The 47,034-nt window shown below is 70.6% G+C and carries 38 protein-coding genes and 1 pseudogene; 28 read left to right on the top strand and 11 right to left on the bottom strand.

Features of this window, described 5'->3' with window-relative positions; genetic code table 11:
* Positions 1-779: 779 nt before the first annotated feature.
* Together ACPXCB_RS30145 and ACPXCB_RS30150 are read right to left on the bottom strand one after the other, a co-directional pair.
* A complete protein-coding gene (locus ACPXCB_RS30145) occupies positions 780-8,354 on the bottom strand; it encodes a DEAD/DEAH box helicase family protein (protein ID WP_425879382.1) in 7,575 nt (2,524 codons plus the stop codon).
* Complete coding sequence (locus ACPXCB_RS30150) at positions 8,354-8,599, bottom strand: hypothetical protein (RefSeq protein ID WP_425879384.1); 246 nt, start codon at positions 8,597-8,599, stop codon at positions 8,354-8,356. Before ACPXCB_RS30150 ends, ACPXCB_RS30145 begins: the two co-directional genes overlap by 1 nt.
* 450 nt (positions 8,600-9,049) lie before the next feature.
* Between ACPXCB_RS30150 and ACPXCB_RS30155 the strand changes: the two genes are divergently transcribed.
* Positions 9,050-9,301 (top strand): hypothetical protein, encoded by a 252-nt coding sequence (locus tag ACPXCB_RS30155; RefSeq protein WP_425879386.1) that lies wholly within the window; start codon positions 9,050-9,052, stop codon positions 9,299-9,301.
* A 624-nt stretch (positions 9,302-9,925) separates the two neighbouring features.
* Here the strand turns inward: ACPXCB_RS30155 and ACPXCB_RS30160 are convergent.
* Positions 9,926-10,198, bottom strand: a complete 273-nt coding sequence (locus ACPXCB_RS30160; RefSeq protein ID WP_425879388.1) for a recombinase family protein — start codon at positions 10,196-10,198, stop codon at positions 9,926-9,928.
* Positions 10,199-10,354: 156 nt separating this feature from the next.
* Between ACPXCB_RS30160 and ACPXCB_RS30165 the strand changes: the two genes are divergently transcribed.
* Together ACPXCB_RS30165 and ACPXCB_RS30170 are read left to right on the top strand one after the other, a co-directional pair.
* Entirely contained in the window at positions 10,355-10,801 is a 447-nt protein-coding gene (locus tag ACPXCB_RS30165) for a hypothetical protein (RefSeq protein WP_425879390.1), read from the top strand.
* A 79-nt stretch (positions 10,802-10,880) separates the two neighbouring features.
* A complete protein-coding gene (locus ACPXCB_RS30170; RefSeq protein ID WP_425879392.1) occupies positions 10,881-11,717 on the top strand; it encodes a hypothetical protein in 837 nt (278 codons plus the stop codon).
* 317 nt (positions 11,718-12,034) lie between these two features.
* On the opposite strand, the gene uppS is transcribed toward ACPXCB_RS30170, so the two are convergent.
* From uppS to ACPXCB_RS30185, 3 genes are all read right to left on the bottom strand, one after another.
* Entirely contained in the window at positions 12,035-12,805 is a 771-nt protein-coding gene (uppS, locus tag ACPXCB_RS30175; RefSeq protein WP_357565547.1) for a polyprenyl diphosphate synthase, read from the bottom strand.
* Between the two features lie 250 nt (positions 12,806-13,055).
* The gene (locus tag ACPXCB_RS30180) at positions 13,056-13,784 is read right to left on the bottom strand and encodes a PP2C family protein-serine/threonine phosphatase (protein ID WP_425879394.1); all 729 of its coding nucleotides are present in this window, start codon (positions 13,782-13,784) and stop codon (positions 13,056-13,058) included.
* Entirely contained in the window at positions 13,781-14,608 is an 828-nt protein-coding gene (locus ACPXCB_RS30185) for a GntR family transcriptional regulator (RefSeq protein WP_425879396.1), read from the bottom strand. The genes ACPXCB_RS30180 and ACPXCB_RS30185 overlap by 4 nt, the downstream gene beginning before the upstream one ends.
* A gap of 239 nt (positions 14,609-14,847) precedes the next feature.
* On the opposite strand from ACPXCB_RS30185, the gene ACPXCB_RS30190 reads away from it, so the two are divergent.
* The 21 genes and pseudogenes from ACPXCB_RS30190 to ACPXCB_RS30290 all read left to right on the top strand — a co-directional run bounded on the left by ACPXCB_RS30190 (position 14,848) and on the right by ACPXCB_RS30290 (position 33,345).
* Entirely contained in the window at positions 14,848-15,468 is a 621-nt protein-coding gene (locus ACPXCB_RS30190) for a sigma-70 family RNA polymerase sigma factor (protein WP_425879398.1), read from the top strand.
* The gene (locus ACPXCB_RS30195; protein WP_357565551.1) at positions 15,465-16,043 is read left to right on the top strand and encodes an Lsr2 family DNA-binding protein; all 579 of its coding nucleotides are present in this window, start codon (positions 15,465-15,467) and stop codon (positions 16,041-16,043) included. The genes ACPXCB_RS30190 and ACPXCB_RS30195 overlap by 4 nt, the downstream gene beginning before the upstream one ends.
* Positions 16,040-16,720: a GGDEF domain-containing protein gene (locus ACPXCB_RS30200; RefSeq protein ID WP_357565552.1), complete on the top strand. Its 681-nt coding sequence runs from the start codon at positions 16,040-16,042 to the stop codon at positions 16,718-16,720. The genes ACPXCB_RS30195 and ACPXCB_RS30200 overlap by 4 nt, the downstream gene beginning before the upstream one ends.
* Positions 16,717-17,205, top strand: coding sequence for a hypothetical protein (locus tag ACPXCB_RS30205; protein WP_425879401.1), 489 nt, complete (start codon positions 16,717-16,719; stop codon positions 17,203-17,205). Before ACPXCB_RS30200 ends, ACPXCB_RS30205 begins: the two co-directional genes overlap by 4 nt.
* Positions 17,205-17,693 carry a hypothetical protein gene (locus tag ACPXCB_RS30210; protein ID WP_425879403.1) on the top strand — a complete coding sequence of 163 codons (489 nt, stop codon included), beginning with the start codon at positions 17,205-17,207 and terminating at the stop codon, positions 17,691-17,693. The genes ACPXCB_RS30205 and ACPXCB_RS30210 overlap by 1 nt, the downstream gene beginning before the upstream one ends.
* Positions 17,690-18,067 carry an RRQRL motif-containing zinc-binding protein gene (locus ACPXCB_RS30215; RefSeq protein WP_425879405.1) on the top strand — a complete coding sequence of 126 codons (378 nt, stop codon included), beginning with the start codon at positions 17,690-17,692 and terminating at the stop codon, positions 18,065-18,067. The genes ACPXCB_RS30210 and ACPXCB_RS30215 overlap by 4 nt, the downstream gene beginning before the upstream one ends.
* On the top strand, positions 18,064-19,419 hold the full coding sequence (locus ACPXCB_RS30220; protein WP_425879406.1) for a hypothetical protein: 1,356 nt from the start codon (positions 18,064-18,066) through the stop codon (positions 19,417-19,419). The genes ACPXCB_RS30215 and ACPXCB_RS30220 overlap by 4 nt, the downstream gene beginning before the upstream one ends.
* Positions 19,420-19,525: 106 nt before the next feature.
* Positions 19,526-21,130 carry a hypothetical protein gene (locus ACPXCB_RS30225; RefSeq protein WP_425879408.1) on the top strand — a complete coding sequence of 535 codons (1,605 nt, stop codon included), beginning with the start codon at positions 19,526-19,528 and terminating at the stop codon, positions 21,128-21,130.
* 97 nt (positions 21,131-21,227) lie between these two features.
* Positions 21,228-23,441: a hypothetical protein gene (locus ACPXCB_RS30230; RefSeq protein ID WP_425879409.1), complete on the top strand. Its 2,214-nt coding sequence runs from the start codon at positions 21,228-21,230 to the stop codon at positions 23,439-23,441.
* Between the two features lie 120 nt (positions 23,442-23,561).
* Positions 23,562-24,218, top strand: a complete 657-nt coding sequence (locus ACPXCB_RS30235; RefSeq protein ID WP_425879411.1) for a hypothetical protein — start codon at positions 23,562-23,564, stop codon at positions 24,216-24,218.
* Complete coding sequence (locus ACPXCB_RS30240) at positions 24,218-24,556, top strand: hypothetical protein (RefSeq protein ID WP_425879413.1); 339 nt, start codon at positions 24,218-24,220, stop codon at positions 24,554-24,556. Before ACPXCB_RS30235 ends, ACPXCB_RS30240 begins: the two co-directional genes overlap by 1 nt.
* Positions 24,557-24,585: 29 nt before the next feature.
* Positions 24,586-25,260, top strand: a complete 675-nt coding sequence (locus ACPXCB_RS30245) for a hypothetical protein (protein WP_425879414.1) — start codon at positions 24,586-24,588, stop codon at positions 25,258-25,260.
* A 51-nt stretch (positions 25,261-25,311) separates the two neighbouring features.
* Positions 25,312-25,752 (top strand): hypothetical protein, encoded by a 441-nt coding sequence (locus ACPXCB_RS30250; RefSeq protein WP_357978400.1) that lies wholly within the window; start codon positions 25,312-25,314, stop codon positions 25,750-25,752.
* Positions 25,753-25,841: 89 nt separating this feature from the next.
* On the top strand, positions 25,842-26,573 hold the full coding sequence (locus ACPXCB_RS30255) for a Pycsar system effector family protein (protein ID WP_357978403.1): 732 nt from the start codon (positions 25,842-25,844) through the stop codon (positions 26,571-26,573).
* A gap of 5 nt (positions 26,574-26,578) precedes the next feature.
* The gene (locus tag ACPXCB_RS30260) at positions 26,579-26,833 is read left to right on the top strand and encodes a hypothetical protein (RefSeq protein WP_425879416.1); all 255 of its coding nucleotides are present in this window, start codon (positions 26,579-26,581) and stop codon (positions 26,831-26,833) included.
* Positions 26,834-27,341: 508 nt separating this feature from the next.
* Positions 27,342-29,366, top strand: a complete 2,025-nt coding sequence (locus ACPXCB_RS30265; RefSeq protein ID WP_425879417.1) for a hypothetical protein — start codon at positions 27,342-27,344, stop codon at positions 29,364-29,366.
* A 179-nt stretch (positions 29,367-29,545) separates the two neighbouring features.
* On the top strand, positions 29,546-30,817 hold the full coding sequence (locus tag ACPXCB_RS30270; RefSeq protein WP_425879419.1) for a hypothetical protein: 1,272 nt from the start codon (positions 29,546-29,548) through the stop codon (positions 30,815-30,817).
* Between the two features lie 140 nt (positions 30,818-30,957).
* A pseudogene (locus ACPXCB_RS30275) lies at positions 30,958-31,296 on the top strand (AAA family ATPase); the annotation flags it as partial.
* 89 nt (positions 31,297-31,385) lie between these two features.
* Positions 31,386-31,712, top strand: a complete 327-nt coding sequence (locus ACPXCB_RS30280) for a hypothetical protein (protein ID WP_425879440.1) — start codon at positions 31,386-31,388, stop codon at positions 31,710-31,712.
* 149 nt (positions 31,713-31,861) lie between these two features.
* The gene (locus ACPXCB_RS30285) at positions 31,862-32,848 is read left to right on the top strand and encodes an NUDIX domain-containing protein (protein ID WP_425879421.1); all 987 of its coding nucleotides are present in this window, start codon (positions 31,862-31,864) and stop codon (positions 32,846-32,848) included.
* A gap of 170 nt (positions 32,849-33,018) precedes the next feature.
* Positions 33,019-33,345, top strand: coding sequence for a hypothetical protein (locus ACPXCB_RS30290; protein WP_425879422.1), 327 nt, complete (start codon positions 33,019-33,021; stop codon positions 33,343-33,345).
* Between the two features lie 483 nt (positions 33,346-33,828).
* Here the strand turns inward: ACPXCB_RS30290 and ACPXCB_RS30295 are convergent, their stop codons facing one another.
* The 4 genes from ACPXCB_RS30295 to ACPXCB_RS30310 all read right to left on the bottom strand — a co-directional run bounded on the left by ACPXCB_RS30295 (position 33,829) and on the right by ACPXCB_RS30310 (position 37,920).
* Positions 33,829-34,833, bottom strand: coding sequence for a hypothetical protein (locus tag ACPXCB_RS30295; RefSeq protein ID WP_425879424.1), 1,005 nt, complete (start codon positions 34,831-34,833; stop codon positions 33,829-33,831).
* 100 nt (positions 34,834-34,933) lie between these two features.
* Positions 34,934-35,635, bottom strand: coding sequence for a hypothetical protein (locus ACPXCB_RS30300; protein ID WP_425879426.1), 702 nt, complete (start codon positions 35,633-35,635; stop codon positions 34,934-34,936).
* 622 nt (positions 35,636-36,257) lie between these two features.
* A complete protein-coding gene (locus ACPXCB_RS30305) occupies positions 36,258-37,172 on the bottom strand; it encodes a ParB/RepB/Spo0J family partition protein (RefSeq protein WP_425879428.1) in 915 nt (304 codons plus the stop codon).
* A gap of 1 nt (position 37,173) precedes the next feature.
* On the bottom strand, positions 37,174-37,920 hold the full coding sequence (locus tag ACPXCB_RS30310; RefSeq protein ID WP_425879429.1) for a ParA family protein: 747 nt from the start codon (positions 37,918-37,920) through the stop codon (positions 37,174-37,176).
* A gap of 338 nt (positions 37,921-38,258) precedes the next feature.
* Between ACPXCB_RS30310 and ACPXCB_RS30315 the strand changes: the two genes are divergently transcribed.
* The 3 genes from ACPXCB_RS30315 (at position 38,259) to ACPXCB_RS30325 (ending at position 43,067) form a co-directional block, all read left to right on the top strand.
* Positions 38,259-38,972 (top strand): hypothetical protein, encoded by a 714-nt coding sequence (locus ACPXCB_RS30315; protein ID WP_425879431.1) that lies wholly within the window; start codon positions 38,259-38,261, stop codon positions 38,970-38,972.
* Positions 38,969-40,975 (top strand): hypothetical protein, encoded by a 2,007-nt coding sequence (locus ACPXCB_RS30320; RefSeq protein ID WP_425879433.1) that lies wholly within the window; start codon positions 38,969-38,971, stop codon positions 40,973-40,975. The genes ACPXCB_RS30315 and ACPXCB_RS30320 overlap by 4 nt, the downstream gene beginning before the upstream one ends.
* Positions 40,976-41,045: 70 nt before the next feature.
* Positions 41,046-43,067, top strand: coding sequence for a hypothetical protein (locus ACPXCB_RS30325; RefSeq protein ID WP_425879435.1), 2,022 nt, complete (start codon positions 41,046-41,048; stop codon positions 43,065-43,067).
* A gap of 60 nt (positions 43,068-43,127) precedes the next feature.
* Here ACPXCB_RS30325 and ACPXCB_RS30330 read toward each other — a convergent pair whose 3' ends face one another.
* Positions 43,128-44,585, bottom strand: a complete 1,458-nt coding sequence (locus tag ACPXCB_RS30330) for a DUF6883 domain-containing protein (RefSeq protein WP_425879437.1) — start codon at positions 44,583-44,585, stop codon at positions 43,128-43,130.
* A 441-nt stretch (positions 44,586-45,026) separates the two neighbouring features.
* Here ACPXCB_RS30330 and ACPXCB_RS30335 point away from each other — a divergent pair, with 441 nt between their 5' ends.
* Positions 45,027-45,335 carry a hypothetical protein gene (locus ACPXCB_RS30335; protein WP_425879439.1) on the top strand — a complete coding sequence of 103 codons (309 nt, stop codon included), beginning with the start codon at positions 45,027-45,029 and terminating at the stop codon, positions 45,333-45,335.
* Positions 45,336-47,034: the final 1,699 nt, after the last annotated feature.

The following is a 47,034-nucleotide window of genomic DNA, read 5'->3' on the forward strand; positions in this document are numbered from 1 at the left end:
CCTCTCTTCTCGTCATTCCCCTTCGCGAGGCGTCAAACCAACGCAGAACACGTACCGATTCCACCAACCGCAATTGCCTGCTTCGGCGGCTCCACGACGCCCCGCTAGCGACTCCGCGAGTACCAGGTGCCGATCGATCGAAGGTGAGGTGCAGAGATTCTCCTGGCCGACGTGAGTCAGTGGATCTAAGGCCCTCGTTCGTGCTGGCTTCCGGCAGAGTCTGCGGGGTGACATCACCAGAAGGTGTGCGAGGGAACCAGCTCTCGTGGTCCGTGGTTCGCGCGCTGCGCCGGCTGAGCCAGTGGACCAGGCCCTTGGTCCGCGCGCCGCACGCCGCGCCGGCTGAGCCGGTGGAACCAGGTCCTTGGCCCGCCGCGTGTTGAGGATGTTGCCCAGGAGAGGCTGGTGCCAGCCCTGTCGAAACTGGGGCTGAGGCCGCCCTCCGCAGTCGGAACCTGGCTCTGCCTGCTTCTTCGATGAGCCGAGGGGCGTGATGTGCGTCACAGTGATGGCTGTCTGCGGTGGCGGCGGTGGCGGTCGCCGGCTGAGGGAAGAAAGTCGCTCCTCTGACCCAAGGGGCGAGGGCATCTCCAAGACCCGTTACTTTCAGTAGTTGTGGTGCATGGTCGGGCCTGGCTGTAGCCGGGGTGCCGCGCCCACCGACTGACGACCCGGGTAGAGGCTCGCGCCGGTGCGCGCAGGCCGGGACGTCACCGTGACTGGACGCGGGCGGCGACCACGGCACCCAGGAGCGTGAGGACGTGTCGCATCGGTGTAGGTCACCGCTCGGGTACGTGGGCGTGGTCGTGGCGGGCAACCCGGTGGGTAGTGACAGGGGCGGGGGAGACGGGCGCCGCCGTCACCGTGCCGGCCGGCAAGAACGCCGTGGCGGCGACCGCAGCCGCGTTGGCGGACCGTGTGCCGGGCCCTCTCTGGTGATTCGGTCGCCGGGGGGTGAGTTTGTCCCAAACGAGGTGGGCCAGGCCGTCGCGGAACGCCTGATCGCCGTGCAGTTCGGCGAGGCGTCCTACGTCAGCGGGGTCATCGAGCTGGCTGATGGCGGTGGTCATCGCGGCGGTGAACGCCGTGGTGAAGGCGGTCTTGTCGCTGGCGCGCGCGGCGGCTTGGACGTCGCCAGCGCGTACGGCCTGCCGTGTGCAGGCGTCGAGCAGCGCCCGATCCGCCGGCGTGGTGGCCGCGACGATGGCGGCCGGTGTCAGTGGGCTGGCCGGGCTGGGGCCGGGCCGGTCTGCGCTGGCATCGACTGGGACCGGGCCGGCTTCTGGTGTCGGCGTGGCACGGATGGTGTCGTGGACGGCCTGGCGGGCGGCGTTGAACAGGCTCGCTCGCCAGTCGGGGTTGTCGCACTTGAGGAAGATGGCCACGGACAGGTTGGGTTCGTTCGGGTCGCCGAGCATGGCGGTGAGCGCCTTGTCGAAGGTGGCGGCGAACGCGGCGACGTCGTCCTGGGCGCGGGCGGCACCTTGTAGCGTGCCGGCGTTGGCGACGCGGTGGACTCGGGTGGCCAGCCAGGCGTGTTCGTCGGCGGTGAGGCTGTCGCGTACATGCTCGGGCATCCAGGCGTCGTCCAGGGTGACCGGTACGGCGGGTGCGCTGGCGGTGTTGACCGGGACGGAGTCGAGGTCCGCGATCGCGTCGACGGCGGCCGAGACGGCTCGCATTCGGCGTCGGGTGTCGACGAGTTCGTCGTGGCGGGCGAAAGGCTGGCCGAGTTGGGTGTGGGCGCGCTGGATCTCTTCTCGTTGGCTGGCGATGTTGGCGACGAGCTGGCCGCATCGGGACTCCAGGGAGGCGAGGTGGTGTTCGAGGCGGCGGATGAGGCCGGTGGCGTCGCCGGTGGTGGCGTCGGTCAGCGAGAATTTGGTGCTCATGCCGGAGTCACCATTGATGGTGAGGGAGACCAGGACCCCGTCGCGGCCGTTCCAGATGGTGGCGGTGACGTCGAAGCCTCCCAGCTTGGCCAGCGGCACCTGGTCGCGTTGCTCGGTGGCGCCGAGGCCGGCGGACGCGGCGGTGATGGCGTGTTGCAGTGCGCGGCCGGCGTCGGGACGCTTGTCGAGGTGGTGGCCGGCGACGGTCATCCGGAACTTCTCCCCGCGGATGTCCTGGCGCTGGGCGATCGTCTGGTCCAGGGCCTCGATGCGCCGTTCGTCGACGGCGATCCACTGGTGCAGCTCCCGGATCTGCTTCTCCAGGGCGGCGTGGGTGTTGTGGTGGGAGCGGTTGGCCCGTTCCAGCCGGGCCAGCTCCATGCCCAGCTCTTCCTTCTCGATGAGCAGTGGGTTGCCGGTGGCGATCGCCTTGATCTGGTGGGCCTGAAGGGTCTCGTCGGAGACGTCCTCGATCTCGCGGGCCACGGTGCCGCGCATCATCTGGTCGATGAAGCCGCCCTTGCGAGCGACGGTCTGCCAACTGAAGGCGTCGAACGAGCCGGTGACGACGTACCGGTAGATGCTGACCTCGGCGTTCTGGTTGCCCTGGCGCATGATCCGGCCGTCTCGTTGGGTGATGTCGGCCGGGCGCCACGGGCAGTCGAGGTGGTGCAGGGCGACGGCCCGGTTCTGGATGTTGGTGCCGGTGCCCATCCGACCGGTCGAGCCGATGAGCACTGACACCTCGCCGTTGCGGCAGGCGGCGAAGAGGTTGGCCTTCTCCTTGTCGCTGTTGGCCTCGTGGATGAACCTGACGGCCTCGCGGGGCATCCCCAGCTCGACGAGCCGGCCACGCAGCGCCTCGTACGCCGTCCACCGTTGCGAGTCCTTCGGCTTCGGCGTGCCCAGGTCACAGAACACGATCTGCAGCGCGCCCGGCGTTGGATGCTCGACCGGGTTCTCGGCGTCCGGGTCGACCAGGTAGCGGGTCTCGCGGTGCGCCTGCCAGATTTCGGCGATGTTGCGGGCCGCCACGTCGATCTTTCCCGGGGTGTCCTGGGCCGCGCCGAGCAGCCGCAGGTCCAGCGACGCGGCCCGCGCCTCGCCGGAGATCTTCAGGATGTTGTCGATGTCCCGGTCGCGGGGGTTGTTGCGGCACCACTCGACGCGGTCGTCGAGGGAGGCGATGAAGTCGACCAGCTCGGGCGCCGGGTCGATGCTGATGACGTGCGGGGCCCGGTGCCCGTCGGCGTTGACGCTCAGCAGCGGGGTGGGCAGTTGCAGGTCTTCGGGGGTGCGGATGTCGCCGAAGGTGCGCAGCATCAGCGACAGCTCGGCGGCGTTGGTGTACTTCGCCAGCCGAGACTTGGTCTGGAAGCCGCTGCCGGTGGGTGAGATCTCCACCGACGTGACGACCTTGCCGAACACCGACGCCCAGGTGTCGAAGTCCATGGTGCCGGTGGCTTCGAGCAGGTCCGGGCGCAGATGCCGGGTGACGACGTACAGCTCACGCACCGAGTTGGCGATCGGGGTGGCGGTGGCCCCGCACACCACACGCTGGCCGTAGCGGCGGCGCAGGAAGTCGAGCTTGGCCCGGAAGTCGATCGCCCGGTCGGAGCCGTCGTTGCTGGCGTCGACGATGCTGGAGGTGATCGTGTCGTTCTTCAGGTCGTGCCACTCGTCGCGGAAGACGAAGTCGACGCCGGTCTGGTCGAACGTCACGCCGGGGTCGGTCGGCTTGTCGAACTTCTCCTTGATCTTCTCCTCTTTGCGGATCAGGGAGCCTTGCAGTCGCTTGACGGCGGCGTTGCGGTCCGGGTCTTCGCCGTTGGCGACGGCCTGCGCGTGCGCTCGTTCGATCTTGTTGCGGAGGTCCTTCAGCTCACCGTCGAGGAAGCGGCGCTGCTCTGCGTCGGACAGCCGCAGCGTCTCGAAGAAGCTGGCGGCCATGATGACGGTGTCCCAGTTGCCCGTGGCACAGCGCGCCACGAACCGTTGCCGGCGGGCGGCGCTGGTGTCGTCCTGCCCGGCGGCCAGAACCCGGGCCTGCGGGTAGATCTGGAGGAACTCCCGGGAGAACTGTTCGAGCAGGTGCGTCGGCACGACGATGGCGGGCTTGTTGACCAGCCCAAGGCGCTTGAGTTCCATCGCGCCGATCGCCATCACGGCGGTCTTGCCGGCGCCGACGCAGTGGAACAGGCCGACCCCGGGTTCGTTGACGATCCGGGTGACCGCCTCGATCTGGTGCGGGCGGGGCTTGAACTCCACCGAGATACCGGGCAGGCTGCGCCGCGCCCCGACGTAGGAGCGGGGCACGTGGGCGTTGAACATCCGGTTGTAGGTGGCCGCGATGCGGGCGGCCCGCTCCGGTTCCTCCCACACCCAGGCTTCGAACCGCTCCTCCAGCTCGACAGCCTTGGCCTGCGCGGCGGCGCTCGCCTCCACATCGAGCGCCCGCTTGCCCTTCTCGACCTCGTAGAAGACCCGGATCGGAGTCTTGGTCAACAAGCGCTGCGCCAACTCGGGCGCGGACATGCCGGGGGTGCCCCAGGTCGAGCAGGCGAGCACACCGGTCCGGCTGCCCTTGACCTGCCAGTCTGATCCGCCGGGGTGCGTCACCCTCAGCCGCGGATCGCGCAGGATCTCCTGGAGGAACGCCTGCACCTCGGTGTAGTCGATGAACGGAGCGCCGAAGGACACCATGATCTCGCCGGGGCCGACGTCGCGGGGCAGGACCCGTTGCAGGGCACGGACGTTGACCTCGAACCTCGGGTCGTCCTCGACGGCGACGAGCGCCTGGTCGAGCTTGGCGCGCACGTTGTCGGACAGGTACGCGGCGGCTTCGACCAGGCCACCGGTGCCGGGATCGTCGTAGACCAGCTCACCGAGGGCTTCGCGGGCCTCGGGCTCGTCGACGCCGAGCAGCCGGGCGATCTGCGGCAGGAGCACCGCGCCGTGGTCGTCGAGGCAGATGGCCAGCGCGTCTTCGGGGCTGTCGGCGCCCAGGCGGGGCGCCCGGGGCAGGATGACCCGCTTGCTGAAGATGTCCGCCTTGGTGGCGGTGCGGGTGTCGTCGTTGAAGTTCTCCAACGCCAACACCGTGGCGGCGTACGGGTCGATGCCGCGGAAGCCGCCGAGCTGGGGGTAGTTGCGGTACAGCTTCGGCTGGCCGGTCTCCTCATCGAGGATCGTCTCCAGCTCACCGGTGGCCTTGTTGCGCTGCCGGCGGGTGTAGGTGTCGTAGCGGTTCAGGAAGCCGTACTGCTCGACGTAGGCGCCGTAGAGGATGTTCAGCCGGATCCGCAGAAACGCCGCCGAGCCGGCCGGTGGGCCGTCGGGGTGCTCGTCGCCGTCGTCGAGTGACGACGACTCCGCTTGCAGCAGCTCGGTCACGGTGTCACGCAGCAGCAGCAGTGCGCGCAGCTCGTCGGCCTGGGTGGCGGGCACCTTGTGCTCGACGACCTGACCGTTCTGCACGGTGGTGAAGGTGCCGTCGTCGAGGGCCTCGATATGGCCCTCTTCGCGGCCGACGGCGGCCAGAACCGCGACCGGCTCTGCCAGGCCGGCTTCGACGCGCGGGGTGAGGGTCAACCCGGCGAGGCGGGCCTCGTCGACCACGTCGGCCAAGACCCGGGCCAGGTCTGCGGCGGTGTCGCCGCTGCCGGTGACGACCAGGTCGTGTGCGTGGTAGGCGCCCCGGCCGACGGAGAGCTCACCGAGGATCCGGTCGGTCCGGGCGGCGAAGAACTCGTTGACGTGGATGGTGTCGCCGCCGGGAACGTCGATCTCCCGGGTCTGCTCCCAGGCCATGCCCGCCTGCTCCTGGCCGGACGCACGGCGGCGCAGGATGAGCAGGTCGGTAACGACCTTGGTGCCGGCGGCGTGCTCATGCGCGTCGGTCGGCAGCCGCACGGCGGCCACCAGGTCCGCCAGGGCCGCCATCTCCCGACGGGCGGCCGGGTTCGCGGCGTCCATCGTGTAGCGGGAGGTCAGCGCCACCACCAGGCCGCCGGGCCGGGTCAGGTGCAAGCTCTTGATCAGGAAGTGGTTGTGGATCGAGTGCTTGCCCGGGTTGTGCCGCCGGTCGGCCAACGCGAAGTTCCCGAACGGCACGTTGCCGATCGTCAGGTCGAACGTGCCGGCCGGCGCGCGGGTATCCGCGAACGACTCGGTGCGGATGGTGGCGTGCGGGTAGAGCGCGGCAGCGATCCCGGCCGTAACCGGCTCCACCTCCACCCCCGTCAGTCGAGCGCCGTCAGGCGCCAAGCCGAGGAACGTGCCCGATCCGCAGCCGGGTTCCAGCACGTCCCCGCCCTCGAACCCGAGGCCGGCGACCGCGTCCCAGATGGCGCGGACATACGCCGCGTCGGTGTAGTGCGCGTTCAGGGTGTTGCGTTCGGCCGCCGCGTACTCCCGTTCGTCGAGCAACTGCCGCAGTTGCTCGCGGGCCGCCGCGAACCGCGCGTGGTCGCGGTGGTCGGCGCGGGCCTCGAACACCCCGGGCACCGCACCCCACCCCGACCATCGGGCCAACACCGCCTGCTCCTCGGCGGTGGCCGTCCGGTCCTCGGCCTGAAGCAGGCGCAGGATGCGCAGCGCCGCCAGGTTCGCGTTGAGCCGGGCCACCTCACCCCGAGGGGCCAGATCCTCCTGGCCCCTCGGGACGAACGACGCCGGACGGTCCTGGTGGGGCGCCGTAGCTGACGGTTGCGCCTGCGGCGGCGGGCCCGGCTCGGCCAGCTCAACCGGCGCAGCCGGTTCGGCCGGTTCGGCCGGTTCGGCGGCCGGTGGTTCGGGGTCTAGCTGCGCGCGGGGGGCTCGCTGTCGTCGTTCATCGCGGCTTCCTGCTCCGCGATCTCCTGCCAGCGCGGATCGGTCGGGTCCTCCACCATCGGAATCCAGTCGTCCTGATCCGTCCGCGGCGGCGGGCTCTGCGTTCCCGGCGGGCTGGTCTCGTTGGTCTCCGGGTCGATCAGGATCAGCTCCGGCAGCACCTGTTCCTCGGCCGCCATCCGGGCCTCGTTGAGCCGGCCCAGCTTGTCCAGGTACCCCTCGCCGGTCGGGTCCGGGCCGGCCAGTTGCCTCGTCAGGTCCTCGATCTGGGCGAGCGCCTGGTCCCCCAAAGTCGAGAAGAAGCTGTTCAGGTCCGTCCCGTCGGCTATCAACGCCGCGTACCGGTTCGGAAGGTACGTCTGCCAGTGCCTCTGGGCTTGCGCCCCGTACCGGTTCATCCTCTGCTGTCTCCGTCTCTGGCGCTGCTGCGGTCGGCTGGTCGGGGTCAGGGCCGACCGGCGGGCCCGTGGTGGTCGCCGCACCATCGAGGACGGCCGGCACCGGCGCCGGCACCGCCGTCTGCGGAGTCACGGCCGGCCTGGGTGCGGCCGGCGTCGGGTCGACCGGGACACCGAGGCGGCCGGCGGCGTACGCGGCCAACGGCTCGGCGATCTCGTCCGGTTGCCCGTGCAGCATCGCGCGGATCGACTGGGCGGCGACCTCCCGGCCCGCCGCCGTGGTGAAGGTCCGCACGGCCCAGTCGACCCGGGCGGTGACCACCACCTCCACCAGCGGCCACGTGTCCTCGCCATCTACAGCGGCGGCCAGCACCGGCCCAGGCCGCTGCGGGTGCCGGGTCACCGCCGGGTCGAGCACGTGGAAAGCCCGCGCCGCGGACCTGCGCCCGTCGACGCTGCCGTCCTCGTCGACGACCACCACGACGCCGGCCGCCGGATCCGCCTGCGCGGTGAGCGCCGCGACCTGCAGCCCGGTCAAGGCTGGCCCGCACGCGGCCACCGCCAGCGGCGCCCCGTCGCCGCGCTCGGCCAGGGCGATGGCCTCCAACGCGGTGCGCGCCACCACCGAGCGGCTGGTGCGCTCAGGCTGCTCGGCGAGTCCGAACACCACCTCGGCTGGGCGGAACACCGCCGTGGCCGGGCTGTGCAGCACCGGCGCCACGTCCGGCACGCCGGGCGGGGCGTAGCCGACGAAGCCGACCACCGGCCGCTCCGGATCGCGGTGCTCGCGGATGCCGACCATCACCCGGTTGCGGAACCGGTCGACCAGTTGCCCGCTGCGCCCGGTCGCGGCAAGGCCGGACGCCCGGATCTCCACATCGGTGAAGCCCCGCCGCCGCAGTTCGTTGACCAGCGCGGCGGGCCGGTCCGGCGCGTACCCGACGGCCCACCGCCCGTCGACCGGAACACCCTGGGCGGCCAGCCACCGCGCCGGCGACGCACCGTCGGGCTGGTCGAGCTGCGCGCGGTAGAACTCGGCCGCCACGCGCTGCACGGCCAGCAGCCGTTGCCGCCGCGCGTCCGGGACCGCCGACAGGCGAGGCGGGCCGGCGACCTGAGCGGCCAGCGACCCGGCACGTCCGCGCAGCGCGGCGGTCCGGTCGACCGAGGCCGCAACACGCTCGGCGACCTCACGCGCCGGCCCGGCCGCCGGCTGGTCCGGCGCCGCCATCACGGCCGCCCGTCGTCGGGATCGGTGGGCAGCAGCCCATGCGCCCGTAACGACTCGAACAGGCGTTGATGGTGCTCCAGGGCGGCCGTCAGGTCATCGATCTGCGATTGCAGCCCGGCGGCGACCGTGTCAGGTAGGCCCTCCGCGTCCGGTGCGGCCATCGGTACAGCGGCGTCGTCAGCCATCGCTCCCCCATGTGATCGCTTGATCATCACCGTAACCAAGATGTCGAGTGAGATCGACATGTCAGCAGGCCCACACCGGCCCACACCGGCGCCGCCGCGACGCCGCGGGGTGGCGTCACCGCCGGGGCATCGCCCCAGGGGAGGACGATGACGCCACCGGCACGGTGGTCACCCGTACCGCGCTGGGGCTGCTCAAGACGATGACCGGCGGCCCACCCGGCGTCACTGACCTGGACCGACTTCTCAACGGGGGCGGCGTGACGGGCTGTGACGGGCGATGCCATGAAACCGGTATCCCGGTTGTAATCAGCGAGAATCAACGACAACGCCCGGTGCGCGAAATGCCCTCACCTTTTCCCGCGATGCGGCGACGCACAGCAGGTCCGACGGCTCGGCGAAGCGCTGGGCACGCTAGGCAGCAAGAGGTCCGCGCTTTGCGTGGGAGGTGGGCGCTCGGGGGCTAAGGCCGAGCGCCCACCGATTTCCTCGATAATGCGTTCCTTCGAGGGGGTGCTCGTCTTTGTCAAGGAAGCACCCGGAAAGAAGTCTGCCGTGTCTCAGCGATTGCCGTCGGACCAGGTGTGCGAGAAAAATCAGGACATTACGCTCGAAATTCGCTTTAGCCGCAGTCTGGTGAGCTGGTGTGGATCGGCTGTGGTCGCAGCACTGCTAGGGATCGCTGTCTGGTTCTATCCCGAGGTAGTAACGCCCGTAGCCGTCGCGCTAACGACTCAGGCTGCCCTGCAGCGCTCGATCCGCTGATCCGATGGAGGCCGGCCCCCCCCCGCAGGGGGCCGGCCTCCAAAGACTGAGACGCCCTTTACGGCGGCGAGCAAGAGCGCCTGCAAGCGGACAGGCCCTACCGGGCGGGCTTGGCTTGGCGGTCGGCGTGGTCCCGCGTAGCTGCCTGCCTGTGCTGCGGGCAGCGAGCGGTTTGACGCGTTGGCAGGCTCGTCGCCACCTCGGCACCGCCGTCAGGCAGGCCGGGGTCGCGTCACCGCCGGCGCCGCCCCAGAGGACGATGCCGCGGAATCACCGGCAGGGGTAGCGAGCCAGCCAGGAGGCGCGGACCGCCGCCGGGCCGCCGTGGTCGCGCTCTCCAATATCGACGCCTCCGGCGGGGCCTCTCTCGGAGATGCCCGGGGGCGACCGCCGGCGCCAGGTGGGTGAGTGGTCATCCAGGGGTGGGATCCCCTCGCGCCGGCCGCCCAGAGGGCTACCAGACCGGCTCCGGGACGACCAGGCCAAGCCGCTTCGCGGCTGGCTACGCCGAGCCTGGCCGTCCCGGAGCCGGCCCGGTCGATCGGAGATCGGCCGACACGAGGAGATCCCACCCCACCCCCGGCACCGCGCGCGGGCAAGCCCGCAACCCCGCCCACCACGGGCCTACGCCGACTCTTGCGCCGCGTCATACCGGGTCAGCACGTAGCTGACGCTGCTCTTGGCCCACTTGCCCTTACCCGACGGGGTCGGCACCTGCTCGGCGTTCAGCCTCTCGGCGATGGCCGCCAGCGACAACCCCTCGCCGCGTAGTTCCGCCGCCCGGGCGGCCGAGGGCGGCACCGGCGCTGGCGGTCGACCCAGCCGTACACCCCGGTCCCGGGCCGCGGCCATCCCCGCCGACACCTCGGGCCGGCGCGTCTCAGATTCGCTGCTCATGACCTACAGCGTACGGCAAAAAGGTACAGAAAAGGCCCCCGGGGGAGCTTTTCCTGTACCTTTTGCTGTACGATAGAGAGGCAAGGAACGGTCCGGCCAGGTGAGCCACCACCTGGCCGGACCAGGAAGAACAACCCCTCTGCGAAAGGGAGTTCCATGCCCCAGCGTACGACGATCCCGGCCCGGGAGATCGACCACAACGACCAGTGCGTCGGCTGTGGTGCCGACGCCTACGGCGTCAGCGCCGGAGACCCGTGCCACCCGCTGTGCCCGTTCGAGACCGGCACGTTCAGCCCGGCGGTCATCCTGCGAGCCGCCAACCTGCGGGTGCGCAACCACCCGGCCGGGGTCGGCTACGACATCGCCGGCGCGATCTTCGCCGCCGCCGTCGACCTGGCCGGCAACGACCAGGCGCAGGCCCTCGCCGACGAGGCCCGGCAGGCGCTGGCCGACTACCTGGTCGGCCAGTGGCCGCCGAAGGCCGAGGCGATCCGCAACCAGGTGGTCTACCGCCACGGCCTCTTTGCCCAGCTCACCGAGATCGCGGTCTCGCTGTACGGCGCGGCCGACCAGCACGACGGCAACGACCCCGACGACTGCTGACACCCAGCCGGGCCGGCCCCTCGGTGGGCCGGCCCGGCTCCCACCAACCCCACGTCAGCACATCGAAGGGATCGAGACCATGACCAGCACCAACACCCGGCCCGCCCAACTCGCACCGGTCCGCATCGGCCGAGGCCGCGTCGTCCACCTCGGCAACCTGAGCAGCATCACGGGCCCGGCCGGCGAGCCCCGCTACGTCGCCGGCTCGTGCGGGGCCAGCACCCGAGGCGACACCGTCACGGTCGGTGCCGCCGTCACCGCGCCGATCGACTGCCGCACCTGCACGCGCTCCAACCCGATCCGCGTGGCCTGGATCAACGCCACGGTCACCGCGTCGACCAGCGAGCCGGTGACCCTGCCGCACACCGGACTGACCGTGCCGCACACCCAGCTCCGCGTCGACGGCCCCACCCAGCCCGGCCCCGGCCGTACGGAGCAGCACCGGCTGTACCTCGGTGCCCGCTTCGTCGGCTGGATCACCACCCACCCGCGCCACCCGCACCGCAGCGCCACCTACCAGACGAATTCCCTCGGAGGGAGGGAGCTCGACGAGTACGCCCAGCAGTGCCGGCTGTTCACCGGCGAGCCCGCCACCGTCGCCGACGTGCTGGCCGAGCTGGTCCGCGAGCACATCACCGCGGCAGCCGTCGCCGAGCGGCTGGCCGCCACCCGCACCCCGACCCGGCTCATGCAGCACATCCGCGACGGCGACGGCCAGCCCACCGGGGCCCCGTACCCGACCACCTACGGCAGCGTCAACGCACCGCTGACCACCGACCCAACCTGGCACCGCGCGGTAGCCCGCGCCCTGCACCGCGACTCCCCCGCCGGCCCCGGCCAGCACTGGCAGATCTGGACCCCCACCGGCTGGACCCGCCTGCCCGACGTCGTCGACGTCGACCAGGACCTCGGCTGACTGCACCCGTGCCCGGGCCGCCACCGGCCCGGGCACGGGTGCGCCGCCCGACCAGCATCGACGGGGAGACCACCATGACCAACAGCCACCGGACCGACGCCCGCACCATCCTCGGCACCGCCACCCTGGCCACCCACCGCCCGCTGCTGGCCTGGGCCGTCGGAGCCATCGCCCGCAGTCACGCCATTGTGGGCGCTCACGTAATTGGCCCAGGGTCGGCTTACGTTATTGATCCGGCCCTGGGCGCGGCTCGGGCTGAGGTGTCTGGCTTGGTGGTGTTGCCCCCTGCGGGAACCGATGGGGATTGTGGTGCTGCGTCAGGCACCGTACCGGCGATGGCGGGCGGCGTAGGACCGTAGGGCGCGGAGAAAGTCGATTTTCCGGAAGCCGGGCCAGTAGACGTCGGTGAAGTGCAGCTCGGAGTATGCGGCTTGCCAGAGGAGGAACCCTGACATGCGGCGTTCCCCGCTGGTCCGGATGACCAGGTCGGGGTCGGGTTGTCCGCTGGTGTAGAGGTGGGTGGCGATCTGGTCGGCGGTCAGCCGTTGGGCAATGTCGTCGATGGTGTGACCGGCTTGCCCTTGCTCTTCGAGCAGCGATCGGATGGCGTTGAGGATCTCTTCACGGCCGTCATAGCCGATCGCGATGTTGAGATGGAAGGCCGTGTTGTTGTCTCGGGTGGCTTCTTCGGCCAGCTTGAGGGCGTGCCTGGTGGAGTCCGGTAGGACGTCGAGCCTGCCGGCCGTGTGGACCTGCCAGATGCTGGACGGCCGGGTCAGGCGTTCAGCGACAACGTCCTCGATCATGCGCAGGAGGTTGTCGACTTCGTCGGAGTCTCGCTTCTGCAGGTTGTCAACGGAGGCGACGAACGCGGTCACATGTTGGATGCCGATTGCTGCGCACCACTGAAGGACCTCGTCGAGGTGCTCTGCCCCGTAGCGGTGGCCGATTTTGGCGTCGGTGAACCCTGCCTGTCGCGCCCATCGGCGGTTGCCGTCCATGACGATCGCGACGTGCCGGGGCAGGCTCCCGCCGGCCAGTTGCGCGTTGAGGCGCCGCGCGTAGAGCGCGTAGGCAGCGTTCTTCACTGTCGTCCACATTCGCGAGATCTAATCATAGCGGAGCTGACAGTCCCGGCGTTTCGCTCGTTCCTTCACACGACTCTCATAACTGCTCGCCGGCCAGGCCTGCCGGTAGCTTCGGGCCAGAAACAACTCCAGTGCTGGTCAAAGACGGGATAGCTATTCCCCGGCTCAGGCGTTCGCGCAGGGCCCTTGAGCAGGGTTGAGGTTGTCTTTGGTCCGGAAGCTACGGCGAGGCCGTAAGGGCCGAGGCGGCTCAGTCGGAGTTTGCGCCCGCCAGAACATCAAGGACAGCGACCGTGATGTTGTCCGGACCGCCGTGTTCGAGAGCCGCCGCGATCAGGTGGTCAACCGCCTGCCTCGGTGTTGAGGCGTCCGTCAGGGCGGTGTGAAGGAGGTGCTCCGGCACGTACGAACTGAGCCCGTCGGAGCAGAGCAGGAAGCGGTCGCCTGGGGTCAAGGCCAACAAGGTGATGTCTGGTGAACGGCCGTCCAGTCTCCCGTCGAGGAAGCGTGCTAACCGTTCGGGCAGATTGGGTACGTCCGCAGCGTCAGCGACCAGTTGCCCGTAGACGTGATCTTCAGTGATCTGTGTGGTGTGCCCGGTTGACCGGCGAAGCCGGTAGGCCCGCGAATCCCCGATGTTCGCCAGGGCAGCACTCGTCCCGTTGATCAACATGGCGACCAAGGTTGTGCCCATGCCGGCGAGCTCAGGTTCGGACGTGATCCGTGCTCGAAGAGCGTCGTTGGCGGCACCGACAGCCTTCCCCAGCGTGGTGGCTAGGGCCTGCTGATCAACTTCCTGGTCGTACTGGCGAAGTGTCTCGATCACCGTTGAGCTGGCTACGTCGCCGGCGACATGTCCTCCAAGCCCATCAGCTACGGCGATCAGAGAGCACCCCAGGTAGATCGCGTCCTCGTTGCGCCGTCGGACATATCCAACGTGGGAGCCACCAGCCTGGTCGAGGTGGAGAGCTGACGTCATGAGGCACCCCCGTGCCTGCCATCGGGCGTCTCGCCGGCCTGTTCAGGCCAAGGACCCTGCGCTGACTCGTCTCGGTGCAGGACGTGGATGGTCTCGACACGGTCACTAGCAACGACGTACTCCGTCACTTCGACGGGCTGACCGTCACCCCCAGATGTGCCGACACGCACGATCTCCAGGACGGGGAGGCTGGTCGGGATCTCAAGTAGCGCCGCCTCGTCCTTGCTGGGCATGCGCGCCCTGTGGATCTCCATCCAGCTCAACGGCCAGTGGCCAGCGCGCTCTAGGCGGTACAGCCAGTCCCCCGGGCCAGGCGCTTGCGAGGCAACGCCTGGAATGTCGGCTACCCGAGGGTGGATCCAGGAGATGTTGATCTGGAAGGGAGGCTCTGACTCCGGGCCGGTGACCCGAAACCGCCGTAGGACTTCGGTGCTTGCCGGGACGCCAAGCAGCTTGGCAATCCGGGGGTCGGTCAGTGGCTCGATCGTTGCCACCGGTGGGATGTGGTGCTTCCAAACTTCCTGGCTGGATGCCGAGGGGAACGAGTAGCCAGGGGCGGTCGCATTCCTCTTCACCAGGTTTCCGCGAGGGCGACGTGGGCGGATGGTCCCGTGGCGGACGATGATCCCCCTGCCTTGGACCGCCCAGACGTAGCCCTCGGCCTCTAGCGCTCCGATAGCTCTCCCGATGGTGTCCCGGTTGGCTCCGTACTCGGCGGCGAAGTCGTCGAGGCGCGGCAGCTTGGAACCGGGCTCCCACTCGTTGGCCTTGATCCGTTCCCGGATCTTGGCCGCAATGTCCAGGTAGCGCGAGTGTACGGCCACCGCTTCTCCTCATCTCCAAGAATTGTCTTGGGACTATCGTTGACAGCCGAGGGGCTGACAGTCAACATTGTCCCAAGACAAGACCGAAGGGCCAGGGGATCGCACCCATTGGCCCCATAAAGAGACCGCGGCGGATCGCACCCGCCGCGGTCATGGTCACGACGGATCGCACCCCTCGTGACCAATGCCCTGCGGATTGACGCCACAGGGCGACGGCATCTCTACCTGAGGAGGCTCAGATGCCTGCAACGAGAGTACGTGCTGCCCAAATTCATCCAGGGCAGGCCCAAGCAGCATCAACGACCAACGAGGTGTCGGCGCTGGTGGCGCGGGCGCAGGCCGGTGATGTGGAGGCGTTCGGTCTGGTCTACGACCGGTACGTCGACCAGGTGTTCCGGTCGATCTACCGGCGGGTCTCGGACCGGCAGGTCGCCGAGGACCTGACCTCGGAGACGTTCCTGCGGGCGCTGCGCAACTTGGCTAGCTTTAGGCGGCCGGGCGGCGACTTCGGCGCCTGGGTGGCCACGATCGCGCGGAACCTGGTGACCAACTACCAGTCGTCGCACCAGCGACGCGAGCGGCCGGTGGCGGAGCTGCGTGACGCGGCTCCGGTCGAGCAGGCCCCGACCCCGGAGGCCGCCGCGATGGCGAGCCTGACCCGGGACGCGGTCATGGCGGGGATCGAGCAGCTCAACCCGGACCAGCGGCGGTGCATCACGCTGCGGTACCTGCGAGAGATGTCGATCGAGGAGACCGCCCAGGTGCTGGGCAAGACCCCGGCGGCGGTCAAGTCGATGCAGCACAAGGCGCTGCGGGCGCTGCGCGGTCTGCTGTCGACGACGGCGGTGATGCCGGCATGACCACGATGACGCCACCGCTGAACAGCGCCGACCGGGCCGCCGCTGTGCGTGCTGCTCAGGGACAGACGGCTCCTGCACAGCGGATGCCGATGGGCATCCGGGTCACCAGGACCCCTGCCGCGCCGGCTCCGGCCGCTGCGGAGACCACCTCGGCCACGCCGGCGACCCCTCGGGGCGTGGAGGACGTGCTGCGTATCGCCGCTGGCAGCAGTGCCGCGCGGACCCGCCAGCTCGCCGAGCGGATCGGCCGCCTGGTGCAGGAGTTGACCGGGCGGGTCGAGGCGGAGGAGGCGACGCGCCAGGAGCGCGAGGCCGCCGAGCAGCGGCGCCGCGAGCTGGCCGAGGCCGCCGAGAAGCTGGCGAGTCAGCTCGCTGAGGTGCGGCAGGAGCTGCGGGCGACCGGCCGCGGCGATTCCGTGGACTCGCCGCCGCGTAACCGCCGCGAGGGCGCCGCCCAGCGGGCGGCGATGCGGCAGTGGGCCGTGGCCAACGGCTACGAGGTCAAGGACCGGGGTCGGATCTCACGCGAGATTTGCGAGGCGTACGCGGCGGCCACCCAGGAGGTGACCCGGTGAAGGCGCGCAAGATGCTGCTCCCGGCTGCTGCGGTGCTGTCGGTGGCTGGGCACGTGTGGGCGGTGCGGACGGTCCGGGCGGATCGTGCCCGGCTGGCTGAGGCTCACCGGGACGCGACGACCGACCCGCTGACCGGGCTGGCGAACCGTGCTGGGCTGGCGTCGGCGCTGGCCGATCTGGCCGGGGCGCCCTACGACGTGGCGATCGTGGACCTGGATGGGTTCAAGCAGGTCAACGACACGTTCGGGCACGACGCGGGTGACGCGGTGTTGGTCGAGGTCTCGGCCCGGCTGTCGGCCGCGATTGACGAGGTCGACGGTGCGGTGGTCGCGCGGCTCGGCGGTGACGAGATCGTGCTGGTCTGCCCGTCGCCGGTGCCGATCGCGGGGATGCTCGGCGGCGAGGTGGTCCGGGCCCTGGCCGCGCCGGTGGTGCTGCCGGGCGGGCGGGAGCTGATGGTGCGGGCCAGTGTCGGCGCGGTGTCGGCGATGGTCGGTGACGAGCCGTCGCGGGTGCTGCGCGCGGCTGATCTCGCGCTGTACGAGGCCAAGGCCAACGGCGGCGACCAGGTCGCCGAGTACGGCCGGGTGCTGGACCTGCCGGTAGTGGAGACGCGGCCGGTAGTGCGGCTGCGGGAGATGACCGAGACCGCCCGTGTGCTGGGGGGTGCGGCATGACGGTCCCGACTAAGGCTCTGGACCTGGCCGCCGCGCTGGCCAGCTACCGGACCAGCCTGCATAAGGCGTCGGACATCGAGCTGGAGCACCGGGCGGCGTCGGTCGCGGCGCTGCCGGGCTGGTTCGCCGGCGAGCTGCGCCAGGCGATTAGCGACGAGCGTGAGTCCCGTCGGCTCGCGGATCGGCCGACGTCGGCGCGGATGCCAAAGGTCGCTGCCGGTGCGGTGGTCGCGGCTCCGATCGCGGTGGTCGCGGGCCGGCTGCTGGCCGAGCACGCCGAGCAGGTGCCGCAGGTCCTGCTCTACTCCCCGGTGGTCGCGGTCGGCCTGGTCGGCGCGGTGGTGGGTGGCGGCCGGCTGGGGCGATGGCTCGACAAGCGCCGTCACGGCCTGGCCGTCGACGTTGACGACGCCGACCTCAACCCCCTCGGTCGGGAGCTGCTCGCGCAGGTCCGGGCCCGCCGCGCGGTCGGTGGTGAGAGCTGATGCCGACGCTGCGTATCCCGACCCTGGCGGGTGTCAGCATCCGCGCGACCGGCCAGTCGAGCGTGGCCACTGACCAGCGCGGGACGGTGGTGTCGTACACCGGCCGGCTGATCCTCAACGGCCGTGAGGTGCTTTCGCCGGAGCAGGTGCGCGCCGATTGGGCCGCGCGGGGCGAGACGGCCCTGCGGGAGGCGGACCGCACCGAGCACAGCGACCCGGCTGGGCACGCCTGGGCCAAGGGCGTGTGCGCGGCCTACGCGACGGCGGTGCAGATCCTCGACGCTTGGTTCGAGCAGTTCGGGCCGGGGGGGCTGCCGCTGAGCGACATCGTCGCGGGCATCAAGGTGGCCCGGTCGGCGGTGTTCGAGCAGGCGGGCGACGTCGATGACCTGGGGCGGCTGACCATCTCGGCGGCCACGTCGACGCTGCTAACGCTGGCCGGGAACCTGGCCGTGACGGCCTCCTACGAGTGGGAGGTGTCGCGGTGAGCCGGATTCGTGCCGCGTTCTACGACCCGGAGGGCACCCGCTTCGGCATCCCCACCTACTGGTGGCAGGGAGCGCCGGCCGGCTACGCCACGGCACGTCAGCTGCGGGCGCAGGGCCTGCGCCCGGGCGGTCAGCCGGTTGCGGCGCAGGTGATGTGGCGCGGGGTGGGTGGCGAGCGCGTGGCCTACCTCTACAAGGTCGACCAGGCGGCGGCGAAGCGCACGGCCACGGCGGCGCAGCTCGCGGCGATCGGCAAGGCGTTGGCTGCTCGCCGTACCTGCCCGAACTGCCTGGTCGTGCGGCCTTACTACATCCCGCGCTCCCTCGGGGAGTGCCTGGAGTGCGCCGAGCCGGCGATGGGGGCAGCTCGATGAACGAGAAGCTGCGTGACGCGGCGACGGTGGGGCCGTGGATTGCCATGGCCGCCGCGGTGATCCTCACGGCCAAGGGTGAGTTCGACCTGGCGGTGCTGGCTCACTTCTCGAAGTGGATCGCCTGGATGTTCCCGGTGATGCTCGACGTGTACGTGATCACCGCGTTCCACCGTCGCCGGTGGAAGGACATGGTCGTCGGCATGCTGCTGATGATCTTCTGCCAGATCGCGGTGCACCTCCTGCCGGTCTTCATCACCGAGGGCGAAGAGACGCCGTGGGGTCTGGTGGTGGCGGTCGCGTGCATCGCGCCGATCGTGGTCGTCCGCGTCAAGATCCTCACCGGGCGTACCGGAAAGGAAATCGAGGCCGAGCAGGAGGCGGCGCGACGGGCGGAAGAGCTTCGGACGGCGCAGGCGGAAACGGCCGCCGCGCGCCGGGCGCAGGCGGAAGCCGAGGCGAAGGCGCGGGCGGAAACGGCGCGGGCCGAGGCGGAAACCGCCGCTCGTGCCGAGGCGGAAACCCGGGCGGCCGATGCGGAAACGCGGGCGCGCTCGGAGGCGGAAACCCGGGCGGAAATCCAGGCCGCCACAGAGGCGGAAATCGCCGAGCACGAGCGGGCCGCCGCTGAGGCTCGTGAGGCGGTGCGGGTGGCCGAGCAGCGGGCCGCCGCCGCGATCGAGGCGGCGCGGGTGGCTGAGGGCCGGCTGGCCGAGGCCCGCGACACCGCAGACCGCGCCGCGACCGCTCGGGCCCTGACCGAGCAGACCACCGCCGAACAGGTGCGGGTGCTCACCGAGGCCGCTGAGCAGGCCGAACGCGACTACCAGCAGGCCCTGGCGGAGGCCCGCTACACCAGCCAAGCCGCTCAGGATCGGGTCGTCGAGCTGGACGAGACGGTGCGGGAGCTGCGGGCGCAGCTCGACCAGGCGCACCGCTTCGCGGAGAGTCAGGCGGTCGCGCGGGCTCGCGCCGAGCAGGAAAGCCAGGCGATCACCGAGGCCCGCGAGGGTCTGGTCAACGAGCTGGAGCGCACCCGTCGGGCCCTCGCCAGGGCGCAGGAGAAGGCGGAAATCAGCGGGGGTCGGCAGCCGGAAATCGTGCGGTCCACCGCCCGGAAATCTCTGGCCGCTGTGCCGGCGAAGTTGCCGGCCAACCTGCCCGAGGTGGAAACGGTGAAGCCGGAAAAGGTGGCGGCCGTGCTGCTGGCCCGGGCGGAAAACCCGGACGCGAAGCAGGCCGAGCTGGCGGTGATCACCGGGATTTCCGACCGCACGATCCGCAAGGTCCTCAACGCCGTGCCGGCGGAAATCGTCGGCCAGGTCTTCGAACTCACCAGCGGTCGCGTCGCGTGACCGGGGGCCGGCCCGGTTTCCGGGTCGGGTCGGCCCGTGCAGCGCCTCATAACAGCTCATAACCGTGGGGCGTGAGCAGCCAAAACGCTTGATGGGAGGTAACGCGATGCAGACGGAGACGATGGCCGTGGCCCCGACGATCGAGGGCGAGGCGACCGAGACGGCGATGCCGGCTCCGGACCTGTCGGTGCTGGCCGAGCAGCCGCAGCCGGTGGAGCAGGGCAAGGACGACAAGGTCAAGCCGCAGGAGCTGACGGAGACGTCGCCGGCCTCGGTGGGCCTGGTGGTGGCGCTGGTGGTGGTGTCGATCGTCGCCGCCGTGGTGGTGGCGATGTGGATGGTGTCGCCGCTGATGGCGCTGCTGCTGGGGGTCGGGCTGATCGTGGTCGCGGTGCTGGCCGGCGTCGGCTGGCTGGCCTGGCGCAAGTACACCCGCCGGAGCAAGACCGGCAAGGACCGCTCGGGCCGCGACGGCACCGGACGGGGCGACCGGCCCGGCAAGTCGCCCAACGGTCGGGGCAAGGGGGACAGCTGGTGGCCGTTCAGCCGCAGCAAGACCCCTGGTGGGGGCGGCCAAACCCCTGGTGGGGCTGGTAAGACCCCTGGCGGGAAGACCCCCAAGGGCGGCACGACCCCCGGCGGCGGTAGGAAGCCGGCCGGTGCCAAGTCCGGGAGCTGGTGGCCGTTTGGCCGTGACAAGACCCCTGGTGGGGGCGGCAAGACCCCTGGCGGGAAGACCTCGAAGTCCCCGAAGGGCGGGACGACCCCCGGCGGCGCTGGGAAGCCGGCTGGCGACGGTGGGAAGAAGCCCGGCGGCAAGACGGGACGGTGGCCGTTCGGCCGCCCCAAGACCCCTGGCGACAACAAGACCCCGGGCGGCGGCAAGCCTCCGGCAAGCGGAAAGACCCCCGGCGTCGGCGCGAAGCCGACCAGCGGCGGTGGCGCGAAGCCGCGCAGCGACGCGGGACGCAAGGCCAAGACGGCGGGCGGGGCGGCACTGCTGGGCCTGCTCGGGCTGGCCCGCGGCGCGAAGAACAAGAGCAAGAGCACGGACGACAAGGCGACGGAGAGCGACAAGCCGGCCGGTAAGGACGAGCCGGCGGCGACGGCGAAGGCGCGGCCGGCGCCGGGTGGGCATCGGCCGGAGACGGTGATCGACGTCGACCTGGACGACATCACCGTGCCGGGCGGCCGGCCGAGCAGCTCGTCGAGCGGCCCGACGGCATCGGCGCACCGCACGACGCCGCGTACGGATCCCTTCTATGACTCCGGTCCTACCGCTGGCAGCGAGTGGGTGGACCGGCCTGCACCGATGCCGCTGCACAGCACCGCGCACCACCAGCACCAAACCCCTGTTTCCAACCACCTTGGAGGACCAGAGATGAGCACCACGACCGACATCGACCAGGACGCGATGCGGGTGGCGAACCGCTACGCCGAGCAGGTCGAGAAGGCGCAGACCCTGCAGGCCCGGGCGCGGGCGTGCCGGGACGCGGCGGACCAGTACCGCCGTGACGCCCGGAACAACCAGGAGAGCGCGGAAAACCACAAGCAGGCAGCTCGCACGATCCGCGACGCCAACGTGGCCCACGAGCACGCGGTGTCGGCGCGGGACGCGGAGGCGGAGGCGGCGCGGGAGATCCTCGCGGCCCGCTACTACGAGGAGCAGGCCGAGGCGTACGAGGCGCAGGCCCGTTCCATCGGTCACTGACCGATCCACCGTGGGGGGCCGCGCCGCACCTGGTGCGGCCCCCCACCCCTCCGGAACCGCAGTACCAGGCAAGACAGCAAGCGAAGGAGCAGCGTCCGTGACGAAGCGGCGAGCAGCAGGCATCGAGTGGAAGACGTTCTGGGCCGTGGTCGCGCCGTTCATCAGCGCGGTGTGGGTGGCGGTGTGGCTGGTCACCGGCTCGCCGGTGTGGATGGCGGGACTGGCCACGGCGCTGCTGGCAGCGGCAGCCGCGTTCGGCGCCCGCCTGCTGGTGCGGATCAGCCCCATGTTCGCCCGGCTCAGCTCGGCGTCGAAGTCCCGGGTGGTGGGCTGGCTGGTGGCGGGGGTGACCGTCTACGCCGCCTGGTCGACCCTGGCGGTGTCGGTGCCGGAGATGTGGCCGGTGTGGGCCCTGGTCCTGCCGGCGCTGGGCGGCATCACGTGGGTGATGGCGCGGGCGCACGAGTACCTGCTGCGGTACGCGCCGCCGCCGGCCGCCCCGGCGCAGACGGCGCTGACCGCCACCGCCCACGCCAACCTTGCGCTGACCAGCGAGGACCTGACCGGCCCGCGTGACGGTGAGCCGCACCTGGCGTGGCTGCTGCGCCTGGCGGTGCGCCGCGCCGGCCTGGAGTGGCTACGGGTGTCCAACCCGCAGATGGTCGGCCCGGCGGACGCGCCGTTCGGCGCGAAGCTCGAAGCGTGGGCGCCGATCGAGCTGCGCCGCGTGGTCAACGGCAAGGTCCGCGTCGAGCAGGCCCCCCGCCTGGACGACCACGACGCCCGCCGCATCGCCCTGGCCCTGCGCGACATCACCCGCCGCGACATCGCCCCTGACTGGGTGTCCATCAGCGAGGACCCCGGCCGGGTCGGCGTCTACACGATCCAGGCCAACACCGAGGACGTCATGAAGCGGATCCGCCCCTACCGCGAGCGCGTCGACGAGCTGGTCGACGCCGCCGGTCGGCCGATCTGGCGACGGCTCGCCGATCCCTCGTACGCGCTGTGGGGCATGGACGGTATGCCGATCGGCGTGGACACGGGCCGGCACGGCTGGATCCTCGGCGCGTCGACCGGCGGCAAGTCCGCCTTCATCCACCGCGAGTGGGCCGACGTCACCCGCTGCGAGGACGCCCTGATCTGGGTAGCCGGCACCCGCAAGCTCTACGACCTGGTCGGACAGTGGCTGGAGCCCTACCTCGGCACCGATCTGCGCCCGCCGCTGGACTGGGTCCGCGCCGACGCCGAGGGCGTACTGCAGATGCTGATCGCCGCGATGGAGATCGCCCGCTGGCGCCAGGACCAGCCCTTCTCCGCCCGCCACGGCTTCAAGAAGATCCTCATCTACATCGACGAGGCCAGCTTCGCGCTGAACACCAAGGTCAAGGTCAAGTACGACGGGGCGGAGGTCACCGCCGGGGACATGTACGCCGAGTGCACCAAGGCGGTCGCCTCTGCCGGGATCTACCTGGTCGCGGCCACCCAGCGCGGGGTGCACCACCAGTTCGGCGACGCCGGCGGCGACGCCAGCGCGAACATCGGCCGCGAGATCGTGCTCATGAGTGGCGACGAGCAGGAAGCCGGCCGGGTCACCGGCAACTACAAGCTGCCCCCGCTGCGCCACCGCGGCGAGTGCTACGCCCGCCTCGGCGACGGCGACCCGGTCCGCGCGAAGATCGAGTACGTCCAGACCTGCGACCCGTCCAAGCCGGTCCTGCACGACGGCCCGAAGGTCGACGAGATTTCGTGGAATCGCCGCTTCCACCAGCGTGAGCTGGACGCCGGGTCGGCGCAGGCCGCCGGCCCGATCTACGCCGGCCGCCACCAGCTCGTCACCGACGACTACCTGGCCGACCTGCGCAGCGCCCGCGCTCGCAGCAAGAAGCCGCAGCCCAGCGCGCCGGAGCGCGACGGCGAGCAGGCGATGGCCTCCGCCGTCGCCAACATCTTCAGCAAGCTCGGCGGCCGGTCCATGCCCGCCCCCGCGCCGGCCGCCAGCGAGGCCCCGGCCGCCGAGCCGGTGGAGCCGACGCCCCTGGCCGGCTATCGCACCCGCGCCGACCGGGTCGAGGCGGCGGTGCGCCTGACCTGGCGCACCAAGAGCACGCCGGCCACGCCGAAGGACATCCTCGCCGTGCTGGTGGAGGGCGGCGACGACACCGCCACCCCGCAGTTGGTGTCCAACGCGCTGACGCAGCTGGGCCAGCAGGGGCGAGTCGTGCGCCCGCAGAACCCGGACGGGCGGCCGGTGACGGGGCAGTACCTGCCGCCCGAGGCCGCCACCACCACCGTCACGGCCAGTAACGCATAACTCCTCATAACCGTGGGGCCCCTCCCCCCGGCGAGGGGCCCCTATGCAGGGGCCGACCCCCCTCCCCCACGCCTGTTATGAGCCCGCCTGTTAGGTCACCGTCCGTATAGGAGACGCCTCATGTCCCGGATTGCTGAGATCGAGTCCGAGATCCGCCGCCTGACGCGCCAGCGCGACGTCCAGCCGGCAGACACCCTCTACGCGCTGACCCACCAGCAGCGCATCGACGCGCTGTCGGTCGAGCTGATGGCGTGGCAGCTCGACCCGGTGAGGATGCGCGCCGCCGAGGGCGCCATCCACGCCGCCGGCCGCCGCCGCCACCGCGCCCACACCGGCCGCCGCCGCTGGCCGGCCGTCGCCGGCGTGAGCGGTCTGCTCGGCGGCGTCGCCACCGCCGGGCACCTCGCCGCCGACGCCGGCGGCCCGCCGGTGTTCGGCGGAGCGCTGCTCACCGCGGCGGCGGCCGCGCTTGCGCTGACCGCCGCCGAACGCGTCCGCGACGCCCGCGAACTCGCCGCCGCCGAGGCCGACATGCACACCGCCCTCGACGAGTACACCGCCGTCGTGGCCAGCCACGCCCGCGCGATCACCCCGGTCCGCCCCCTCGCCATCCACCACCAGGAGACGTCATGCGCCAGCCCGCAGCTCCCGGCAACGAACCGGCCCACCGCCATCAGCACGACTCCGGCCTCTGGCCCCGCCGCTGCTGCGATCGCTGGCCACCCGCAGGCCGCGTCACGACCGTCGGCACCGTCCTCGCCGACCGCCGCCGCCTGATGCACACCGCCAGCTACACCGCCTGGGTCCTGCTCGCCCTGGCCGCCATCGTCGCCGTGCACGCGCTGCTGCTGCCCGCCACCACCGCCTGGGCCGGCGCCCACGGCCTGTGGGGCTGGGCGCTGTGGACGGGCTGGGCCGCCGGCAGCCTCGCCGCCGTGGGTCAGGGCGTGCTCGCCCGCCGCCGCTCCCACATCGCCCTCTACGTCCTGCACGCCGCCGCCGTGGCCGCCGTGCTGATGGGCATCGCCGCCCCCGGCGGATGGGCCCAGGCGCTCACCGCGACCGCCGGCACCGCTGGCGCGTGGCTGGTCGCCATGCTCGCCGCCCGCCGCTGACCCACCCTCCCCAACCGACCGACCCAACGATGAAGGAGAACTACGTGCACACCCCCGACACCGACCCGCAGCACCTGCCCCCGCTCGACGACACCACCACCCCCGCCCATCAGCGGCTGGCGGCCTGGTGGCGCACCGCCCGCATCTCTCGCGCCGTGCAGGCCGTGCGCGAGTGGTGGCTGATCGTCGTGGCCGCGCTGATCGCCCTGATCGTCGCCGGTGCACTGCTGTGGCTGCTGTGGGTCGTCATCGCCGGCCTGTTCACCGCGCTCGGCGGCATCGTCACCGCAGCCGGCGAGGCCGTCCCCACCCTCGGGTCGTGGATTGCCGACGGGCCGATTACCGGCTCGATCTCCGACCCGATGCGCGCCTACCTCGACGCGCACACCACCGGCCTGCCCGCCACCGGCCGCGACGCCTGGATCGCCTGGCTCGTGGCCGTCTGCGTCCTCTACGCCGCCGCCGTCACCGGCTCCACCTACGGCCGTATCGGCTGGGCCGCGATCGGCGCCCTGACCGGCGTGGCCGTCTACGTCGGCGCACCGGCCGGCACCGGACCGGCCGCCGCCGGCCTGACCGCCGTGGTGTGGCTGACCCTGTCCCTGCTCGCCTACGCCAGCCCCATCGCCGGCAACGCCGCCGCCGCGCTGGTCGACGACCTTATCGACGCCCACCACAAGCCCCGCACCAGCGACGCGTCCTGACCGCGCACCCTTTTCCGCCCGCCCGCCGATAGCACCCGCTGAGGAGGATTCATGACCACCACGACCACCCCCACCGCCGCCGCGCCGACGACCACCCCGGTGCGGCTGTACCTGAGCGACAACGACGCCGAGGCCCCCCGCACCGTGGAGCGGGTTGTGACCGGCTGGCCGGTCGCGCCCGGCCTGGCCGTCAACGTCACCGTCGACGACGACGGACAGCGCCTCGACGGCCGCTACAGCCTCACCCACCTGCCCAGCGGCCGGTCCATCGCCCAGAAGGTGTGCGCCCGCCACGTCGACCAGGCGGCCGTCGCCGCGATCGCCACCGGCGTCGACTGGACCGACGACGCCGATCAGATCGTCGCCGACGAGCGGACGGTCTCCCTGCGCCCCGGCCTCGCGGTCTGGGAGTGGTGCGGCTACGACGACGCCTGCCGACCCGAGGCGTACCCGCGCCCCGACTCCCCTACCTACGTCTCGACCAGCCGATAACGCCGCGCGGGCGGCCCCCACGCCTCCTACAGCTCGGGGCCGCCCGCCACCCCACCCAGCCCGCATCGAGCCAGAGGAGCACCCTCATCGTGCCTGACCCCGGAGACCCGACCTACCTCGGCGTCGACTACGCCAGCACCTACGACCCGCGCGCCGCGCGCCGCCACTTCCAGATCCCGACCGCAGGGGCCCACGCGGTTCTGGTGGAGACCGCCACCAACCTCACCAACAGCACCTCCCGCTGCACCGGCTGCGGCACCACCGACAGCGACTTCAGCACGTTGGAGATCCTCGCCCGCGCCGGCGCGCACGCCTCCGCCTGCGGCCGGGGCACCGCCACCGCCGCCCTGGACGCCGAGATCGCCGCCGTGCGCGCCGAGATGCTGCGCGTCGACCCCAAAGCGGCCGGCTACCTGCAGATGTCCGGGGTGCTGCTCGGAGCCGGCCTGGCCGTTCTCGGCGGCGCCGGAGCCAGCGGCCACCTGCCCACCGCTGCCCTGGTCTCCGGCGCGGGCACCGCCGCGGTGGTGCTGACCGCCCTGGTGCTGCTGCTGACCGCCTCCCGGCCCCGTCTCGGCGGCGACTTCGGGTTCCCGGTCTACGCCGACGCCGCCGACGCCCAGGACGTGCTCGCCCGCCTCGTCGCCGGCGATGCCGAGCAGGTCGCGCAGATGACTCCGCTGGCCCGCGCCCGCGAACTGTGGTGGCGTTCCCGCATCCTCCGCGCCAAGTACCGGGCCATCAGCAGGGCCGTGCCGCTATTGCTGGCCGGGTACGCCGGCGCCGCTGTTACCGCTGCCCTGGCGATCTGGGCCCGGTGAGCACCATGATTAATGGCCCGTTCGAGCTGCTCGTGCTCGGCACCACCGACGAGTACCGCCTCGACGTCGTCACCGACCCGGAGCCTGACACCCCGCAGGCCGTCACCTACTTCACCGCCGTCGACCTCGACGCCGCGTGCCGCCAGGCGCAGCGGCTGCTCGACGCCGTTGACGGCCCGGCCAACCGCTACGGCGAGCTGTACGCCCACGACGGCGACGGCACCGCCGTCTACTGCGACACCATTCACCGGCCCGAGTGACCATTCAAAGGACCCGAATGGGCGGCCCAATTGACCGGGCCGCCCATTCGGCTGCATGTATTCAGATTTTCTTGGTCACAAATGCCGCCCGGCTCGTGATGGTATGTCCAGATTTTCCCGGGGGATCCACACAGGACCCTCGGGGACGCCTGGTTTCGGTGCGTGTTGGGCCCCCTGCACGGCTGGCCGTAGCCGTAAGATCCACGGGTTATAACCCCGATCTGATCTTGAGAGGGAGCGCCCGCGCTCAACCCCTAACTGCAGACAGCAAGAGAGCCCCACACCCTCCTTTTTGCTTGGCGGCGAGGAGAGGGTCTGAGGCTCCAACAAGCTCGGAGGACACCATAGCACCCACCTCCGGGCTGGGTGCACTCTTGTCTCTCGACACCTTTTCTGCGTGTCGCGGCAACGCCTTTGCGCGCCCAGTCCCCTCGCATGTCTCTGCCGCCCTTGCGGCAGATCACCTTGGCTCAGGACGTACCCCTGATCGGCCTGCGGCGGTGCCGCGATGATCACGGCACCGAACTTGACCACGCTGTCGGCCGACCGGGTGGCCGCGACCGGGCACTGCCCAGTCTGCGCCGCCGTCGGTCGGGCGGTGCTGGCCGCTCCCGGCCGCGACCGCTGCACGGTGCACCTGGCCCGGCCCGCTCTGTTGGTGGAGACGACCCGCACCGGGCAGGCCCGACTGGTCGCTCCGGCGGGTGCTCGCCGACGGCCGGTGTATCCGACCGGTGTGCAGACGCCGTGCGTGTCCTGCGCCAGTGCGGGCCGGGACACGCAGGGCCTGCCCCGTGATGGTGACGGGTCGGAACCGTTGTGCATTCCGTGCTGGCGCAGCCGCACGGAGCGGGAGCAGCGCCGCCAGGCAGTCGAGCTGCGCGCCGGGGTACTCGACGACGTCGACGACGTCGTGGAGGGCTGTGCGGCGTGTGGTGAGTGGGAGCCGTCGCCGGCGTGCTGGCTGTGTGGCTACTCGTGGCTGGCGGTCATCCGCGAGGAGGTCGCCCTAGAGCAGGAGGCCGAGCAGGCCACCGCGGCGGCCGTCGTCCAGGCGGAGCGGGTCGCGGTGGAGGTCCGCTTCGGCCAGCTCGCCGAGATCACCGAGGCTGAGCAGCGGGTGGCGGAGCTGACCGCGTGGGTGGATCGGCTGCGGGAGGTCATCGAGGCGTTCGCTGGCGGCCGTCGCCGTGGGCGTGCGGTGGTGCACCTGGCCGATCTGCTGGCCCGCCAGGCGTCGGCGAAGGCGTCGAAGCGTGGTCGTCCGTCGGTGCTGGCCCGCGTCGCCGGCGTGCTGGCCGTGGACGCCAACGCCCGGATCACCCGGCCGGGTCGGCTGCGTACCGCCGAGCTGGCCGACTGCCAGCCGCGTACCGTCACCGGCTGCTGGGCCCGCGCCGAGGCCCTGGAGTGGATGGAGCGCACCGCTCAGGGCCGCCGCCTGTCGATGGAGGAGCGGACCCGGCTGGGCCGCACGTACGACCGGGCGGAGTTCGACCTGGCGCCCCTGGGCGGCCGGGAGCGTGCCGTCGCGCGGGAGCCGTACCTGCCGGTGGCGCTGCTGGTGATCGAGGGGCTGCTCGCGCACGCCGTGGCGCTGCTGGAGGCCGCCCAGGACGACGTCGACGCGCTGCACGCCCGCGCCGGCGCGGTGATGGACATGGCCGCCATGGCGCGGCGTGCCCAGCTTCGCCAGGCCGTGGCCGTCGCCCGGGACACCGCCATCGAGGGCGCCGAGGACCTCGCCCGGCACGCGCTGAATATCTGCCACCCCCGCGCAGCGTCTACAGGTATGAGCGTTTACTCCTGGCTCGTGGTTTGGGGTAAGACTCCTCCGTCGATCACTCGCCCTCGGTTGGTGGAGCCGAATCGGCGGGAGAATGGCGCTTCGCGCTCACCAGCAAGAGGGGGGCCACGATCCGTGCGGCGTCCTAGGCCGATCGAGAGGGCATGTGCGCCGTCACGAGGGTCGCGCCGTCCAAATTGGATGGAATGGGGCGCGTACGACCTGGCACGGGCCGCACAGCGGGCCTGGGAGTGGCTGGCGAACGTGCCTCTGCCCCGGGTCGCAGCCACGCTCGGGTCCCGGCTCGGTCCGGGCTGGACGATGCCGGTGCTGCTCGACTGGATCGAGCGCAGCCGTGGCGGCCGGGAGCTGCTCGACGCGCCGAGGTTGCCGCTGGGCTACCTGCGCTCCCTGCTCGACGAATCGCTGACCGGCGACGTCGAGCCGCCGCACCCGGCCCGCCGCTACGACCAGCACCGCGCCCAGGTCGCCGCCGAGCACCGCCGCGACGTCGTCGAGCAGGCCGCCGCGGTGGCCACCGCCCGCGACACCGCTCGCGCCGAGTGGGACAGCCGCGAGCAGGCCCGCCAGGCCGAGCGCGCCGGGTCCGGCGCCGGCCGCCACGCCGCCCTGGCCGCCGCCCGCGCCGCCGCGCGTGGCGACCACGCCGCCGCCCGCGCCATCGCCGCCGACGCGCAGGACTGGCCGGCGGTCGCCCAGCCGGGCGCCGGCCTCCCCCGACTCTGACCCACTAACACCACGTAGCCCAGGTACCTCGGTACAGCCAGGCCCCTCAAATCGCCTCACAGGCGTTCTCAGGGTCCCATTTTGTGATCATGCCACAACAAGATCAGACAGTATCGAATTTCTAGAATCAAGTAACTATTACGACTTCTCAGAAACAGAAACTAGGATAGGATGGGGTCATGACAGAGACGAGTGCGGCGGGCCCCCGGGGCGTGCCGCCGACCTGCAAGTACGACCAGCGGCCCCTGGCCTACGCCGGCCGGGGCCGCCCGCCGGAGTTCTGCCCGGACGACGAGCGCCGGCACCCGGGCGGGAAAAGCTGCCGGCAGATGTACGCCGAGCAGCGGCAGGCGGAGCTGGCCGCCGGCCTGGACAAGCCCCTCGCGGCGTACAGGGAGGCGACGGCGCGGGTGCTGCCGGCGGTGGAGGCCCTCACCGGAGAGCTGGCCACGGTGGTGGGCGCGATGCGCGAGGTAGACGGCTCGGCGGTGGCCCGGGTGGAGCAGGCCGAGGTCGCCGCCGTCGCTGCGGCGCAGCGGGCCCAGAGCGCCAAGGACGACCGCGACAAGGCACTGCGCGAGGCCCGGTCCGCTCGTGTGGGCGAGGCCACCGCGAAGGAGGCGCAGCGGGTGGCGGAACGGCGGGCCCGTGACGCGGAGGCCGAGGCCGAACGCGTCCAGCGCGACGCCTGGCGACAGGTCGCCGACGCTCGCGAGGCCCAGGGCCGTGCCGAGGCCGCCGCCGGCGAACGAGCCCAGGCCGTCATTACCGAGACCGGCCGCCGCGAGGCCGCCGAGCAGCGCGCCGCCGACCTCACCGACCAGCTTAAGACCCTGCGCCGCGACCTCACCGAAGCCCAGGCCGAGGTCCGCAAGGCCGACAAGGCCCTACGGGCGGAGGTCACCCGCGCTGAGCGTGCCGAGGCCACCATCGCGGCCGTCACCGCTGAACGCGATGCTGCCCGCGCCGACGTCGCCCGCCTTACCGCCGACGTCGCCCGCCTGACCTCCGAGGTGGACACCCTCCGCGCCGAGGTCGTCGACGCGCGTACCGCCGGCGAGCAGTTGCGCGTGGAGCTGGCCGCCGCGACCCGCCGCGCCGAGACCGCCGAGGCTCGCGCCAAGCAGGCCGAGGCCACCGCCGCGGCCGTCACCGCCGAACGCGACACCGCCCGCACCGAGCGGGCCGACGCCGAGAACGCCCGCCGGGACCTCGACGCCGAGTTGGGCGCCGCCCGGGCCACCCTCGCCGAGGTCCGCCGCCAGGTCGAGCAGCTCCACACCGAGCGTCGAGCCGCCGAGCAAGCTACCCAGGACGCCCGCGCCGACGTCATCCGACACGAGACCACCGCGACGGCCGCCATCGACCGCGCCCAGGCCGCCGAGGCCCGCGCCGAGCGGCTCCAGGCCGAGCTCAACCAGGCCCGCACCAAGCCGGGCCGGAAGCCGTGACGGCGGGCGATTCCGAGGAATCGCCCGCCGTCATCCGACCGTTCGCGCGGCCGGGGCCGTGTTCTCGCACGACCCCGACCACTACCTCCGGATTCGAAACCGCCGACGGCAACCCCGACACCCGGAAGGCAGGCACCATCATGACCGACCCCCGTACCGACACCCACCCCGACGCTGGCGCGAACACGACCGCGCCGCAGCTGGTGGTGCTCATCGGCCCGGCCGGCGCCGGCAAGTCCACCTGGGCTGGTGCCCACTACCAGCCGCACCAGGTCCACAGCCTCGACTGGCTGCGCGCCGTGGTGTCCGACGACGAGTGCGACCAGGACGCCACCGCCGACGCGCTCGTCCTGCTCACCGCGATCCTGCACACCCGCCTGGCCCGCCGGCTGACCACCGTCGTCGACGCCACCAGCACCAGCGTCGCCGACCGGGCGTGGCTGCTGGGCATCGCCGCCGAGCACCAGGTGCCCGCCGTCGCCGTCACCTTCATCACCCCGCTGGAGGTGTGCCTGGCCCGGCAGGCCGCCCGACCCGGCCCCGCGCCGGGCCGTCGGTGGGGCCCGCCGTGCCGGCCGCCGCCGTCGTCGACCAGCACGCCCGCACCTGCGACGCCCTGGCCACCCTGCACGCCGAGGGCTTTACCCACGTCACCGAGATCGAAGGAGGGGACATCGCCACCGAGATTCACTACCAGACCTACGACGCCGTCACCGACACCGCTGGCGCTGCGACGCTCACCGTGGCGCACCTGGTGGACGGCCTCGGCGAGGCCGACCGCCTGGCCGCCGCTCACGCCGGATCCGACGTCGACGTCGACGTCACCGCCGTCGTGCGCCCGGACGGCCGCGACCTCGTGCGGGAGTGGGAGCGAACCCACGCCGACGTCCTGTGACAGGCCACGCCGGCCCGGGCGGCGGCACCCGCCCCGCCTGACACCACCCGTTCGCGCGGTCGGGGTCGTGCTGGAACACGACCCCGACCACTACCTCCAGCCCCCGAACCGCTGAGCAGCAACCCGAGACACCGAAAGGCAGCATCATCATGACCGAACCCCGCACCTACACCCATCCCGACGTCTACCTGCGCGGCGTCGCCGAGGGCTGGGCCGAGGCCCAGACCGACCCGACCCGCATCGACGACTGGCCCGCCCGGCAGGCCGCCGCCGCGCTCCCGTTCCGGGTCGTGGCCGGCCGCCCGGTCAACCCGTGCGAGTCCACCCCCGTGCGCTACGGCCGCAACCGGCTCGGGCACTGGGGCGAGGCACGCTGCGCCGACGCCGCGGTGACCGCGACCGACGCTACCGGCGCCCGCTGGATCGTCATGATCGAGCGCCCGCGTGGGGACGGCTGGGCGCTGCCCGGCGGCCACATCGAGGCGGGCGAGACCCCCGCGCAGGCGGCGGCGCGGGAGCTGAGGGAGGAGACCGGCCTGGTCGTCACGCTCGCCGACCCGTGGGTGCGGACGCTGCCGGCCCGCTACGTGCCGGACCCGCGTGCCTCGGACGAGGCGTGGATGGTCACCACCCTCACCACGATCGACCTCGGCGTGCACGAGCCGGACCACCTGCCGGCCCTGGTCGCCGGCGACGACGCCCAACGCGCCGAGTGGATCCGCGCCGACAGCTACACCGACCTGGCCCGACACCTGGCCACCACCACCGGTGGCATCGTGTTCTCCGCGCACCAGCAGATGCTCGCCGAACTGCTCGGCGGCCCGACGTGGCCGACGCTGGACATGGTGGCCGAGATCAACGGCATCGCGCTGAGCGACATCGGCGAGGACGGCGACATCATCGCCTTGGGCCACCACGACCCGGCCCGGCTGCTCACCGCGCTGCGCCGCTACGCCCGCGAGGTGTGGGGCGAGGCCCTGGCCCCCGCCGACCCGGCCCACCCCCACGCGCAGATCCGCCACGAGTGGGGCGTCAACACCAGCGAGCCCGCCGGCCCCGACCAGCAGTGGTACCTGGAAACGGCGCCGGCCGACACCCCGGGCGCGTTCCCGATCACCCGCTGGTACGAGAACTGACCCACCGCCCGGTCGCCCGGGCCCAGGCCGCCGAGGCCCGCGCCGAGCGCCTGCAAGCCCAGCTCGACCAGGCCGCACCAACACCGACCCCGACGTACAGCCCCCGGTCGCTCACCTCCGCCACCACCTGGACCGACTGACCACCACCTACCCCCAAGGAGGACAGACATATGGGTTGGATCAACAAAGCGCTCGGCACCGGCCGGGACCTCAACTTCGTCGAGACCGAGCTGGCTGGCATGGGCCCCAAGGACCCGCGCCGGGCCAAGCTCAGCAAGGAGGCCGCCCGCCTCCAGCAGCAGCAGACCACCGAGATCTCCAAGGCCATGCGCAACGGCGCCGACGAGCAGACCGTGCGCTTCGCCCTGGAGCTGCACGGACAGGGAGCCGGCCGCGCCGACAGCCGAGGCCGACCCACCCCCGCGCAGGAACTGCAGCAGATGATCGACCGCCACGGCATCGACACCGTCACCGAGGCCCTGCACCGCAGGAACTGACCAACTGGCCGCGCCGCCGGCCGGGGAGTTCACCGACAACCCGCCCGCTGGCAGGGCGGACGCGCGGGCACAGGACACGAGCCGGGCAGCGGCCCACCCCACGACCCGGACGCCGCCCGCGTTGTGAGACCCCGTCACTATCGATGGCTCCGATCGATGTTCATGGCGAGGGGTCGCACCGTCGACGCCAGTGCCTCCTGCCTCTGCCGCACTCCGTCGATGACGCGCAGCAGGGCCGGCGCCCAGGAGTGGGGCGCCGGCCCTGCGCTGTATCCGGGGCCCTGCCGTGGTCCTTCGAGAGGGCCAGTGGCGCTTGGCGTCGACGAGCTGCACGCCGCCGGGGCCGCCGTCGCCCAGGCGCTTACCGCCGTTCGGTGAGAGGCGTCTTACCCCTTCGGGGTGAGGTCGATCCTGGCTTCCAGGTTGATCGGGTGCACGTTGACGATGATCCTTGCCCGGTCCGGGCCGATGCCGTCGAATGGCTCAGGGAGCGGCTGTCGGCGGGCTGCTGGGGGCGGCCGGGGGCTGCACTCGTGCCAGGCGGGAAGTGATCGCGCCATGGTTGCGGCCGAACTCCTCCATCAACTCGGAGACGCTGGCGCCCTCGGCGGCGCGTCGGGCGAGGCGTTCGTCGTCGACGGGTTCCCACGGCTTGTGTGAGTTGGGGTAGACCCGCCGCAGGTCCTCCATCGTGTACGCCGGCGTCCGAGGCGGTGCCGGCGGCCGGCTGGTGTTCGGTCCGGGAAACGGGCCCAGGCCCAGGGCGTGCAGCTTGTACCGGATGCTATTGGCGGTCCGGCCCAGCTCGGCGGCGATCGTCTCGGCGTCAACCCCGTCGCGGTGTCGGCTGGCCACGTACGCGCTCTCCTGCTCCGACCAGGACCGAGAACGCCGAGGCGACGGGACACGCGCCGACGCGCCGGGGTTCGCCACCGCAGCGAGGAACACCCGCGCCACCAGCGACAGGTCACCGCCCGGCAGGTACCCGGCGAACTCGGCGACGAGCTGGCCGTCGTTGTCGGCGCCGAGCACCTCGACGATCGGGCCATCCACGCCCGTGGTGAGGGTCAGCGTGTAGTGCCGGCCGGCGTCGCTGACCTCCCACGACAGTGCCACCGGAGGGGCCGGAGTCGTGGTCGCTGGCGTGGTGGGAACGGCCGGTGCCGGATCGCGGGCGACCGGCGGCCAGGAGCTGATCGGCAGCCGGTGCAGGTCGAGACCGAACAGCAGCTCGTCGACCGTGTCGGTGCCGTAGTAGACCGCGCCGTCGTCGAGCCGGTAGGCGACCTCGCCGGCCACCCGCTCGTCGATGCTGGACACCGCCACGCGCAGCCTCTGCCCGGCGAAAGGACTGTCGACCCCCGGATCGTCGGGCCCAGGGCGGAACGTCAACGTCGCGTACGTCGCCGGCCCCATCCCCCGATATGTCCTGCCAGGGTCACCGTGCCAGCTGCCGTCCTCGGCCTGAAACGCGTAGATCAGCGCCACGAACGCACCCTACGAGCGACCACCGACAGTTTCAACACCGTCGCCTTACGTGACCTGCTCGCCTGTCGCCCCGGCCGGTACACGGCGCAGCGGTGGCGTGTCAGCGCCGGACCGGACGGCGCTGGCCCCGTCGCTGCGGCGGCGGCTGGGGGGCGCGCACGGTCCAGGGCCGGGTCTGCAGGACGGTGAGCACCTGGCACCGCGAGGCGATCCAGGCCCCGGTGTCGGGACACGTCCAGCAGGCCAGGTCGAGCGCCTTGGTGTGTAGCTCCTTGAGCGGCCGGTTGTAGATCGGCTCGTGATGGCCGATGCGGTTGCGCAGCTCGTGCAGGTCGGCCAGGGGCCCGTGGACATCCCGACGCAGGCGCTGTCCTGGCCAGGCGCCACGCAGGTGTGGCCAGAGGGAGCGGTCGTAGGTGCGGGTAAGCAGGAAGGGCCAGAACCCGAAGGTGAGTTCGGCGACGACCCGCCCGGGAGTCTCCTGCCGCCTGTCGCGGGTGGCCTGCTCGCGCGCCTTGGCGATCTGCTGGTGGCGACGCTCGTCTAGGGCGCCCCCGGGGTCGAGGTACCAGCGCGGCTCTCGGTAGGTCCGGGTGGACCAGTCGGTCAACTGCCGGTGCATGGCGTTGCGGACCAGCACCTCGACGTGGCCCAGCGTGATCCAGAACGCGCCGCTCATCGCGGCGTTCCACTCGTACAGCGCCACCGCCTGGTTGAGGTCGCCGCCAACCGCGGCCTGGTAGGTGCCCAGCCGTTCGGCAGAGAACCGCTGCTGCAGTAGCTGTGCTGTAGCCTCAGACACGCATCCCACTCCATATACGGGGGCCAGTGCCCCGGCTTCCGCGCGCCGGCACAGCGTAGAGCGTGGGCAGCCGCCAGCACGCCAGGCGTGCGGAGACAGGGCGGGAAAACTGAATGGCGCCCACCCGATCCCGGGGGGCGCCATCCAAAGTTTGAAGCCAGAACTCTGGTGGCCCGAAGGCGCCCAGAGCGTTCGCGGATGATTGTACTACAGTTCGCGGCCCGCTGGACTGTCTGCGCAGACGCGGCGTTGCGGTCAGGCCCACCAGGAGGCGACGCGCGAGAAGGATGTGCTCAGGTGGCTGGAGACGCCGAGGCGCTGGGAGCCGCCGGGGCGCGGTGACGGGTACTGCGGTGACGCCATCGACGCCATCGGCGACACCACGGTATCGGCGGCCGAGTGGCAGCGCAGAGCCGAGCCGACCGCGAGCAGGCCGAGACCGACGACGCGGTGTGCCGCACGGTCTACGGCGGCGACATCAACATGATGTCCAAGGGCGACTGGTGACCCCTTCCCAGCCGTCCTCTTTGCTGTCCAATGCAGCTTTCGCGGCCAACCACGTGCGCGGGAAACTCAGACGTCGAGTCTGAGCTTCCCGCGCATTCGACGCCACGCGGCGGTGCTAGGAGCCACCTGACTCTTGGTCGTCGGTAGTCGTGGACAGTCGCAGAAGGAAGTTTGCCAAGGCTCGCAGATCCTCGTTCGTCATCTCTGTCTGCAGCGCTTCCGCAATCTTGTCGGGCGTGCCACCGAGGCGCCTGATGGCGGACGCTGTTGCTGATCTCCGCGGTCTTGGCGTGTGAGGTGCGGGCTCGCTAGGGCTGTTCTCTTGGTTAACCGCGGTTAATCCTGGCGGATCGGTTGGTTGCTGTCGTTGCCGCAGCTCTACAAGCTGTCCGTCAACAGGGAGTTGGTGAAGATCGCGGACGTCTCGGAGGGGAAGCTCCCCCGACCTCAGCAGTGTCTGTACCTCCGGCGCCAGCTTGAGCAGGTTGAGCCGCTGAGTTACCCAGGCAGGGGTGCGAGACAGGCGGGCGGCTGCCGCCTTGCCTGTTCCGCACTCCTGCACAAGGAGTTGTACCGCCTTAGCTTCCTCGATTGGATCGAGGTTCTCGCGGTCGAGGTTCTCGGCGGCGGTGGCGCTGACCCATGCCTCTCTGCTGTCGGCCAAATTGTTCTTGACGACGATGTCCAACGTTGGTTGATTCGCCAGCAGTGCTGCCGCGCGCCGTCTACCGCCGGTGACCTGAACCCATGCGGCCTTCCCGATCGCAGCCTCGTGCTCTGGAAAGATTCGCAGGAAGGCTTCCCTGGCCGCTACGGCGCAGGGTTGGAGTTGGCCGTGTGTGCGCATCGACTCGGCGATGCTCTCGATCTTCGCGTGGTCGGCGTCGAGGTCCCGGGTATTTAGCGGGTTGGCTGCAACCTGGTGGACTCGAGCTGTCCGTGGCGCTGACTCGGCGAAGGCAGGCACCCGCGCCTCTGGTAGCGCCGGCTCGCCAGCGAGGTCCGAAAGATTCACTCGCTTCCCCGCCACGTCAAACCTCCTGGAGGTTCGGCGCGCCGGCCTGCGAGGGGATCGTCGCTCCCCCGCCATAGCCCATCTCCAGCGCCAGCCGGAAGAAGTCCTCACGTGCTTCCATGGCCGTCCGATTCTTCGGGTACTGCGTGACGACCAAGCCCTCCGCAGAAGCTCGGGAGTGCAGCTTGTACCGCCGGATGACGGTGTTACACAACGGCCAGCCCTTGCGGCGGATGAACTGGGCGGTCTGCTGAAGATCGGGAAGCCCGTCTCGCGGGTCCCAGCTGTTGACGACCACCCGGTACGGGATCCCGCGCGGCGCGATGACGGCCTCGATCGTCCGAGTCGTCGGGTCGTAGCAGAGCGGTTCCGGCACCATCGGTACCAACACGTCGTCGCACTCGTCGAGCGCGGCCTGAAGGATGCGTTCATCCTCCAGCGAGCCCGGCGTGTCGACGAAGATGTGCTCGTAGTGCAGGTTCCGCAACTTCCGGAGGTCGCGGGGGTCGTCGACCTGGGCGAAGTCGAACGGCAGCCCTCCTCCTTGCTGTTCCACACGCCTCGACCACCACACCGACGATGCTTGGGGGTCCGTGGACGCAACCATCACCGGGCTCTCTGGATCGCCGACAGCTTCAGCGGTTGACCGGAGAATCGGCTCGGGGTTGACCAAGACGTCGTAGGTCACCGCCCCCAAGTTCACGGCGAGAGTGGTCTTACCGACGCCGCCCTTCTGATTGGCGACGACATGTACCTGAGTCATGCGGACTCCGTTCCGTGTGCTTCCCGGGCCGATCGTGGCCGCGGTACTTCGGATGCCCCGCCATGCTAGGGCTGACCTGGGCCTGGCTAGAAGCCAGGTCCAGGCCCGGCGTGTCCGGTTAACCGCGGTTAATCGAATCGCACCTGTCGCCCTGTCGTCTGAGGCGTCCGCCCTGACCCCCGGCGATCCGGGCGGTGATCGTGCGGGTCACCTCGTGATCGGAGCTGGCGCCCTTCACGCCCGAGCAGGTTGAAAACATCTCAGTGGCATCATCCATGCGGCGTCCACTCTCGGCCGATGAGCCAACTCACGCGAAGCGATGGGTCTAGACACATAGCGTGGTGATCAGGTTGGCTTTACGCGTGACTCGGGTGATGGTCCGACAAGCGAGCCTGTGGCAGGACGCCGTCCGGCTGCTGTTGTTGATTAGCGCTGCGGCGAGGCCTGTGGGCGAGGACGGTGAAGCACCGGCAGGCGCCGTGGGCATTGTTCACACGCAGGTGCGGCTGCAAAAGCTGGACTTCTGGGTCCGCTATCCGGACTACCTCGCCAACGAGCTGCTCAACGAGTACGAGTCCAACCCGGACTCGCCGGGTCTAGTGGACGAGGCCGAACGCATTCTGTCCGCGCAGGAGCCGGACCTGCGGCGCTTCCCGATGTTGCGGCACCGCTTCGGTGCCTTCGAGCAGTTGGACAACGCCCTGTCCGTCCTCATCGAGAAAGGCCTGACGCGCAAGCACGACCGCCTCGGCGAGCGGAGAGTCATCCAGCACAACTACTACCTGCTGGAGAAAGGACGAACGACGGCGGACAGTCTGCTTGCGGAGGCTCCCGTGCTCGCCTGGTACGGCGAACGCACCCGGACCGTGGTGGCTCTCGTAGACGGTCTGGGCGGCAGCCACATCAAGGACCGCCAGTACCTGCAACGCGAGTACGCCGACACCCCAATCGGCTCCTACATTCCGCCGATCACCGAGCAGGCCCGGCGCCGGCTCGCCGCGGTTCGGGCGACCGTTTCAGCCCATTCGAGCGCCGGGGAGCTGGTCCGATGACCGCCACTGCGAGCACGGCCATGCAGACTTGGACGCCGCCCAGCCCCGGCGAGCTGCTGGCGACCGCGGCGGCGAAATCCTCGGCGACCGTGGCCGAGGTGGAGACGGTGCTGCGGGAAGCCGGCATCACGCTGCCCAGCCCGATTCCGGCCCACCGGCGTATCAAGGTGCTGCGGCTGCGCGTCGACGGCGTCAAGAAGACCGGGGAACGGATCAAGGTCGATCAGCGTCTGGATACCGGCGTCTGGGCGATCATGCACCGGAGCAACTCCGCCGGGAAGACGAGCTTGCTCGAGTTCCTGGTATGGGCGCTGCGGGGCCGTCCGCGCGACCTTCCCAACCATGTCAAAGCGTGGGTGCGGCGCATCGCCGTCGATGTCGTCGTCAGCGGCCAGTACGTTCGCGTGGTGCTGAATCAGGCCGTCTCGACCGGGCGGCCACACGTGACGGCTGTGCTGCGGTCGGCAGATGCTGAGGATCAACTGCTTACCGCCACCGATGATGAGCTGCACCCGCTGGTCAGCGCCGATGGCGAGGAGCCGGTGGAGCAGCTCATCGGGGCCTTCATGCGGGAATCCCTCGGCTTGGACTACACGGAACTGTGGAGCCAAACGGGCGGGCTCGATGGCGAGGGCGCCGCCCAGATGCACGGCTGGCCGGCGTACTTCGGCGCCTGCTACCTCAACCCTGGCGGAGACAGGCTTCTGCTCGGCGACGTGCCCGGGCCGCTGTCGGCGAAGCTGCTGGAGCTGTTCATTGGCATCCCGTACGCCTCTCTCCTGACCCACCTCTCGGCCGCGAAAAGGCGGTATACGAAGTCGGTGAACCAAGCCGGCCGTCGCGCTGACCAGGACCGGACGACTCGCAGGGAGGAGCGCGAGCGGTGGCAGCGGGAGTTGGACGACACTCGTCGGCGGCTGGCCGAAGTGCAGCAAGCCGTGGATCCTCGGGCCGAGGCGGCGCTGGCGGCCGTTGACGCTGCGCTGGCCGACCTGCGTGCCGCGAGGGAAGCCTACGCAGCGGCCGACGACGTCTACCTGGCCGCCGAGCAAGCATGGCTACTGGCCGAACAACAGTTGATGGATGCCAAGGAGACGGAGGAGGCCCGGCGCGTGCTGGGCCGCCTGTCACCGACTTGCTGTTCCCGCTGCGAGATGCCCTTCGAGCCGGACCGGTACACCGTCGAGCGCCAGGACGCCTCCTGCGCGGTCTGCACCCGCCCGCTGCCGCCGGTGGACCCGGAGCTGGCGGCAGCCAGGCTCGCCGAGCTGGAGGATCAGCTAGACGACGGCCGGGAGGCGCGGCATCAGGCCAAGGTGCAGCTCGACGCCTACGCCGACGCCGTGGCGCAGGCCCAGCGCCGCCATGAGGCCGCCGTCGCCGACCTCAACGATGTCAGCGTGGCGCGGGCGTATCAGGCCATGCGCGACCTAGAACTCAGGGCGGCGCATTTGGATGGCCAGCTGCAGGCAACCGGATCGGGGGACGACGGGGCCCCCGCTCCGCAGGACCGCGCCGGGCAGGTCCTTCAGGCCGTTCATGGCGTGGTGGAAGGCGTAGTCAAGACAGCAGCAAAGCACCTCTTCCCCGACTTGAACCGTCACATCGTCGATCTTGCACGCTCCTTTGGGGTCGCCGATCTCGACTCGGTGAACGTTCAGCGCAACGGTCGGATCAACGCGGTCAAGGACGGCGAGAAGACGCCCTTCGACGACTTCAGCCGCGGCGAGCGACTGCGTATGCGGATCGCCACCGTGATCGCCATGCTGAGGGTCAGCACTCAGCGAGGCGCCGCGTCCCATCCCGGGCTGCTGCTGATCGACGCCGTCGGGGCCGAGGAGGTGACGACGGAGCCAGGCCGCAAGCTGATCACAGCCCTGCTGGACCTGGCAGACGAGCTACCGGCGCTTCAGATCGTCCTGACGACGGCGACCCCGCCGCTGATCGAAGGTCTTCTTCCCGACGATCGAATCATCACCACCGACGGCAATCACATGTTCTAGCCGGGGAGCATAATTTGCTGGGCTTGGGCGCCCGAACACGGCCAGCGCCGCGTCGACCGGGGAGCACGCGATGAGCATCGTGGAGAACGCCCTTGCAGAGTGGGCCGCAGCCGCACCCCCGGAGCAGCTCGACCGTGGCCCCACCATCACGGACCTCGGCGGTCTGGACGTCGTGCTGGGCGAAGCACAGTCCTTGGCGAGAGGCCCGAACTTTCCCTACCTGCTGCGGGCTGTGGCGCAGGGCGCTTCGCAGCTCACCGACGCCGAGGCGCGGTCGCTCACTGCCGCAGTCGAGGCGGGGTTCCGCGAGCCTTACGCGGCCTGGACCTTGGCCGAGGCTCTGGACATCCTGTACCAGCATCCCGACCTGCTGAGACGGTGCAGCAAGAGCACCGCGCGCTCCCTCGCCAGCCACGCAACCGATGCGCTGCAGGGCCACCACGATCCGGCGTACGCCCACCCCGCGATCGCCGGGCTGCTGCAGCTGTCCATCAGTGAGCACGCCAACCCCCACCAAGTCTTGTGGCTACTCACTGAGATTGACGGCACGGAATCCGTCGACGCGTTGGAACGCCTGCCTCTGCTCATCGGCGTCGCGCACGACCACTACGAGGACCACGACCTCGTCGCGGTGTTGCAGACCCTTGAGCAGCATCCCGACCTTCCACCGGCCACCCGCAACGACGCCCGGTACGAGTTGGCCGTGGCCGCCCTGCGCGCCGGCCTGCAGTCCTCAGATCGGGTTGAGGTGACACGACTGCTGCGTGACGCCGCGATGCTCATGCACCGAGTCGACGACGCCCAGGAAGCCCGCCTCGACGCGCGAGCCTACGGCCTCGCCCTCGATGCCGTGCTCCTGTTCACGGATCTCGCATCAGGGCCGGTGCCCGCCATCCGCGACCGCATCGCCGCCACTGCCGACTCCCTCGGCGCCGTGGTCACGCAGCGGGCCGCCTGGTCCTGCCGGATGCACCAACCGCGCTGGCTCGAAGCGCGCGGTCACACCGAGGCCGCCTGGGCCCAGCTCGTGACGACCCTGACGAACGCCGCGACGTACCTGCACGAGCCCAGCTGGTACGACGCCAGCGCCGCGTTGACGGGCGTGCTGCAGATCTACGAAGCCAGCCGCGCCGTCTATACGCACGCCGCTGAATCGGGTGGGCTCGAAAAGATCGTGTCGCCCTCGGTGGAAGCTGCGTTCATCAACGAGTTGGGCCTGCTCCATCACCTGGATCAGGCGCTGGAGGTCGATCCCGACCTGGCAGCGCATCCTGATGCCCGTAGCCTGGCCGCCGCCATTGGCATCCGCCGTGCAGCCCTCGGCACCGGATCACCCGCGGAGCCGCCGGGAAAACCGGCGGCCGGGCAGCCGGTGTTGGAGCTGCTCGCCGCCGTTGAGGACCCGGATCTCCAGGAGCGTCTGCGCAAGGAGGTGCTCGACCACGAGCGCGGCTATGCCCTTACAGGAAACGTTCTGCTAGATCAGCAACTTGAGCGACTCCTCGGTCAACTGTCCCGCAGTTCCGCCTGGCACCATCCGGTAAGCACCCACTTCACCGGCCTTCTGAACCACGTCCTGCAGTTCCTGCACCATCGCTTCGACGCCCAGGCTGACCTTTTGGGCACCGTGACGGCCTACCTCGGTCCTAACCCGTCCGGCAAGCAGTGGCCGGAGAAGTCCCTGCAGAACGACTGCCTGCAACACCTGACCATCAGGCTGCCGAGCGGAACGGTGCAGCGCGAGGTAGTAGACGTCGCATCTGGGCGCACCGACATCACCTACACCCCATCACCGGGGATGCGGTTCAACGTAGAGGTGAAGCGTCACAGCAGCGGCTGGACAGCAACCGGATTGGAGGACAAGTACATCGCCCAGGCAGTGAACTACACCGTGACCACTCCGCCGTTCGGCATCCTCCTCATCGGTGACCACAGCAACCACGCAAGCGGTTACACCAGCTTTGACGACAGCGTGTGGATTGCGTCCCGAGCACGTACACCCACCGAGACCCCACGCCTGATCGTCATCGGCGTCCTGCCGATTGGCCGCCCTACACCCTCTGCCCTCCGATGGAGCAGCACACCGGCCTGACTTGGGTGTTCACGGTTCCGGCTACCTGCTCTTCCGTTCCCGGGCGACGCGGGCAGGGCGTCAGTCGATGGTGTGGGTGACTGTGCAGTCGTGCCCGGCGGCCTGGAGTACCGCAGCGAAGGCCTCGGCCCAGGCGATCGCGGGCTCGTAGTCGAAGGTCGGCGCGCAAATCGTCGCGCCGACCTCGTCAGGCAGGACGTGGCCTTGGGCGAGCAGCCAGGCGACGAACGGGGTGGCCGGGTTGGAAAAGATGACCCAGGCGAAGCCGGCCGCGCCTTCGGCGATGACCTCCACACCTGGGCCGCCGGTGAACGCGAGCGGGGTGGGTCGGCAGTTGCGGCGGGCTTGCTCAGCGACCTCGACGGCGATCGCGTAGAGGGCGGCCCAGTTCCCGGCTTCGAGGGCCTGGTCCCGCTCCACAACCCCTTGCTTCTTGCCGGGGGTCAACGTGACCAGTTGGACGGGACCGTCGTCTTCGATCTTCCACGCGGAGGTGACCATGCCAGTCCTGCCGTTGAGGCCGAGCACAGGGGCGGTGATCTCGAACCGCAAGTGCTGCCGCTGACCGAAGCGGGGCTCGTCACGGAATTTCGCTGGGTCGCTGGCGGTCAGCGCGGAGATGAGCTGGATCGCGAGGAGTCGCCAGTCCTCTTGTTCGAGGCCAAGGGCCGTGCGGAAGAACGTGGCCTTGGCCGCGCCCTTCTCGTGGGTGGGGTTCAGGGCATAGCCATGAAGTTTGCCGTGCAAGTCGTTGACGACCGGGTGCTTGCGGCCGGCCGTGAAGACAAGGGATCGTTCGGCTTGGGTGTAGTCGGCGAGCAGGGCAATGAGGGCTTCCTGGTAGGTCTGCGGGTTCGCGTCGGTGGTCGGGGTAATGAGGTCCCAGGGGACACGGACGTCGCGGGCGCGCAGTGGAGTGGGGCCCGGACCGTACCCAATGACCGGCAGACCGTGGAAGACCTCGCGGGGGTTGAGGTGCTCGGGAGCGTCGTCGATCCAGCCCTGGTTGTAGCGCCAGCCGGGGATGAGGGAGAAGACCCGGTGGTGCAGCGGGTCGGCCGGGTTGACGGCCATCATCCCGACGTACCAAGGGTGGGCGTTCAACGCCTGATGGAGCGGCTCATGCAGGGCGGCTGGCAGATTGGAGATGACGCCGAGGTAGATGCGGTTGTTGCCGAGCAGCCATGGAACGGTTGCGGCCGGGATCACCCAGCGGGCGTCCGCATCTCGGCACAGGTTACTGGCGGAGGTCCACAACAAAAATAGGTCAAGGTCCATGGTCAGGGTGCCGTCCGAATCGGCGCTCGCCGGCCGGAAAACGGGCAGCATGAGCGAGCCCCACCAGGTCTGGAACCGGCAGGCATGGTGTGGATCGAGGGTTAGGATTACGTCTAGGACTACGCGCTTGACGGTGGGGCCGTACTCGTCGTTGAAGGGCTCGCCGTCGAAGAGCTGGGCATTGATGAACAGGGCGACAGGCGCAGTTGACTGGTCGTCGGTGGCGCGGTCGAGGGTCACCCGGGCGAGTATTCGCCCCGCGAGCATCGGCGGCAATGGGCTTCCGGGCACGGACCCGTCCAACACGGATCGCTGCCCAGGAGATGCTCGAACGGCGGCATGCAGCCCAGGCGGGATCAAGTTCACGGTCCAGCACTACGCCATCACCCGGGACCTGCCTATTGCATCGCTACCCCCCGATGGATCACTACCCACAGCAGCGGCCGGCGCTACACCAGCGTGGCCACCCGTACGTCCGGGCCGACGGCTGGGCTCCCCCCACGGTTGCCCGTGAAGAGCTCTACGCCCGCGCCCAGCGACTGGCTAAGACGGCAGCTCGCCCGCCGGTCCTGTACTGATCGGCAATTCCGGTGGGGGTGAGGTGTCAGCGGCTACCGGCACTCCGGTCGTAGAGTGCGACACGAGACTCGCGCTGACATCGATCTCAGGAGGAATCCGTCTATGGCCGACACGACCAACCTGCGAGAGTTGGCCGCCCGGCTCGGCCCGGTCGCCCAGCAGTACCGCGCCCTGGTGGAGGGCTACGTCGATGACGAGTCCCTGCCCAAGGCTCTGCAACTGGCGCCGATCGCCGGCGAGATCGCAGTGCTGACTGGATACGTGCTCAACACGACCGGGGACCCGGCCGGCACCGGCAGGCACAACTTGCAGGCATTGGCAGGGCTCGGCCGCCGGTTGGCCGAACTCGCCGACGCCGCCGCTCGCCGCGAGCCCATCCCCGCAGACATCCAGCGGCCGTCAGTGCCATGAGCGATTCGCGGCCCCCCGTTACGCCGCCAGCCACGTGCCGGGCCTTCGCCGAGACCTAGCCGGCTGGTATGGCGGTTTACAAGGGCGTCCACTTCTACCTGTGGGCGATCGCCTTGGGCCGTTAGCCGATTCGCCCGCCCGGCCCGCCAGAGGAGGTCGCGCAGCTGCTCGCTGCCGCAGAGGTGACCGGCTGTGCGAGGGTGACCTGGTACGTCGATGAGGACCTGTGCGCGCTGCTGAACGCCGCGCACCCGCCCAGGTTGAGCTCTGGTGCTATGCGAGCGGGCGAGGGGCCAACACCCAGTCACCGCAGACCTGATCGCCGACCTGGTCACCACCCGGGGCGGCGGACCCGCTGCTCGCCCCCTTCGCCCCCGACCGGTTCGCACCGGCCGGCACATCGAGCCGGCGGTGCCGGCCGCCGACGGCCGGTCCGGCCCCTTCACACGTGAACTCCAGGAACCCTGATTTTCTGGCGGGCGGCCCCCGCCCAGGCGGTGCGGTCGGGAGCGGAAGGCGCCAGGGTTTGGGGATGCTGCAGTCAGGCCTAGCGTTACTTACCGTGACGCCCGGGCTTGGGCGGGAGCACACGAGAGGGCACCTACGGAAGAGCTAGACGCCTTGGCGCTTACCGGTGGCGGACTCCCGCTGTGTCGTACATCACTTCGACTGCTTTCTGCGGCAAAGCGGTCGAAGTGCGCGAACGGAACATGTTGGCGAGTGGCCGCAATATGAGCTTGCTTCGTTTTTGGCGTTCGATGCGGATCTGGAAGTGGTCGGAGGGTGCCTGGTCGTTGTCGGTGGCGCCCCTTCAGGCGCTCAGGTTCCTCTGGGGGCGCCGGGGGCGGCAGGGCGGAGAGTGCTTGCCTGGCAAGTTGATCTTCAAGTTCCCCCGAGGCTCAAGACGCGGCGACGGCGAGGTTGATCGAGCGGGGGCCAAGCGTCGTCTGGCGTGGAGGCGACAGCTATATGAGCGGCGCCAGTCCACTGGTCACTCGTCGCAGTAGGCAGGCCCAATCCGATCAGTGTGTAGCTCTGCCGAGGCTCGACCAGCATTGGACGGTCGTTGGGCGAGCGTCAGCGGTAAACGCGTGTCTGCTTCGTTCGGTCGTTTTTGGTCAAGTTCTTGTGGCTTGGGTTCGAGCGTCTGGCGTTGGCGGGGGCGGGGCATGAGGCCGGGGCGGGCCGGGGCATGCGGCCGCGGCGGGGGCGGGGCATGAGGCCGGGGCGGGCCGGGGCATGAGGCCGAGGCGACTGCTCACGGATCGACCGCTCGCCGACTGCCCGACCGACCTGACCGTTGACTGCCCGACCGACCTGACCGTTGACCGACTGACCGTTGACCGACTGACCTGACCGACTGACCTGACCGACTGACCTGACCGACTGACCGACTCCCTCGCCGGCTGACCGACTGCCGGACCGCCCGGCGCCGTCCGCCGGGTGGCCCGCCCGGCATCGCCCGCGGCCGCCTGGTGTCGGTCGAGATCTCCTTCGAGACCTGTCTCCAGTTCCGTGGACCGCTCTCGGTCTCCGTGGACCGCTCTCGGTCTCCGTGGACCGCTCTCGGTCCTCCGTGGACCGCTCTCGGTCTCCGACCCACAGACCGAGCTGCACTCGGTCCGGTACTGCGTGCTGCCGTGGCGGTACCGCCCGACCGGTACTGCGTGCTGCCGTGGCGGTACCGCCCGACCGGTAC

It is taken from the genome of Micromonospora sp. DT62 (genome assembly GCF_049847285.1).
Classification (GTDB): Bacteria; Actinomycetota; Actinomycetes; order Mycobacteriales; family Micromonosporaceae; genus Micromonospora; species Micromonospora reichwaldensis.

What these genes read in the sequence shown, in the direction of transcription:
- ACPXCB_RS30190 (WP_425879398.1), top strand. Translation starts at nt 14,848, where the DNA reads ATGCCTGCAACGAGAGTACGTGCTGCCCAAATTCATCCAGGGCAGGCC.
- ACPXCB_RS30165 (WP_425879390.1), top strand. Translation starts at nt 10,355, where the DNA reads ATGCCCCAGCGTACGACGATCCCGGCCCGGGAGATCGACCACAACGAC.
- ACPXCB_RS30325 (WP_425879435.1), top strand. Translation starts at nt 41,046, where the DNA reads ATGAGCATCGTGGAGAACGCCCTTGCAGAGTGGGCCGCAGCCGCACCC.
- ACPXCB_RS30260 (WP_425879416.1), top strand. Translation starts at nt 26,579, where the DNA reads ATGATTAATGGCCCGTTCGAGCTGCTCGTGCTCGGCACCACCGACGAG.
- ACPXCB_RS30205 (WP_425879401.1), top strand. Translation starts at nt 16,717, where the DNA reads ATGACGGTCCCGACTAAGGCTCTGGACCTGGCCGCCGCGCTGGCCAGC.
- ACPXCB_RS30250 (WP_357978400.1), top strand. Translation starts at nt 25,312, where the DNA reads ATGACCACCACGACCACCCCCACCGCCGCCGCGCCGACGACCACCCCG.
- ACPXCB_RS30160 (WP_425879388.1), bottom strand. Translation starts at nt 10,198, where the DNA reads ATGAGCAGCGAATCTGAGACGCGCCGGCCCGAGGTGTCGGCGGGGATG.
- ACPXCB_RS30265 (WP_425879417.1), top strand. Translation starts at nt 27,342, where the DNA reads ATGATCACGGCACCGAACTTGACCACGCTGTCGGCCGACCGGGTGGCC.
- ACPXCB_RS30220 (WP_425879406.1), top strand. Translation starts at nt 18,064, where the DNA reads ATGAACGAGAAGCTGCGTGACGCGGCGACGGTGGGGCCGTGGATTGCC.
- ACPXCB_RS30150 (WP_425879384.1), bottom strand. Translation starts at nt 8,599, where the DNA reads ATGTCGATCTCACTCGACATCTTGGTTACGGTGATGATCAAGCGATCA.
- ACPXCB_RS30270 (WP_425879419.1), top strand. Translation starts at nt 29,546, where the DNA reads ATGACAGAGACGAGTGCGGCGGGCCCCCGGGGCGTGCCGCCGACCTGC.
- ACPXCB_RS30210 (WP_425879403.1), top strand. Translation starts at nt 17,205, where the DNA reads ATGCCGACGCTGCGTATCCCGACCCTGGCGGGTGTCAGCATCCGCGCG.
- ACPXCB_RS30310 (WP_425879429.1), bottom strand. Translation starts at nt 37,920, where the DNA reads ATGACTCAGGTACATGTCGTCGCCAATCAGAAGGGCGGCGTCGGTAAG.
- ACPXCB_RS30145 (WP_425879382.1), bottom strand. Translation starts at nt 8,354, where the DNA reads ATGGCGGCGCCGGACCAGCCGGCGGCCGGGCCGGCGCGTGAGGTCGCC.
- ACPXCB_RS30195 (WP_357565551.1), top strand. Translation starts at nt 15,465, where the DNA reads ATGACCACGATGACGCCACCGCTGAACAGCGCCGACCGGGCCGCCGCT.
- ACPXCB_RS30235 (WP_425879411.1), top strand. Translation starts at nt 23,562, where the DNA reads ATGTCCCGGATTGCTGAGATCGAGTCCGAGATCCGCCGCCTGACGCGC.
- ACPXCB_RS30180 (WP_425879394.1), bottom strand. Translation starts at nt 13,784, where the DNA reads ATGACGTCAGCTCTCCACCTCGACCAGGCTGGTGGCTCCCACGTTGGA.
- ACPXCB_RS30285 (WP_425879421.1), top strand. Translation starts at nt 31,862, where the DNA reads ATGACCGAACCCCGCACCTACACCCATCCCGACGTCTACCTGCGCGGC.
- ACPXCB_RS30320 (WP_425879433.1), top strand. Translation starts at nt 38,969, where the DNA reads ATGACCGCCACTGCGAGCACGGCCATGCAGACTTGGACGCCGCCCAGC.
- ACPXCB_RS30335 (WP_425879439.1), top strand. Translation starts at nt 45,027, where the DNA reads ATGGCCGACACGACCAACCTGCGAGAGTTGGCCGCCCGGCTCGGCCCG.
- ACPXCB_RS30225 (WP_425879408.1), top strand. Translation starts at nt 19,526, where the DNA reads ATGCAGACGGAGACGATGGCCGTGGCCCCGACGATCGAGGGCGAGGCG.
- ACPXCB_RS30170 (WP_425879392.1), top strand. Translation starts at nt 10,881, where the DNA reads ATGACCAGCACCAACACCCGGCCCGCCCAACTCGCACCGGTCCGCATC.
- ACPXCB_RS30245 (WP_425879414.1), top strand. Translation starts at nt 24,586, where the DNA reads ATGAAGGAGAACTACGTGCACACCCCCGACACCGACCCGCAGCACCTG.
- ACPXCB_RS30290 (WP_425879422.1), top strand. Translation starts at nt 33,019, where the DNA reads ATGGGTTGGATCAACAAAGCGCTCGGCACCGGCCGGGACCTCAACTTC.
- ACPXCB_RS30240 (WP_425879413.1), top strand. Translation starts at nt 24,218, where the DNA reads ATGCACACCGCCAGCTACACCGCCTGGGTCCTGCTCGCCCTGGCCGCC.